Source organism: Burkholderia sp. WP42, assembly GCF_000745665.1.
GTDB lineage: Bacteria > Pseudomonadota > Gammaproteobacteria > Burkholderiales > Burkholderiaceae > Burkholderia > Burkholderia vietnamiensis.
On sequence record NZ_JQJT01000021.1, the window covers coordinates 1 to 57,671 of the forward strand.

At 66.6% G+C, this 57,671-nt stretch carries 22 protein-coding genes and 1 pseudogene (1 of these 23 running past the window's edge); 10 read left to right on the forward strand and 13 right to left on the reverse strand.

What is annotated here, in order from left to right:
* From EX20_RS13690 to tssF, 13 genes and pseudogenes are all read right to left on the reverse strand, one after another.
* Positions 1–237 (reverse strand): annotated as a pseudogene (locus tag EX20_RS13690) (helix-turn-helix domain-containing protein); the annotation flags it as partial.
* Between the two features lie 74 nt (positions 238–311).
* Positions 312–446, reverse strand: a complete 135-nt coding sequence (locus EX20_RS33165; RefSeq protein WP_258959647.1) for a hypothetical protein — start codon at positions 444–446, stop codon at positions 312–314.
* Positions 447–727: 281 nt separating this feature from the next.
* Positions 728–862 carry a 4Fe-4S dicluster domain-containing protein gene (locus EX20_RS31955; RefSeq protein ID WP_139164705.1) on the reverse strand — a complete coding sequence of 45 codons (135 nt, stop codon included), beginning with the start codon at positions 860–862 and terminating at the stop codon, positions 728–730.
* 1,043 nt (positions 863–1,905) lie between these two features.
* Complete coding sequence (locus EX20_RS13700; protein ID WP_034193953.1) at positions 1,906–3,066, reverse strand: IS30 family transposase; 1,161 nt, start codon at positions 3,064–3,066, stop codon at positions 1,906–1,908.
* A gap of 602 nt (positions 3,067–3,668) precedes the next feature.
* Positions 3,669–4,229 (reverse strand): double-CXXCG motif protein, encoded by a 561-nt coding sequence (locus EX20_RS30715; RefSeq protein WP_226246446.1) that lies wholly within the window; start codon positions 4,227–4,229, stop codon positions 3,669–3,671.
* A gap of 235 nt (positions 4,230–4,464) precedes the next feature.
* On the reverse strand, positions 4,465–4,890 hold the full coding sequence (locus EX20_RS30720; protein WP_072465499.1) for an NTF2 fold immunity protein: 426 nt from the start codon (positions 4,888–4,890) through the stop codon (positions 4,465–4,467).
* A gap of 69 nt (positions 4,891–4,959) precedes the next feature.
* Entirely contained in the window at positions 4,960–5,484 is a 525-nt protein-coding gene (locus EX20_RS13705; RefSeq protein WP_080938783.1) for an SMI1/KNR4 family protein, read from the reverse strand.
* Between the two features lie 9 nt (positions 5,485–5,493).
* A complete protein-coding gene (locus EX20_RS13710) occupies positions 5,494–9,741 on the reverse strand; it encodes an RHS repeat-associated core domain-containing protein (RefSeq protein WP_034193884.1) in 4,248 nt (1,415 codons plus the stop codon).
* A gap of 21 nt (positions 9,742–9,762) precedes the next feature.
* Positions 9,763–10,221 carry a DUF1795 domain-containing protein gene (locus EX20_RS13715; RefSeq protein ID WP_006482386.1) on the reverse strand — a complete coding sequence of 153 codons (459 nt, stop codon included), beginning with the start codon at positions 10,219–10,221 and terminating at the stop codon, positions 9,763–9,765.
* Between the two features lie 65 nt (positions 10,222–10,286).
* Positions 10,287–10,730 (reverse strand): hypothetical protein, encoded by a 444-nt coding sequence (locus EX20_RS13720; protein ID WP_034193885.1) that lies wholly within the window; start codon positions 10,728–10,730, stop codon positions 10,287–10,289.
* A 43-nt stretch (positions 10,731–10,773) separates the two neighbouring features.
* Positions 10,774–11,643: an ankyrin repeat domain-containing protein gene (locus EX20_RS13725; RefSeq protein WP_034193886.1), complete on the reverse strand. Its 870-nt coding sequence runs from the start codon at positions 11,641–11,643 to the stop codon at positions 10,774–10,776.
* On the reverse strand, positions 11,643–14,642 hold the full coding sequence (locus tag EX20_RS13730) for a type VI secretion system Vgr family protein (protein ID WP_034193887.1): 3,000 nt from the start codon (positions 14,640–14,642) through the stop codon (positions 11,643–11,645). Before EX20_RS13730 ends, EX20_RS13725 begins: the two co-directional genes overlap by 1 nt.
* Positions 14,643–14,770: 128 nt before the next feature.
* Positions 14,771–16,651 (reverse strand): type VI secretion system baseplate subunit TssF, encoded by a 1,881-nt coding sequence (gene tssF / locus EX20_RS13735; RefSeq protein WP_034193888.1) that lies wholly within the window; start codon positions 16,649–16,651, stop codon positions 14,771–14,773.
* Between the two features lie 912 nt (positions 16,652–17,563).
* On the opposite strand from tssF, the gene EX20_RS13740 reads away from it, so the two are divergent.
* The 10 genes from EX20_RS13740 to EX20_RS13785 form a co-directional block, all read left to right on the forward strand.
* A complete protein-coding gene (locus tag EX20_RS13740) occupies positions 17,564–18,274 on the forward strand; it encodes a thioesterase II family protein (RefSeq protein WP_051974440.1) in 711 nt (236 codons plus the stop codon).
* Positions 18,275–18,374: 100 nt separating this feature from the next.
* A complete protein-coding gene (locus EX20_RS13745; RefSeq protein WP_034193890.1) occupies positions 18,375–19,325 on the forward strand; it encodes a UDP-glucuronic acid decarboxylase family protein in 951 nt (316 codons plus the stop codon).
* 207 nt (positions 19,326–19,532) lie between these two features.
* Complete coding sequence (locus EX20_RS13750) at positions 19,533–20,843, forward strand: diaminobutyrate--2-oxoglutarate transaminase family protein (RefSeq protein WP_034193891.1); 1,311 nt, start codon at positions 19,533–19,535, stop codon at positions 20,841–20,843.
* A gap of 65 nt (positions 20,844–20,908) precedes the next feature.
* The gene (locus EX20_RS13755) at positions 20,909–21,919 is read left to right on the forward strand and encodes a TauD/TfdA family dioxygenase (RefSeq protein ID WP_034193892.1); all 1,011 of its coding nucleotides are present in this window, start codon (positions 20,909–20,911) and stop codon (positions 21,917–21,919) included.
* Between the two features lie 168 nt (positions 21,920–22,087).
* Positions 22,088–26,509 (forward strand): hybrid fatty acyl-AMP ligase/type I polyketide synthase, encoded by a 4,422-nt coding sequence (locus EX20_RS13760; protein ID WP_034193893.1) that lies wholly within the window; start codon positions 22,088–22,090, stop codon positions 26,507–26,509.
* Positions 26,506–29,838 carry a type I polyketide synthase gene (locus tag EX20_RS13765; RefSeq protein ID WP_034193894.1) on the forward strand — a complete coding sequence of 1,111 codons (3,333 nt, stop codon included), beginning with the start codon at positions 26,506–26,508 and terminating at the stop codon, positions 29,836–29,838. Before EX20_RS13760 ends, EX20_RS13765 begins: the two co-directional genes overlap by 4 nt.
* Positions 29,835–43,313, forward strand: coding sequence for a hybrid non-ribosomal peptide synthetase/type I polyketide synthase (locus EX20_RS13770; RefSeq protein ID WP_034193895.1), 13,479 nt, complete (start codon positions 29,835–29,837; stop codon positions 43,311–43,313). The genes EX20_RS13765 and EX20_RS13770 overlap by 4 nt, the downstream gene beginning before the upstream one ends.
* 10 nt (positions 43,314–43,323) lie before the next feature.
* Entirely contained in the window at positions 43,324–44,940 is a 1,617-nt protein-coding gene (locus EX20_RS13775; protein WP_034193896.1) for an MBL fold metallo-hydrolase, read from the forward strand.
* Positions 44,928–48,857 (forward strand): non-ribosomal peptide synthetase, encoded by a 3,930-nt coding sequence (locus EX20_RS13780; RefSeq protein ID WP_034193897.1) that lies wholly within the window; start codon positions 44,928–44,930, stop codon positions 48,855–48,857. The genes EX20_RS13775 and EX20_RS13780 overlap by 13 nt, the downstream gene beginning before the upstream one ends.
* Positions 48,854–57,671: the 5' portion of a non-ribosomal peptide synthetase gene (locus EX20_RS13785; RefSeq protein WP_072465498.1), read on the forward strand. It continues 287 nt past the right edge of the window; only the first 8,818 of its 9,105 coding nucleotides appear in the window; it begins with the start codon at positions 48,854–48,856; its stop codon lies beyond the right edge, outside the window. The genes EX20_RS13780 and EX20_RS13785 overlap by 4 nt, the downstream gene beginning before the upstream one ends.

Below are 57,671 nucleotides of genomic sequence, written 5' to 3' on the forward strand. Positions count from 1 at the left end.
CGTGCGCCGGTCACGCTTCGGGCGATGACTGTCTGCCCGCAGCCAGCCCGTCAGTTGCGCGGCCCACTCGTCGACGACGCTCGGGCTGACGCGCTTCGGGTACTTCGGCTCAACGGCATCCGTTTGCCGAAGCCAGCTGCGCACCGTGTTCCGGGACAGGCCCGTGCGCCTCGCAATCTCGCGCAGCGGGACCTTCTCGCGGAAATACATCCGCCTGATCTTGGCCAATATGCCCACCGTGATCACCTCTGTATCCCCTGCTCAAAGATTGAGCAGGGCATTCAATCACGTGGGTCAAAATTCGATGAAAACTACAGCCTCAGGTGGGTCAGTTCTGCGTGGACATCAACAACTTCGCGTTCGGCCTTGCGAGCAGCGATGATTTGCGCATCCAGTGACTCTCGTTGCGCAATTAAAGCTAGGTAGCCTGTCGATTTCGGGTCCATGTTCTCTCTTCCTTGCACCGGCACGGCCGGCGTGTTCCTATGCCATCTGAATCACGAAATTCGCTGCTGCGTAGCGGACATTACAGCTCCACACTTCCTCGTCGCTTCGATAGAAGTAAGCCCAACCGCTCCTTACGACCATCTTGGCTTGCGGAAACACGGCACTATGACCATTGAGTGCAGCTGAAATCTCATTTCGTTCGCGGCATGTTGCCCAGTAGTCGCCGTCGGGCAATAAGTCCGGATCTGGGCGCCCTGATTTCGTCACGATGTTTTCCGGGCTAATTACGCGGGCAGCTTCGATGGCACCGCCGACATGCCGTACATCGTCTTGCCGATTGTGAAGTGGTGCCCGTTGCGCGCGAGAGTGGCGCTCTCTGCGGCTTCCGTGGCGGCGATGGATGCAGCAAGTCCATCGCGCAGCTTCACGGCGTCAGCCAGCGTCAGTTCGGTGGCAACGCCATCGAGCGTGATCACGACCGGATGCTGGACGATTCCGGTGTGCTGCTGGGCACGAATGGGAGACTTCCGGTACCGAGATCGTGCGGGGTGCATGGTGTCGCATTTGCTCGGACCGCGAGAAGGTGCACGCATATCGCCACAAGGACGGCCTGGCAAGGCTCCGTGAACGAGCGAAGAGCCACGGTGGGGTTTGTCTCTCGAAGGTCTACGAGGGCACCAGAGCATAACAAAACAGTACGTCATGAGCGATTGAGCAACGGTTCATATCCTATCGCGCCATTGTCCGCCAAAGACAATCTCACTGAGCTGAAACGCGCCGGCGCGTCGTGCATCGGGTTGAATAGCTCACCTCCCGACCGCTTCATGTCGCCGCTTGCGGCGAGTCCTTTCGGTTGTCGTGATACTGATGAAATAACACCGAGCACACCAGTGGCCACGTCGAACGGTATTCGGTGTGGCGAGCCATCGATGGCCTCGGGCGCATTCCCACTCAAGTCTGGTTGCGCTATTCACATAAGTCGCTGAGACGCACTTCCCACCACGCTCAAGCGCAATCTCTTTCATCAGATCAAGCCCAAGCCTGGACGCGTCGCGGCTACACACTGGGCACCAGTGTCCCCGAACAACTGCCCCAGGAGCAGCCTCCCAGCGATGCCCGTGTTCGCACTCCCATTTCAGGGGCGTCGCTGCGTTTCGGTATGTTTCGGACAAGCACCGACCGCCCAGCTGCGTCGCGCGCTGGCGCATGCGCTCGATCCCAAAGCGCATCGAGTCCCGCTGACACTCCGGGCACCAAGCACCACGAAAGATTCTCGCGCCTCGTGTTTCCCACTCGTGATCAGCACCACACCGGAACCTGTAGTAGCCCTTGATCCGTTTCTCGTTGTACCAGCGAACGTAAACGATAGCGCTCTGTCAGTTTCGTGTAGCCGCTCGACAAACACTTCCCGCCTCTCGCTCTTGCCGCGGCTCGCATGCCCGTCATCCCATTGCGGATTCAACCGGTCGATGCAACAGATTGATGGAACCGCTGGGCGGGTGTGTCAAAGTTTAGCGTCTTACGCGGACGCTCGTTGAGACGCCTCGCTACAGCGTCGAGTTGGGCTTGGGAATAGGCAGAGAGGTCGGTGCCTTTCGGGAAGTACTGCCTCAGCAGTCCGTTCATGTTTTCATTCGAGCCGCGTTGCCACGGATTCTGCGGATCGCAGAAATAGACCTGAATCTTGGTCGCCACGGTAAAGCGTTTGTGATCAGCCATTTCCGTGCCCCTGTCCCAGGTCAGCGATTTATATAGTTCTCGAGGTAACTTGCTGGCGTGTCGTATCAGCGCGTTGACCACAGCCTCGGAATCCTTACCGGCTACTTTTACCAGCATCACGTATCGACTCTGACGTTCGACAAGAGTCGCAATCTGGCTGGTCGCGTTGCCAAACAGCAAGTCACCTTCCCAGTGCCCGGGTATCGCGCGATCCTCCGCCGTCGCGGGGCGTTCACTGATCGATACAGCGTCGCGAATGTTCGTGCGGTCTTCGGTTTTCAATGTGTGATGGCGAGACCGGCGCATCGCTCGAGAGCGTCGCAAGTGTTCAAGCAATTCCTTTTTCAGGGCACCGCGGGCTTGAATATAGAGGCTCCGATAGATCGTCTCGTGTGACACCAGATGGTCCTTGTTGACGGCATACGCATGCTTGAGCCAACCAGAAATCTGCTCAGGGGACCACTGCAGCCTCAGCTTTGCAGCGACAACTCGCGCCAGCGTCTGGTTGCTCACTAATTTGCAAATCTTTGGGCGACGTGCCCGATCCCAGGCGAGCTCATCCGCACGGCTCGCTCGATAACCTTGGCTGCCTCCGTTGCGCTGCAGCTCGCGGCTGATCGTGGAAGGAGCACGTCCCAGCTTGACCGCAATAGACCGAATCGATAATCCGCTCACCAGGCAGCGAGAGATTTCCTCGCGTTCCGCGAGCGTCAATGTCTGCGGTGCGCGACGTCTTTGCGGAGGCTCGATGCCGCCGGCCTCTGACAGAATCCGCTGTATCGAAGAGTGGCCCCGATCGAACAGTTTGGCAATTTGATGAATCGTTTCACCTTTACGCCAGCGGTCCCACATGAGTGCTTTCTGACTCTCAGAATAGTAGATCCTCGGCCTCTGCTTCATTTGCAACACCTCCACTGCTTGCGCAGATTCTAGTGTGTTGCATCGACCGGTTGAATCTGCAATCCGGATCGGCCATTCGCCTCGAATGTTGCACCCTCGCGCAGAGCACGCACCAAGAGCCTTTTCGCAGATTCTCGGCAGTCTTCTCGAAAACGTGCCCTGCCTTACATACAAACTGGAGTCGTGTGCCTCGGCCCGCGTACTGCTCCGAAAGACAGCGGCCGCCGGCGTGGCGCGCGAGTTGATGGATCTGACGAAGGACCTCGTCAACGCGACATGCCGGACACTGGACCATCGTGTAGAACAGATAGGAGCCGCATCGGCTTGATTCGTGTCCCTTGCGACATCGAAATCGATACTGCGCGTGCCAGCCTTTCCATTCAGATTCCAGCAACTTCAGTCCGTATGGACGAAGAGCCTCTCGCATTCGCTTCAACTGATCGAGTGACAACGTTGCAGCTCCGCTAAATTCCTTTCGTTGGCGTACCCGCGCATAGAGGCCTAGAAGTCCACCACCCCGATGCATGATTCTCACACGTTACTCTCGTGAAATCGAGGACACCTGGGCCATTCTCTGACCAGTCACCGGGAGTTGCGAAATCCTACTTCTCAGATTGCGAAATGACCCCTCCGAAATCGAACCCTTTTAATTCATTTTGCTCTACAAGCTCCCTAAAACGCTCGGATACAAATACTGAGGCAGGACTTTCTTTTAGGCGAAATATATCAACCCCTTCAATGCGACTCTTCAGAAGGAATATTTTATTAAAAACCGTCGCCTGTGGGTAGACTTTGAATTTTGATGCGTCCATATCGACAGCATTCTCGATCACCCGGGTTACGTGAAATCCGAACATGTCTTTTATCGGGGCCTCGACCTGCAATATCTCCCCGCTGTCACGAATTACCGGCGCCAATACATCAAGCGCCCTCTCACTAAACAGGAGAAACGGAGATAGCATCGTATGAACGTCGCTGGTCTTTTTTCTGCGCGAAGTACCCCACGTAAGCTTAACGGGGTCATAGTCTCGGCCAAACCCTCGCCCACATAGAGCGGTTGCTCGTATAGCTACGCTCTTGTCATATGCGATTTCACCGCCATCATCGACTTGAACGAGAGGCTGAAATGCTTCATCCTGCCTCAAACCGTAAGCGTTACTCACGCACCGCCCCACATCCAAATTCCATAAATACCGAGAATCCATCAGCTATTACGGCGCGGCGCAACTCCTCGCGCATCCCGGCCTCACACGGCTCAAGAAAAAATGTCGGTGTGTCACTCTCAGCACCCACGACATCCAGACCGATACTATTTACCTTTCTGCACGGAATCAAAGGGTGTCCCATTCCGTCAGGCTTGACAACGCCCAATCAGAAAAAAGGGGGCGAACGGCGTTGTTAGAGAACAGAACGCTGCCATTTGTCGTTAAAATTGAGAAACTCTTTTTTCTTCACCATCCATTTACCCGCCTTTTCTTTCATCGTGAATCGGGATATCGTCAACATTCCCAATGTCTGGCGAACGGTGAAAACCACCTCTCCGTCTGTGGATTCGACGCTATCTTCAACATCAGTTTCAGGATCGTATGTCGGCGGATCCGAACAACCCAAGTCAATCAAACGACCTTGGTTTGTTTTCTCTTGGAACGCCCATTTCTCCAAAATAGCAGAAAGATCTTTCCGTGCACGGTCATCAATACCAGAAACATCGCCACCACTTTTCAGAGCACTATGCTTTTTCTCGTAAAAACCCTTTTCCCATTGATTCATCTCCAACATAAACGATCGCAACGCCGTTCGCGCTTGCTCAAAATCGTCATTCATCGCCTTCAACCCTTAATCATTGAAAATACCGCCCTAGTGCGAGACCTCAGCGACGATGACATACATATTTTAGCCAGGCCAGTCGTCGACCGCGACGAACTGCATTTGTTTTGTTCCGGCGACGATCATATCCAGAAATGCCGAGAATCCATCGGCTACATTGTAGAGGTTGCCACAATCTGACACCTCTGCAATATCCGGCTTCGCTGTGTCATCCGCATGCAGATGCGTTCTATCCCAATACAGGACCTTCTCAACGTTATCGAATCGCGCCAGTGCGTAGTAATTACCCCCTGGATCATCTCCAATCACAAAGAAATCGTTTAGAAAATCGATCTCACCTCTGACACGTTCGTTTTGCGCGATTAAATCAAAATTCTCGTTGCTCGTTCCGACTCCAAAAAGCGAAGCAAACGAAATCATTCCATTATCGACACCAGGAAAATCAAAATCAAGATAGTCGGCGCCACCAATGAATATGCCGTTCCACTTCTTCAAAAAATCCTTGTAATCCGTCGAAAGAACGAATCCGAGTTCCGCCTCCAATTTACCGAGGAGCGGCTGTGCAGGTTTTGCTCCATACAGAACTGGCACCTTACCTCCTTAACACGACGATTGATTCTTCAAATTAGAGACGCCACCCCTATGGGTGAATTCACTGTGAATATCCTTCGGAATTTCCTGCATCGTTACCATGTTCTCGTGGTGGTGCCAAGTATTTTTCGTGTAATCGGCGGGGCTTCCTGCCTTAGCATCCGCCAATCCAAAGTCCCCTGCTGGCGCCCTACTGTGATTTCCTTTCAGCCCCTCAACGTCTACAGATCTGACCTCATACGGCTTGAAATCAGGATAACCATTTGGATAACGGACAACCGTTCCTTTTGCGTTGGTATATACCCACGTCCCCGACTCCACCTCGACGTGAACGGTACCACCTTTTTCAAGCCATTTCGTCACATCCGGAGAGTTCAACGGTTTCTCCCCGAACCAGCCCCACGGATCGATCCATCCTGTAGGATTGGGGGCATACGCATACAAATTGTCGCCACCCAGCAGCCCGATCGGATCGTGGTTAATGAACCGGCCTACATCAGGGTCGTAGAACCTGAAAGTATTATAGTGAAGGCCCGTGCTTTCATCGGCATATTGTCCGGCATAGCGGAGCGGCTGATCCGTGCGTGCCGAAGTCAGTTCTCGGCTGTTCGGCTTGACCTTGCCCCACCCCGTATATTGCCCCGCCCACGCTAGCTCTCCAGCTTCGTCTGTAACTTCCAATGGGGCGCCCACCAGATCCGTATGGAAGTGGTATATCCGCGACGCCAGCTTCGCCGTGTCGATCGCTGCCGCCGCCAGTGCGTTCGCGATAACCGCATCAACGCGTGCCGCTGGAGAGTACGACGCATCTGGACTGTATACGTAACTGCTCACGCCAGTCTCGCGCACCTCTTGGGCGAGCCGTAGCCCCTCCCATACGAACCGCTTCGTCTCGCTGCGCAGTTTTACGCCACGCAGGTCGTAACTGGTATCCGTCTTCGCAGTCCGCCTCCCGATCGGGTCGAATTCAAACCGAGATTCGACCGTGCCACGCGCGTCGTGCGTTAGGACTGCGATCAGTCGGTTCTGCCCGTCGTAGGTGAACCGCTGCGTCTGGTTCGCTCCGCGCAGCTTCGTCGTCAGATTGCCAAACGGATCGTACTCGAAACGGAGATCTTGCCACATGAGCAGGCGATTGCCTTCGACGTACCCCCGGCTGCTGCGCTGCGCATCGTCAAGCAGGTTGCCGGCGCCGTCCCACGCGAATTCTTCAACTTGCCGATCCATCGTGTTCACCCGCCGGGTCAGCTGCCCGGCAGGATCGTAGTTGTACTGCGTACTGCCACGGAGGCCGTCGCTCATCTCGATGAGCTCGCCAGCGGCGTCGTACCCGTAATTCCGCCACAAGTGCCCGCGCCCACGACCCAGCGCTTCGGGTTGGAATCCTGCCGACTGCCAGACTTTCCGACCAAGCGGATCGTATGCGGAACGCTGAGTCAACCGCCCCTGTGTGCGCATCACTTCACGATGCAAATCGTCACGCTCGAAGTCACTCACCACCTGATCGCCACAACGGATCTGGTGAACGTGGCCTGAACCATACCGCAGGATCTGCAAGCTCTGGTCGTGCGGCAACGCTAGCGTTGTCACGTTGTCGAGCGCATCGAGCACATATTCGACTGTGCCGTTTACGCCGTGCTCGGCCATAAGGCGACCCGCTTTGTCGTATTCGAAGCTCACGACGTCCGGAGTGATGCCAAGCGCAATACCGGCTGGAGTTGGCGTACGCTCAACTTTCACCGTCCGTTCGCCCTTGTCGCGCTCAAAGCGGGTTACCTCGGTCGGCGTATGCTGAACCTTCAGATTGCCCATCCGGTCGCGCTCAAAGCGAATAGTGCGAACCGGGCGATCCGCATTAGCGCCATTGACCGGGGCCCCTACGATATCAAGCGTGAGCAATTCGCCAGCGTCCCCATACCCGAACCGCCGTTCCACGCCGTCCGGTCGCATCTCAGTCAAGAGCCGACCGCCGGCACTGTACGTGAACGCATAGCATGCGCGGTCCTGCAGTAGCTCTCGAAGCCGCCCGTCGGCATCGTACCGATAACGGGTCCGGCGCCCTGCTGGATCGCTTATCTCGACGACCTGGCCACGCGCATTGCGTAGCGACTGTCGGACCCTTCCGCCGAGGCCAACGTGCCGAACCAAAAGCCCGGCTGCATCGTATTCGAAGGCCTCCGAACTTCCGTCGGGATATGTGATGCGGACCGGCTCGCCGGTCGGACGCACATCGTACGTGATGCGCTGACCAAGCGCGTTCTCACGCATAACCGGCAGACCGAACGGATCAAAAGTGGTTCGCGTCGCTTTGCCGGAACAGTCAGTGCGCGCGACGAGCTCGCCAAGCCTATTCCACTCCAGAGTCTTACGCCCCCCCAGCGCATCAATGTGCGCGAGCGGGAGCGAGGTCAGCCCTTTCGGATACTCGTAACGGTTTTCGCGGCCAAGCGGATCCTGACTCACCAGCAGCCGACCCTGCGGATCGTATTCTGCACGCCAGGCACCACCGTCAGGCCCGACAATCTCCACGGGCCGCATGCTGTTACCGTCATAGCGAGTGCGAGTCGTGCGACCGAGCGGATCGGTCTCGGCTACGATCCTGCCCGCGTCGTCGTACTCGAACTCGGCCGTGCGCTCACCCGGCAGCATCAGCATCACCGGCATGTCGGCGTCGTTGTACTTGATCCGGTAGAGTCCCCCGTCGAAGTCGGTGTACTCGACAATCTGAAACTGTGCGTCGAAGCGCCAGTGCACGGTGCGACCATCGGCGTGCCGGACGCGCGTCTGCCGGCCATCGACGTCGTATTCGAACGACCAGTCCTCGCCCTCGCTGGTGCGCGTTGCGACGACCCGCGGCTGTCCTTCGATCGTCGCCCACACATAACTAGACGTGAAACCCAGTGCGTTCACATGACTCGCCATGAGGCCGTTGGTATATGCGAACTGACGCACGACCGCGCCATTTGCGTCCGTCACCGACGCCAGCTGGCCGTTCTCATCGTATCCATAAGCGACGGCCAGCCGGCGCTCATTGCCATGAACGAGCGTGACCGCGCTAAGCCGTCCGTGTTCCTGCTCGTAATCGAGCACGGCATTCAATCCGCCGCACGTCAGAATCTCGGCGACGCGGCCGCGGCTATCGCGCTCGAACTGGCACCACTGCCCCGCCTGATCCTCGATGCGGCGCACCCAAGCGATGCGGCCGGAGTCCGGCTCGTATCGGCCGAAGTCGTAATACGTCTCGCTAATGTCATGCAGGATGTAGCGGCCGTCGGGCGTACAGGTCAGATAGCGTTGCTCGGCCTCGCTGAACGCGGCTTGCCCGGCACGCAGCAACGGAAATCCGCTCTCGCGCCCTTGCGCGTCGGTGTACCAAAGCCGCCCGTCGCGAGCATGGAGACGAAGCTCCCACGGCGCCACCCAGCCGCGGCCAAGCGTCCCTGCATAGTCGATACTGCTCGAATAGAACCGCTTGATCGCGACCGGCATCGGGCTGGGGATCACGAAGTCGGTCTCCGATTCGGCCAACAGGATCTTTCTTCCGGTCGTGACGTCGACCGGGTTGCCGAACATCCCGCCGAGCGCCTTGTTGATCGCTGGCCCGGCAACGTACCGCCCGAACGCCTCACCGAGCACGTACCCGCCGATGAACTTCGCAGCGCACGGCAGCACCGCGCGCGACAGCCCGCCAGCCTGCTTCAACAACCCACCCAAGCCGCCGACCAGCCCCGCCAGCACGAACGCCCATTCCGTCGCCGTTCGCAGCCACGGCGGCACTTCGTCTTCGACTGGTAGGTATGTCTGCGTGCCGCCGTGAAAGAACGTGTCGTGAGAACCGTCGCCGATCGTCGCGCCGCAGGTGATCTTGTCGTCCTTCCGCGCCGCGGGCCGCCCGTTGATGAAGATGTTCGTCGATCCTTGCGCGACAAGCGGAATGGGATTGTGCTTGCTGCATGCCACGCCGCTTAACGTCGCATAGGCCGCCGAGAGGGAGTTGACGTAGACGTCCGGCGAACCTGTAATGATGTTGCCGGATTGCGAGCTGAACATCTTGCCGATCGACTCTCCTATTGATAGGAGAGCCTGCGCTCCGATACCGGCCATCATGCCGGCCAGCAACGCGACGCCGAATCCGCATGTGAATGTGGCGAAGGCGACCGCGGCGATCAGGGCAATGCCCAGCACGGCTCCGACCAGAAAGCCCGCAAGCGCGCTGGTGTGATCGATCGGGTCAGTGACACGTGCAGCTTCGTACACGATGGTGGTCCTCTGATGTTGTTATGCCGACTCTTGTTCTGCCGGACGGTAGCCGTCGAGCCAGTTGCGCCACAATGCGTCGAGCGTTTCGCCAAAGCTCTTCGCGCTCGATGCGGTAAAGATCAGCACGCGTCCCGGGGCAACGATGAATGCACCTTGGCGTTGAAAGACGGTCTTTGGACCATTCCGATAAGCAGCGTCGATGCGCTCCCCCGGCATTCCATCGGTTTCAGGCCCAAGCCGTTCAGCCTGGCGCGAAAGCACCCGGTGTCCCTGCAGCCTCGATTTGAGCAGCGCGATCTGCCGATCGATATACGGCGCAAGGGTCTCTCCGTCCTTGAGCCAGTCGCGTGCGACACTGAGGTTCGGCTGTGCGGCTGTATCGGCCGGCACGAACAGGTTGGTCGTGCGATCCTCGAAACCGTTCGGCAGAACGATGCTGCCTTCGTGAATCCGGATACGGTTTTCGGAATCCGTCATGCTGGTTCTCTCGTGATGTGTAGTTGTTGGAATGAGTGGAAATAAGCGTCCACTCGCGCCACCACTCATTTTCCTTGCAGCGCGACGGCGCTTTCCCGGCGCAAGCGCAAGCTGCCCGCGAGCAATACGACATGTGCGACGAGCCACGCGTAAAACGCAACGCCGTAGCCGGATATCGGCGTCGCATCTGCTTCGTTGAAGTACCACTTCGTCGTGAACAGTGAACAGAGCGCACACGCGAGCGCAGCTGCCGAAAACTGGCTCGCACGCGTATATCGGTTCCGGGCGAGCTGGACGGCCGCAACGACGTAGAGCGGATTGGCGAGCCATGCTGGATTGAGCATGAACAGTCCCCACCAGCCCTGGGCGAGAACCGACAGACCGCTGAGCGACGCTTCCTTTTCGAAATGCATCGCCGGCATCGTCAGCGAGAGGACGTACAGCACCCCGGATACGCCGAGGACCGTCTCTCGCCTGACGCGCGGCGGCGAATCAAAAACGTTCATCATTTCGCGAATCCATTGCACGACGCTTCAACCGTCACGCGTGCGTTCAATCCGTCTGGCCGGCCGGCGTCACGACCTTCTCGCCGCGCGCGCGCATCGCTGCACGTTGCGCCTTCGGATCGAGCGGCGGCCACGGCGCGCCGGCCGTGACGATCTTTCGGCGGATATCTTCGATGCGCGTACGCGCTGCGGAATCCGCAGCCGTATGGTTCTTTAACTCGTTTTGCAGCACCCACCCGTACGACACGCCGAGCTGGCTGGCAATCTTCGGATCCGCGCCGTGCGAGAGGAGGTAGTCGACGACGTCCCACTGCTGAATCATCGTCGCCTCGAAGAGTGCCGTCTTTCCGAGCGAATCACGAGCATTCACGTTCGCCTTGTGCTCGACCAGCAGCTTCAGCTGGGGCAGCAGCCGGTTCTCTGCAACTGCAAAAATCATCGGCGTGTCGCCGTTGTATTGCCAGTTGGGATCGAGCCCGCTGTTCAACAGCACGCGCAGGAGGTTGGGCGTATCAGCCCGCAATGCGACATCGACTACCGATCCGCCGCTGGCACCGACCGGCGCCTTGGGATCTGCGCCGTTCTTCACGAGCACCGAAATGATCTGGTAGCGCGGATTTGACGCGTCGTTCTTAACCGGGACGATTTCCTGCACTGCATACGACAGCAGCGTCGTGTTCTTCGCGCCCGGCGCATTCAGATCGGTCTTAGGCGCGAGTTGCTGAACGCGAGTGAGATCGCCGTCATGAATGGCCTGAGCCAAAGTGAGTTGCTGCCCCGAAAAGAAATCTTCCGGTGCGTAACGCTTGAAGCCAGTCATGTTCGTCCCTTGGGCTTGAGTGGGCCACCAGAGCGGCGAGGACACTCCAACGAGTGCGGCAATCGCGCCGGCGGTTATCGCTTTCTTGTATCGCATCAGTGAGAGGAGTTCAGTTGGGAGACCAGGTCGAGTTGATCCTTCGCGACCTGCTGGTTGATCCCGTTCGTCACGTCACCCATGAGGTGACGGCCGACCGTGGTCACGCTCTCACCATCGAGCGTGACGGGGCTACCAACAGCCTTGGGCATCAGCGCCGCCGTACCGTCGCTGATCGGCCCGAGTCGGCCTTCCTGCAGGCCGGTCAGGATATCGCCGTCGACGCGATAGGCCGTGATGTTGGCCGGCCGGGCGGTCCCGCCGTATTGTGCGACGGTCTCCGGATTGAGGCCGGCAGCATTGAAGGTCACCGCCGAACCGCCGCTGGCCTCGGCTGCAGCAGACGCCAGGCCACCGCCGAGCGAATGCCCGGTGAAATCGACGCCGGCCGACGCGCCCGTGGTCTCGATGTTCTTGCCGATCGTGACCGCATTGCGGTAATACGGCGCATCGGCGCCGAGCCCTTGTGCCATGTTGTTGCTCATGTCTTCGCCGAAGAGCTGCTGGGTTCCCTTGAACGCGACCGTCGGCTTCATGCTGTCGCCGAAGACATTCGGATCCGGGATATACATCTGCGACCCGAAGTTGCTACCGCTTTTCTCGAAGTCGCTCGGCTTGAGCCCGAAAGCCTTCAACGCTTCCGGATCGTTGGTCGCCATCTTCCACCCGGTCGGCGGCGGATCGTTCGGGTGATACACGTGATCCGCGAGTTTCGCCAGTTGCTGCGCCTTCAGCGAGCTCGCCAGCTTGGCCGCCGCCGCGCGCGTCGCCGGATCGGGGCTCGCCAGCCCCTTCGCGATCGTCGCCTGCTCTGCCGCCCACTCGAGCGCGAGCGCCTGTTCCGCGGATTGCGCACTGCCGCGATTCAAATGGATGACCGGCCCGTCGAGATAAATGCCGTTCGCGTTGATGACGATCGTTGACGGACCGAAGGTCAGCTTGATGCTGTCCGGCGTCATCGTCACGACGCCATCGCCGACACGATGCTCGATGCCGTCGCTCGCCTGATGGCTTTGCATGCCGGGTCCGGCCTTGCTTGCGATGGCCTTCGTATTGATCACGTTCGCCGTGGTGTCGCGCGTCAGCGCGATGGTTTCCTTCAGTCCGCCCTGCGCGATCTGCTTCGTCTCGCTGCCCTTGAGCAGCGACACCGTGCGCCCGCCGGCTTCGACCGTATGCGTTTCCGAATCCTTGATGACCGTGTTCATGTCTTTCTGCGCGTGCAGAAAGACTTCTTGCGCGCCGTTCACGTCGGAGAACCGCAGTTCGTTCGAGCCGGCGCCCTTGTGCGTCTGGCTCTTGATCCCCATCGTCTGCCCGGCAGCCCCGTGATAAGGGTTGCCCTGCTCGCCGTTGTAGACGCGGCCCACGATGACCGGATTGTCGGGGTCCCCTTGATTAAACGCGACCAAGACCTCCTGATTGATCCGTGGGATGGCGGCCGCCCCCCACCCGTCGCCCGCCCAAGGTTGGGACACGCGGATCCACATCGAATCCGAGCCGTCCAACTTGCCGCGGCGATCCCACAGAAAGTGCACCTTCACGGCACTGCCGTTCGTGTGAATTTCTTCGCCCTTGGGGCCGACCACGATTGCCGACTGCGTGCCGTGAATGACGGGCTTTGGTGTATGCCTGGGTGAACGATACGGAAACTTCTTCGGGAGCAGGGAAAATGTATTGCGGTACGGCAGTTTCGCGTTGTGTTCCGTGTAATCGTTCACGGCCTCATGACGAACATGCAGGACTGCGTATTCCTGATTGTTGGCCATCACTGGATGGTTGGTCACCGTCACACTGCCTGCAGCGCTCATCCGCCACGCATAGCCGCTGCCCGTATACCGATGCGCGCTCGCTTCTTCTGCTTGCATCGCAATGCGTGCGTAACGGTCGCCGTCATCGCCGTGGTCGAATAACGACTGATGTTCGAAACGCTCTGTCGTTTCGAGCCCCGCATGCCGGAGATTCTCCGGCTCGGCCTGCGCCAGCATCAGCGGCGACGACGGGTTCTGGTGATTGAAGTCGCGAAAGGCGATCTTGCCCACACCAAAACGCCGACCTTCATGCAACTGGTCGATACCGTTGTCTTCACTCGCCGCGCTGGCGTTATACGGCAAGTTGGCCAGCCCGTCGATGGGGCGGAAAACGAAATTCGTATCGCCGATGACAAGGAAGTGCTTTTCCTTCTCGTAGCGGTGCGTCCAGATCAGGCCTTCCTGCTCCATCAGACGCGCACAGAAGTTGTAATAGGACTCCTGGTACATCACGATGTATTCGAGCGGCTTCTGCGCGGTCCGGATGTCGAACTCGAATTCGGTGAACCCGTGATCCTGGAAAATCTCGGTGAGGATGTCCTGAGCGGTCTTGTTCTGGAAAATCCGGCAGTCGGTCGAGCGCGTCAAAAACCAGAACCACGGCGCCACCGTCATTTGATATTGCGTCACCTTGCCCGGGTTGCCCGCCCGGTCGAACGATGTGACGTATCCGTCGAAGTAGCGAATGCTGTCGGCCCCGCCTGACGAGACGATGCGCTCGAGCGTGGATTGCCGGGCGCTTTGGTCGAATCGAATCTTGATCGGTTGCCCGATCAGCTGATCAGGCACCAGATCATGCTGGTGTGACAGTAAATCGAGGTGAATCTCTGGCAACCGATTGACATGTTCATCGATGACCGCGGTGCTGACCAGAAGCACGTCCGGACCGAGCGGCGAGTCGATGGTCACGTATCGATTGAGCTGAGTCAGTCGAGCAACGCCGCCGGCCGCATTGTTGAGCGCGTCCGCAATCGCGGCCGGCGTTTTGTTCATCAGCGAAAAACCGGTCTGCGCCAGCTGAACCGCGCGTTGCACGGTGTCGATATGACTTGCGACGCCGGCGAGCGGGCCAATCTGGCCTGCCACCGTGGATGCGACCGGCCCGGCAAGGCCGCCAAGCGCGCTCAGCGAGCCCAACAGATTCCCGCCGGAACCGGCCGGAATACCGCCATTCGGGGCGAAACTCATTTGAATTCCCTTTATTTTCGTCTCAGGTTCTGTCCCCAATTGGCTCACCAGCTTGAGGCCCCGCTACTGTAGGACAAAACGTTTGCCAGCGAAAGATACCTGAAATTCCTTTGCAATTTCCCTGCTGATCAAATAAGCGGTTGGGAACCGGCGCAGGGTTCACCGCGTCGCAGTACCGCACCGGTCTCTGCCGAGACCAATACGATTTGCACGAAGCTGGTGACTGGAACGTACGGGGAAAATAGTCGATCCATCACGCGCGCCAATCCGGCGAGACTGAATTGGACGAAACGCTGCTCGTCGATCACGAGCCGGACATCCAATCCTTGGACGAACGCTGAAGCCGGCTTGCCTGGCATCCAGCCCCGCACCCGCGCAGTCGAGAGCGACACGAGCGCGTCGAATCGCCGGCCGGCGTCGGGCGCGGACATGCCGAAGCGGGTGCACAAGCGCTTGAACTCATTGAGCCCGTCGGCGTTTAGCCGCGCTGCCTGCGGAACCAGCCACGACAGCAATTCCCACAGGTCGCCGCGGCGAAGAATCGGCGCGGGACTTGCACTGGGCTGAGCCAATAACTCGATCTCGTCACCCGAGTCCCCATCGCGCACGGCTAACCGGCGCTCGCGCATGTCCGCCAGGTTGCCATTTGTGCAAGACAGCGCGATGTCGAGCTGGCGCTGCGCGGCCGGATCAACCGGCTCGCCGCGGGCGTTCACAAGCGCGAGTTCCAAGCCACGCAATCCGGCTGCGCGCGCTCCAGTTGCATGTCTGCGCAGCGCTTCCTGTCCCGGCTTGCCGGGCTCGGAAGGCGGCTTCGGCGCGCGCCGGGCTTCGTCCCGCAAAACGATCCAATACGGGCCTGGAGCTGCGCCAAGCGCATGCTGCAAGGATTCGAAGGGCGGCAGAAGTGCGGCACCCTGGGCGGTCGTGATACGGACCTGATCAACTGACCAGATCTCGGTCGTGGCTGCGCTCTTCAGCGAAAACGGTTTCAGCGCATAGTACGCTTGCCCAGCCTTCGTTTCGATTGGCTCCGCATTGCTCGAGAACAAGTTGACTACTGGTGTGCAAAACAGCCGGAGATTGTCGGCCGACGCTGCAATCAATCGTTGGGCGCGACGTGAGTCGGGGTGGACGCCGGCAAGGGCCAAATGCAACGTGATCCGGCGCGCACCGCCCGCCAACCGTTTCAACCGCGCCAAATCCAGATCGAGGTTGTCAAATCGAGCGGGAAACGCGCCGTACTCCATCAACAAATGAAACGGAGCAGTCGTGTTGTCGCGAGGCGGCGGAAGCAGCGCGTCGGCATCGTCGAAACCTGCGGCCGCCAGCGGCATGTCCACCCGACGCCAGCGCCCGTTGCCGTCCAGTTCAACGAAGGCACGCGTGGCGTGCATCAGCACGCCGTCGGCGAGCGCAGCCACCACCTCCCTCTCCCCCGCCAAATGTATCCGCAGCATATCGGGAGCGATGGAGAACTGGGCCGACGGTGCCGTGAGCTCAAGGGTGAAAGACAAAATCCCCGTCGTGTCGGACGGCAGTGTCGTTTGCATCGGCGCGACGGTCGACGTCGCGTAACGTACAGCGGAAACGGTCAACGGCACCAACGTGACGTCGGCGGCAGTGCGGAACACCAAGCGGCTATTCGGCGCCACCAATTGGGTGCCGCGTGGAACTATTCGCGGCTCGGTCTGCTTGCTGTCTCGATCCACGCGGAATTGGGCCATCGCACAAGATGGAAACGGCCGCAGGAACGCTCCGTGGATTGTGTCAATCAATGCGTGAGTAAACTCCGGCACCTCATCTTCGAGTCGGATGTCGTGCCGAGCGCACATCAACGCGAACGATTGCAGCAGCCGTTCGACGTGTGGGTCATCCGAGTGCTCACCTGCCATCGCAAGGCGAGCCGCGATTTTAGGGTAATGCTGAGTGAACGCGCGCATCGAACGGCGCAGCAGCCCCAACTCACGCTCGAAGTGCGGTAGAAGATCCTCAGGTTCGATGGCCATACACTTTCCGGATGGTCACGCCGATCAGGTAATCGGTGCAGTGTCCAAGAGGTAGAGGGGACGATTTTAACCGGACGTTCGCCCCCCCTTATCTCGAAATTATCGGGTTCGGCACACACAAAAAAAACGGCCGTCCCATCGGGTCGGCCGAAATTGAACCGCACCGGATTTTGTGGAGGCTCGTACTCTTGAGAGAAATGGTATGGACGCCTCCCTCCCGCATCGTGAGGCGCAGTCCTTCGACATGAGCGAGCGTATAGCGCAAGATCACATGGATCTTCACGGCGAAGCGGAGGCATCTAGTAGCATTAGAACCTCGCCCGGGGACCTTCGGTTGCAGTCCAAAGCGGCAGATCGATCGTAGCGTTCCAGCCGGTTTCAACGTCACGCCACGGATCAACGTTTAGCTGCTCGTCTGGCTCGGTTAACTATCGCACCCAGACGAACATCACGAGCTCGCCGGAAGGAAGATCGGCGTCAGACCCAATCGACCCTCGGTAACTCAGAAGCCCCGCCGGCGCATCTCCAACGCTACGGCAACTGCGACGGGGCACTCCGCCCGTCCCGTTTTCCTACGACATACACCGACGCGCCCTCATGTTTAACTCATGCCGAACCGTATCGCGTGCATGCTGAAACCGAGCCGCACCCCGATCGAACCTTCATGAACTGAACGACCGCCTTCGCGACTTCAGGCGTATTCGCCATGCTGCCGTTGCAAAGCGCTGACGCCCCAGCAACCGGGAACCGAGCGAGACCCGCGCAGGGCAATCGCGCCGCTTTCCTGCCGAGCCGAAATCGCCAACGCATCGCGACGACAACAGCGAGTGGAACCTCAATGACGACATCCCGCCATCACGTGACTCCCCGCCGCGCGCGCAACGATACGTCCGAAGCAAGCTCCCCGCCCGCATGCGCCTGATCTGCTTCCCCTACGCCGGCGGCTCGGCCGCCGTCTATCGCCCTCTCGAAGCCTTGTTGCCCGGCATCGACGTATACCGACACGAGCTCGCAGGCCGCGGCAGCCGCTTGTCCGAGCCAGCCGCACGAGACATGTCGACGTTGATCGACACGTTGCTGCGCGACCTGCGCGACTGCTTCGATCGCCCGTTCTCGTTACTCGGCCACAGCATGGGCGCGGCGATCGCCGCGGAACTGGCGCTGCGGCTTCCCGCCGACGTGCGCCCGAACCTGCACCATCTGTTCGTGAGCGGCCGCGCCGCACCGGGCAACGCGCGACCGGGTCGTCGCATGCAGGCGCTCGACGATCACGCCTTCATCGACGCCTTGCACGAAATGGGCGGCACGCCGAAGCCCGTCCTGGAGAACGACGAACTGATGGCGCTGCTGATGCCGGCCCTGCGTGCGGATTTCGCGCTGATCGAAAACTACCGGCCCGAGCCGGGGTGCCAACTGGCGGTGGACATCACCGCGTTCGCCGGCCGCGCAGATACGCATGCTCCGGTCGATTCTGTTGCAGGCTGGCGCGCCGCGACGGCCGGGCACTTCGATTTCCACGTCATCGAAGGCGATCACTTCTTCCTGCGAAGCGAAATGCGGACGATGGCCGGCATCATCGCGGCGCGCCTGCGGCACGCGCACTGCATCGCGTCGAACGCTTGAAACGCATCACCGGCCGATCGTCGCGATCGGCGAACGAAACGGCCCGCGCGCCCGATCGGCCCAGCCGCCGCCGGGCGCGCGAAACTTTTGGGGTGCCATTGTGCAACGTAATCGAAAGCGAATCCTCGTAACAGGCGGCGCGGGTTTCCTCGGTTCGCATCTCTGCGAGCGACTGGTCGAACTCGGCAACGATGTGCTGTGCGTCGACAATTACTTCACCGGTACGAAGCGGAACGTGGCGGCGCTGCTCGGCAACCCGAGCTTCGAGGCGCTGCGCCACGACGTCACCTTTCCGCTGTACGTGGAGGTGGACGAGATCTACAACCTCGCCTGCCCCGCTTCGCCGATCCACTACCAGTTCGATCCGGTGCAGACGACCAAAACCAGTGTGATGGGCGCGATCAACATGCTGGGGCTCGCGCGACGCACGCATGCCCGCGTGCTGCAAACGTCGACCAGCGAGGTGTACGGCGACCCCGACGTGCATCCGCAGCCCGAGAGCTATCGCGGCAACGTCAGCCCGCTCGGCCCGCGTGCCTGCTACGACGAAGGGAAACGCTGCGCGGAGACGCTGTTCTTCGACTATCACCGCCAGCAAAACGTCCAGATCAAGGTCGTACGCATCTTCAACACGTATGGCCCGCGCATGCATCCGAACGATGGCCGCGTGGTGTCCAACTTCATCGTGCAGGCGCTGCGCGGCGACGACATCACGCTGTATGGCGATGGTAGCCAGACCCGCGCGTTCTGCTATGTCGACGACATGGTCGACGGCCTGATCCGGATGATGGCCACGCCCGCGGATCTCACCGGGCCGATCAATCTCGGCAATCCGCACGAGATCCCGGTCAGCGAACTTGCGCAAGTGATCTTGCGCCTGACCGGTTCGAAATCGCGGCTCGTGTTCCGACCGCTGCCGCAGGACGATCCGACCCAGCGCTGCCCCGATATCGGCCTCGCACGCACCCACCTCGACTGGGTGCCGACGGTCGGGCTCGAAGCCGGTCTGCGACGGACCATCGACTATTTCCGCTCGACTCTGCCCGCTTGATGCCGCGCATCGAAGCGACCGGACGACGACCGGCACGACGATGGCCTCACGCAGTGACGCGCGCAGCGCAATGTCCCATTTTTACGTGACAGACGCGCTATGGCGTCCATGCTCCAATCACACCGTGCCGTTACACCATTGGCGGAGATCGAGCGATTCTCGCGCGCCAGTGTTCCTCACTCCGTATCGCAAGCCGGATCTCCGCGCATGGAAAAACTCGAGTATCTGAAGCGTGTCGAATCGAAGGCGCGAACCTACGCGACCTCCATTCCGCGGCTGTTTACCCATGCCAGGGGCGTCCGCATACGCGACTCGGACGGGCAGGAATACATCGACTGTCTGTCGAACGCGGGCACGCTCGCGCTCGGACACAATCACCCGGAAGTCAACGAAGCCGTCATGCGGTTTCTGTCGTCCGATCAGATGCAGCAGGCGCTCGACCTCGGCACGCCGGCCAAGCACGCGTTCGTCGAGCAGCTGTTCTCGCTGTTGCCCGCCGCGCTCGCCAGAACCGGCAAGATCCAGTTCTGCAGCCCGAGCGGCGCGGATGGCGTCGAAGCGGCGCTGAAGCTGACCCGGCACCATACGGGCCGCTCGACGGTCATGGCGTTTCACGGCGCGTATCACGGGATGACGGCGGGCGCGCTCGCCGTGACGGGCAAGCTCACGCCCAAACCGGCCGGCGCCAACGGGCAGGACGTGCATTTCCTGCCGTTTCCGTATGCGTTCCGCTGCCCGTTCGGCACGGACGGCTCGGCCACCGATCAACTGAGCATCGACTATATCCGGACCGTCCTGTCCGATCCGGAGAGCGGCATACCGAAGCCGGCGGCCGTCATCGTCGAAGTCGTGCAAGGCGAAGGCGGCTGCATCCCCGCCGCCGACGCGTGGCTGATCGAGCTGCGCGAGCTGACGCTGCGGCATGAAATCCCGCTGATCGTCGACGAAGTGCAGACGGGGCTCGGCCGAACCGGCGCGATGTTCGCGATCGAGCATTCCGGCATCCGTCCCGACGTGCTGGTGTTGTCGAAGGCGTTCGGCGGCGGCTATCCGTTGTCGGTCGTGGTCTACGACGAGCGCCTCGACACCTGGCCGGCCGGCGCGCACGCCGGCACGTTCCGCGGCAACCAGATCGCGATGGTGGCCGGCCTGACGACCATGCAGATCGTCGAACGGGACGGGTTGTCGGCGCACGCCGGGCGCGTCGGCAAGCTGCTGTTCGCGGGCCTCGAGGCGCTGGCGCAACGGTTTGCGTGCCTCGGCCAGATCCGCGGCCGCGGCCTGATGATCGGCGCCGAAGTCGTCGCGCCGGGCAGCGACGGCCGCGCCGGCCCGGCCGATGGGGCGCTCGCCAAAGCCATCAAGCAGAACTGCCTGCGCAACGGCCTCGTCATCGAAACCGGCGGACGCAACGGCGCGGTGCTCAGGTTCCTGCCGCCGCTGATCCTGTCCGAGCCGGACGCCCACGAGGTTCTCAATCGCTTCGAGCATGCCGTGGAAACGGCCTGCCGCGCATAGCCGCGCCGCGGCGCGACCACGCATTCCGGCCGGCTGCGGCCCGGCTCCAGAAAGGAACACACACGATGCAGGGCATGACGGAACGCAAGCTGCTTGCCGACGGGAGTTCTCCGTGGCTGCTGGAACCTGCGTCGAACGAGCGCGATATCGCCGCGGCGGTGAATGCCAACCGGCCGGCACTCGCAGCGCGGCTACACGAGCACGGCGCGCTGCTGTTCCGCGGCTTCGACGTTTCATCCGTGAGCGACTTCGACGCGTTCGTCAATGCGGTTTCAAGCAACAAGTCCGACTACGTCTATCGCTCCACGCCGCGCACGTCGGTCGGCAACGGCATCTTCACGGCCACCGAGTATCCGCCGAGCGAGACGATCGCCCTGCATTGCGAAAACGCGTATCAGCGCAGCTGGCCGCTCAGCGTGGCGTTCTGTTGCCTGACGCCGGCTACGAGCGGCGGCGAAACGCCGATTGCCGACATGCGCGAAGTGACCCGCCGAATCGGGCCGCGGCTCCTGGACGCGTTCGAGACGAAGCAGGTCCGCTATGTCAGGCACTACCGCAGCCATGTCGACATTCCGTGGGAAACCGTCTTTCAGACGCGCGACCGCAGCCGCGTCGCGGCGTTCTGCGCGGACCACGACATCGCGTTCGAATGGCTCGACGACGACACGCTGCGCACCGTCCAGATCAATCAGGGCGTGGCCTACCATCCCGTCACCGGCGAGCGGGTGTTCTTCAATCAGGCGCATCTGTTTCACATCTCGAACCTCGAAGCCTCGCTCGCCAGTTCCATCGTCAGCCTGTTCGGCCTCGACCGCGTGCCGCGCAACGCGTGCTACGGCGACGGCCAGCCGCTCGATCTCGCCGACATCGAGCACGTCCGCAACGCGTTCCGCGAATGCGCGATCACATTTCCGTGGCAACGAGGCGACGTCCTGCTCGTCGACAACATGCGATTCGCCCACGGCCGCAACCCGTTCGAAGGCGAGCGCAAGGTCGTCGTGTCGCTGCTCGACCCGTACGCGCCAACCGCCACGCAACAACCGCGCGCCGGCGATCACGCGCGCATTCCGCAATAGAAGCGCGGACCGATCGCTTACGCGAAACGCCGTGTCATTGGATTACGGGGCAGACGTCGGATTAGAGCGATGCTCTAATTTCAATGCCGCCCCGACCCCGGCAAGCGCCGCGGGATAGCGACACCGGTCCAGAGGGTTTGAACGTTCAGCGGACAACGAAGATCGAGTATGAATCCCGATACAAAATTCAGGACTGTTACTGAAGTAATAGCGTTTCGCGGCGCGACCCAACCCGAGAAGACGGCTTTCATTTTTCTCGAGAACGGCGAAACGGAACAGGCTCGGCTCACGTTCGGCGATCTGGACAGGCGGGCTCGCGGTATCGCCGCGAGGCTGCAGCGCCTGGCGCAACCCGGCGAGCGCGTGCTGCTGGTCTACCCGCCCGGGCTCGAATTCATCTGTGCGTGGGTGGGATGCCTGTACGCCGGCCTGATCGGCGTGCCGGCCTACGCGCCGCGCCGCCATCGGCCGGCCGACCGGCTGAAGGCCATCGTCGCCGACGCGACGCCCGTCGTCGCGCTCACCGATGCGGCCACGCTCGACGGTCTGACGGATCGCGCAGACGGCTATTCCGACACGCTGGAGCTGTATGTCCTGGCGACGGACCAGCACTTCGATGCGCCGGCCGAGCAATGGCGTGCGCCGGACATCACGCCGCAGACACTGGCGCTTCTGCAATACACGTCCGGTTCGACCGGCACGCCGAAAGGCGTGATGATCAGTCATGCAAACATACTGAGCAATATGGAGGTCATCGCCGAGGCGAGCGATGCCGATGCGTCGACGGTGTTCGTCAGCTGGCTCCCGGTGTTTCACGACATGGGCTTCTTCGGCAAGGTGCTGCTGCCGATCCATCTCGGTGTGCTGTCGGTGCTGATGGCGCCCGCGGCCTTCGTGCAGCGGCCGGTCCGCTGGCTTCAGGCGATCACGAATTATCGCGCCACGCATTGCGCCGCGCCCGACTTCGCCTACGACCTGTGCGCACGCAAGGTCTCGGATGACGCGCGCGCGCAGCTCGATCTCGGCAGCTGGAAGGTGGCATTCAACGGCGCCGAGCCGGTGCGCGCGGAGTCGGTCGCGCGTTTTTCGCGCGCGTTCGCCGCATGCGGCTTTCACGCGCACACCATGCGCCCCGTCTACGGGATGGCCGAGGCGACCTTGTTCATCTCGGGGCAGCCGGCGCATTCGCCGCCGCTGGTGGCGGACTACGACGCCGACGATCTCGCCCGCGGCGTGGCGACGAGGCACGAGCACGGCAAGCGCCACGCGCTGGTTTCATGCGGGCGGCCGTGGGCCGGGCATCGCGTGCAGATCGTCAATCCGGATACCGGCGAGCGGTGCCCGCCCGGCCGGATCGGCGAAATCTGGCTGACCGGCCCGAGCGTCGGCGCGGGCTACTGGAAGCGCGACGACGAGACGGCGCGCACCTTTCGCGCGACGCTCGACGGCGATGCCGCGCATTACCTGCGCACCGGCGATCTGGGCTTCGTCGACGGCGAGCACCTGTTCGTCACCGGCCGCCTGAAAGACCTCATCATCGTCGCGGGTCGCAATCACTACCCGCAGGATCTCGAGCACACCGCCGAGGGCGCGCACGCCGCACTCGCGCCGAACGCATCGGCGGCCTTCTCGATCACCGTCGACGGAGCCGAGCGGATCGTCGTCGCCTGTGAAGTGCGCCGCGAAGCGCTCAACACGCTGAATGCGGAAGCCGTCGCTGCGGAGATCCGGCGCACGCTCGCGGAACAGCATGACGTCGATCTGTACGCGGCTGTGCTGTTGAAGCCCGCGACGATCTTGCGCACGTCGAGCGGAAAGATCCAGCGCAGCCGCATCCGGCAGGCGTTCGTCGACGGTCAGGGGCTCGCGATCGCGGGCGAGTGGCGCCGCCCGCTGCCGGCGGCGCACGCACCGTCCGAGGCCCCATCGCGCGATACGCAAGCGCTCGTGCAATGGTGCGTCGAGCGTGTCGCACATCTGTCGGGAATCGACCCGGCCGCCATCGACCCCGACCAGCCGTTCAGCATCTACGGCCTCGATTCGCGGGACGCGATCATGCTGTCGGGTGAGTTGCAGGACTGGCTCGGGCGTCCGGTTTCGCCTACCGTCGTCTACGATTTTCCGAGCATTGCGCTGCTTGCGCGCCATCTGTGCGGCGCCGACGACGTCGCGCCGGCCCGCGCCGCGGCCGCGCCGTCCAGTGCACATGCCGACATCGCGATCGTCGGCATCGGATGCCGATTCCCTGGCGCGAACGGCCCCGACGAATTCTGGCGACTGCTGCTCGACGGCCGCGACGCGATCGGCGCGTCCACCCGGCGCGCCGGCGCGCTGCCGCCGACGGGGCTGCTGGAAGACGTCGACCGCTTCGATGCGGCGTTCTTCGGCATCAGTGCCCGCGAAGCCGAGTCGATGGATCCGCAACAGCGTCTGCTGCTCGAGGTCGCATGGGAGACGCTCGAGCATGCGGGGATCGCACCGCGCAGTCTCGCCGGCGCACGCACCGCGGTCGTCGTGGGCATCAGCAATGCCGACTACATCCGGCTGGCGCAGCAGGAAGCGGTCGATATCGGCCCTTATGTCGCGACCGGCAATGCGCTCGGCGTCGCCGCGAACCGCATCTCGTACACGCTCGATCTGCGCGGCCCGAGCTGGGCGGTCGATACCGCGTGTTCGTCGTCGCTCGTCGCGGTTCATCACGCGTGCCGCACGCTGCAGCGCGGCGAGTCCGACGCGGCGCTGGCCGGCGGCGTCAACCTGATTCTGGCGCCGCAACTGAGCGCGTCGTTCACGCAGGCCGGCATGCTGTCGCCGGACGGCCGTTGCAAGGCTTTCGATGCGGCCGCCAACGGTTACGTGCGCGGCGAAGGCGTGGGCATGGTGCTGCTCAAGCGTCTCGACGATGCGCTCGCGAACGGCGACACCGTGTTCGCGGTGATCCGCGGCTCGGCGGTGAACCAGGACGGGCGCAGCAACGGCTTGACCGCCCCCAACGGCCCGGCGCAGCAGGCCGTGATCGTGGACGCGCTGCGCGATGCGGGCGTGTCAGCGCAGGACATCGGCTTCGTCGAGGCGCACGGGACGGGGACGCCGCTCGGCGACCCGATCGAGTTGAACGCGCTGGCGGCCGTGCTAGGTGAATCGCGCGCGCCGGACGCGCATTGCTGGATCGGTTCGGTCAAGACCAATATCGGGCATCTGGAGTCCGCAGCCGGGATCGCCAGCCTGATCAAGACGGCCCTCGTGCTGCACCACCGCACGATTCCGCCGAACCTCCATTTCCGGTCGATCAATCCGCAGATCGCCATCGACGGCACGCCGTTCCGCATTCCGCAGCAGGTCACGCCGTGGCAGGCCGAACACGGCACGCGCCTGGCCGGCGTGAGCTCGTTCGGCTTCGGCGGCACCAATGCGCACGTGATTCTGTCGGAAGCACCGCAGGACGCGCGCCCGGAAGCGGAGGCGGCTGCGAGCGCGTCGTGCGTCGTGACGCTCTCCGCGCGCACGCCGGAAGCGTTGCAGACGCTGGCGGCAGCGTACGCGGCCTATCTCGACGCCCATCCCGACGCGCGGGTGCAGGACGTCGCGTTCACCGCGAACACCGGGCGCACGCACTTCGCGCGGCGGGCGGCGCTCGTCGCGTCGAGCATCGACGGGTTGCGTGCGCAACTGGATGCTGTCGTGGCCGGCGCGCCGGCCGAGCAGCCGCCCGCGGTGACGTTCCACTTTGCCGCCGACGACGGCGGCAGCGCCGACGCCATGCGCCAACTGCGCGCCGCGAGCCCGGCCTTCGACGCGCTGATGCAGCGGAACGCCGATGCAGCCGACGCATGCGACGCGCCGCCGTTCACGGCGTTCCAGTGCGCGCTCGCGCAACTGTGGATGTCGTTCGGCGTCACGCCGACGGCGGTCAGCAGCACGGGCGACGGGCATCGCGCGGCTGCATCGCTGACCGGCGTGCCGCAGCTGTCCGACGGCGCCAAGGCGGCCGACACCGGCAACTCGATCGAGATCGAGATCGGCACGCAGGCGGCCGCGTGGAACACGATCCTGCACACGCTCGCCGAGCTCTACGTGCGCGGCGCGTCGCTCGACTGGGATGCCGTCGCGCGACACGCGCCGCGTCGCCGCCTCGCCCTGCCCACCTATCCGTTCGAGCGCCGCGCCTTCTGGATCAGTCCCGACGCGCCGCGCCATCCGCTGCTCGGGCGTCGTCTCGAGCAGCACGCGCATGCGCCGGCCACGTGGATCTGGCAGTCGCGTCTCGACGCGCCGGCCACCACGTTTCTCGACGGTCATCGCGTCAAGGGTTCGCCGGTGCTGCCCTACTCCGCATATGTGGAAATGGCGCTGGCCGCGACCTCGGAAATCGGTGCGGCCGGCCATACGACGTTGAAGGACCTCGCGCTGCATGCGCCGTTACCGTTGCATGCGCATCGATCGCACACCGTGCAGACCGTGCTGAGCCAGCGGTCCTGGGGACCGTTTTCGTTCGCCGTCTATCACCGGATCGACGACACGAGCGGCGCCGCCGCATGGCAAATGTGCGCGAGTGCCGAAATACACGAATCGGAGCGGAGCCACGCATGAAATTCGGCCTGATGTTCTTCGCGAGCAGTGAAGAGGCGCTGTCCGGCAACAAGTACCAACTGGTCATGGAGAGCGCGCGCTTCGCCGATGCGAACGGCTTCTCCAGCGTCTGGGTGCCGGAGCGCCACTTCACCGAATTCGGCTCGCTGTACCCGAATCCGGCCGTGCTGCATGCGGCGCTGGCCGCGCTCACCCAACGCGTGACGCTGATCGCGGGCAGCGTGGTGGCGGCGCTGCACAACCCGATCCGGATCGCGGAAGAATGGTCGATGGTGGACAACCTGTCGAACGGCCGCGTCGGCGTGTCGTTCGCGTCGGGCTGGAATCCGGACGACTTCGTCTTCGCGCCGGACAAGTACGCGACCCGGCACGACGAGATGCTGACCACGATCGACGCCGTCCGAAAGCTGTGGCGCGGCGCGCCGCTGGAGGCGACCAACGGCGTCGGCAAGCCGGTGCAGCTGCGCATCTATCCGACGCCGGTGCAGCCGGAGCTGCCCGTCTGGGTCACGGCGGCCAGCAATCCGCAGACCTTCGTGCGCGCCGGCGAAGTCGGCGCCAACCTGCTGACCCACGTGCTCGATCAGGACCGCGACCAGCTCGCGCAGAAGATCGCGCTGTACCGCGACGCGCGCGCGCGGCACGGCTTCGATCCGGCTGCCGGCACCGTGTCGGTGATGCTGCATACGTTCGTCGGCGACGACGCGGCGCGCGTGCGCGAGCAGGCGCGCGCGCCGTTCTGCAACTACATCCGCAGCAATATCGGCCTGCTGAACGGGCTGGCGCAGAGCCGCGGCCAGTCGGTGGACGTGCGCGCGATGGGCGCGCGCGAGCTGGACGAGTTCGTCGAGTTTCTCTACGAACGCTTCGCGCAATCGCGCGGGCTCATCGGCACCCCCGATACCTGCGTCGAACTCGTGCGGGAACTCGAATCGATCGGCGTGGACGAGGTGGCGTGCCTGCTCGATTTCGGGCCGCCGGTCGAAGCGATCCTCAGCAATCTGCCGCACCTGCGCCGGCTGCGCGAGATGTGCGCGCCGACGCGCCGCGTCGCGCCGACGAAGTTCGATGCCGCCGCGGTGCAGGCCCGCTGCACCGAGACGACGTCGGGCGTCGACTTCAACGGCGAGATCGGCCAGCACGGCGTGCAGATCGACGGCGCGTTCAACGCGATCCAGCAAATCTGGCGCACGGCCGGCGAAGCGCTCGGCCGCATCAGCCTGCCGGCCGACGCGCCGGCGTCGTCGCAGTACCACGTGCACCCGGCCTTTCTCGACGCGTGCAGCCGCGTGCTCGCCGCCGCCGTCGATCCGGCTGCGCTGGAGGCCGGCGACCTGTACCTGCCCAGTTCGATCGGCGCGGTGCGGGTTCACCAGCCGCCGTCGTCGACCGATGCGTGGAGTCACGCGACGCTGCGCAAGCCGGACGGGCAACGCGTACTCGAAGGCGATATCCGCATCCACGACCTCGCCGGCCGGCTGCTGATCGAGATCGACGCGCTGCGCTTGCAGCAAGTGCGCTCGGCGCGCAGCGCCGAGCGGCACGACCTGTCCGGGCTGCTTTATCAGCGCGTCTGGAGACCGTCGAGCGCCGACGCGACCCTTGGCGCGTCGCCCGCCGGCGAGTGGCTGATATTCGCGAATCGCGGCGGCGTCGGCGCGCAACTGGCCGGCCTGCTCGAAAGCGCCGGCGACACCTGCACGCTGCAGTTCGACGACGCGACGCCGGCGCTGCCCGCGCTCGACCGTCCGCTCAAGGGCGTGATTCATCTATGGAGCCTCGATCTCGCACCCGCCGACATCGCGGCGCGACGGCGTGCCAGCGCGAGCGTGCTGCAACTGGTCAGGGCGCTGGCGTCGGGCGCGGCGGCCGGCCCGCAGCCGCGTCTGTGGCTGGTGACGTCCGGCGCGATGAACGTGCTGGACGGCGAAGCGACCGCGGTCGCGCAGGCGCCGCTGTGGGGGCTGGGCCGGGCGATCGCGGTCGAGCATGCGGCGCTGTGGGGCGGGCTCGTCGATCTCGATCCCGAGCAGCCGTCGGCGGCCGATGTCGTGCAGGCGATCCGGGCCGCCGGCCGCGAAGACATGATCGCGTTTCGCCGCGGCCAGCGCCACGTCGCGCGCATCGCCCGCGACAATCGCGAATTCGTCAGCCACCGGCCGGTCCGGTTCCACCGCGACGCGACCTATCTGGTGACGGGCGGCCTCGGCGGGCTCGGCCTGCGCCTCGCGTCGTGGCTCGCCGACAACGGCGCCGGTCAGGTCGTGCTGCTCGGCCGCAGCGCGCCGTCGGCCGAAGCGGAGCAGATGCTGCGCACGCTCGGCGCGCGCTTCATCCGCGCCGATCTCGCGGATCGCGACGACGTCGTGCAAGCGCTCGCCGAAATCGCGCACGCGATGCCGCCGCTCAAGGGCGTGTTCCACCTCGCCGGTGCGCTCGACGATGCGCTGCTGACGCGCCAGGACGACGACTTCTTCCACCGCGCCGGCAGCGGCAAGGCCGACGGTGCGTGGTATCTGCACGAGCTGACGGCCGACCTGCCGCTCGATCATTTCGTGCTGTTCTCGTCGATGGCCGCGCTGCTCACCATGCCGGGCCAGGGCAACTACGCGGCGGCCAACAGCTTCCTCGACGCGCTGGCGCAGCACCGGCGCGCGCACGGGAAACCGGCGCTCAGCGTCAATTGGGGGCCGTGGGCCGACATCGGCCATGCGGCCAGCGACTACGGCCGGCGCGCGCACGAACAGCTGGCTGCGCTCGGCGTCGGCACGCTGTCGCCGGACCTCGCGATCGCGACGCTGGAGCGGCTGATGGCGGCGGGCGTCGCGCAGTCCGGCGTCGCGCACATCGACTGGCCGACGCTGTTCCGGGTCGATGCGCCGGCCGCCGGGTCCGCGCTCTTCAGCGAGCTGGCGCAACCGGCCGCCCAACCCGCGCAGCAGGAGACGCCGCTGGTGCGCGAGCTGCAGGCGTGCGCGCCGCGCGAGCGGCTCGCGCTCGTCACCGACACGCTCGCGAAGATGCTGGCCGAGACGCTGCGGCTCGCCGGCCCCGACGCCATCGCGCCCGAACAGTCGCTGCTCGATCTCGGCCTGGATTCGCTGGTCGCGCTCGAACTGACGGACCGCCTCGCCAAGACGTTCGGCAAGCCGTTGCGCGCGACGCTGTTCTTTTCCTATCCGAACCTGCAGACGCTCGCCCGTTTCATTCTCGACGAGCTGTCGTCGTCGCTTCCCGAGGCGGCCGGCGACGCCGCCTCGGACGACCTCGACGAGCTCGACGAGGACGAACTTTCCGAACTGATCGCCCAGGAGATCGGCGCCCAATGAACGCCAAGGCCACGCAAGCACTCAAAGCCGCGCTCGACGAACTCCGCCTGCGGCGCGCGGAAATCGCGGCGCTGCGATCGGACCGCAACGAGCCGATCGCCGTAATCGGCATGGCGTGCCGCTTTCCCGGCAGCAGCGACACGCCGGACGCGTTCTGGCGATTGCTCGACGGCGCGCGCGATGCCGTCACCGAAGTGCCGGGCGAACGCTGGAGCATTGATCGCTATTACGACCCCGATCCGGCCACGCCGGGCAAGATGGCAACGCGGCACGGGGCCTTCCTCGAGCGCGTCGACGAATTCGACGCCGCGTTCTTCGGGATCGCGCCGCGCGAAGCGACCTACCTCGATCCGCAGCAACGGCTGCTGCTCGAAGTCGCGTGGGAAGCGCTCGAGAATGCGCATCTGCCACCCGAGCGCTTCCGGCAATCGGCCACCGGCGTGTACGTCGGCATCACCTGCTTCGATCATGCGATCCAGGTGTCGAACGCAGCGATGCCGTCGAGCAGCTACGCCGGCACGGGCAGCGCGCTGAACATGGCCGCCGGCCGGCTGTCGTTCGTGCTGGGCCTCACCGGGCCGAGCATGGCGATCGACACCGCCTGCTCGTCGTCGCTCGTCTGCCTGCACCTCGCGTGCGAAAGCCTGCGCTCGCGTGAAACCGACATGGCGCTGGCGGGCGGCGTCAACCTGATGCTGTCGCCCGAGGTGATGGTCAGCTTCTCGCAAGCCCGGATGCTGTCGCCGGACGGCCGCTGCAAGACCTTCGATGCGGCGGCGGACGGCTACGTGCGCGGCGAAGGCTGCGGGATGGTGGTGCTCAAGCGCCTCGCCGACGCGCTCGCCGACGGCGACCGCGTGCTCGGCGTCGTGCGCGGCACGGCGGTCGACCAGGGCGGCGCGGGCGGCGGGCTGACCGTGCCGAGCCGCGATTCGCAGGAACGCGTGATCCGCCGCGCGCTGAGCCAGGCCGGTGTCGCGCCGGCCGAGGTCGGCTATGTCGAAGCGCACGGCACCGGCACGTCGCTGGGCGACCCGATCGAGGTCGACGCGCTGGCCCGCGTCTACGGCGCCGGGCGTGCGGCGCACGAGCCGCTCGTGATCGGTTCGGTCAAGACCAATATCGGGCATCTGGAATCGGCGTCCGGCATGGCCGGGCTGATCAAGGTGCTGCTGTCGTTCCGGCACGGCCGGATTCCTGCGCACCTGCACTTCCGGCAACCCAATCCGCATACGCCGTGGCAGGAGATTCCGGTCCGCGTCGCGGCCGAGCCGGTCGACTGGCCGCGCGGGGAACGCCGGCGTGTCGCCGGCGTCAGCGCGTTCGGATTCAGCGGCACCAACGCGCACGCCGTCGTCGAGGAGCCGCCGGTCGCGCCGTCGCCTGCGGCGCAGCGCGCGCTGTTGCTGCTGTCGGCCCGCTCCGAAGCGGCGCTGGCATCGCTCGCGCAACGCTACGAGCGCGCGCTCCGCGACGCGCCGCCGCAAGAGATTGCTGCCGTTTGTCGCGTCGCCGCCACCGGACGAAGCCACCATCCGTATCGCACGGCCTATGTGGCCGGCGTGCGCGTGCCGTCGGCGGGCGCGCCGCGCACCGGCAAGGCGTTGCGCCTGGGCATCGCGTTCGGCGCGCCGGACCCGGACGCCGCGCGCGCGCTTCACGCGTCCGAGCCGCTGTTCCGCGACGCGTTCGCGCAATGCGCGGTGCCGCTCGCGGCGCTCGATACCGATGCGGGCCGCTTCGCGGCCGCGTTCGCGTGGGCGCAGCTGTGGCAGGCGTGGGGCATCCGCCCGGCCGTCGTGGCGGGGCACGGCGTCGGCGAATATGTCGCGGCCTGTGTGGCCGGCGTCCTGAGCATCGCCGACGCGCTGCGCGTGCTCGCCGTCCGCGCGGATGCCGCCGCCATGCGCGCGGCGCTGCACGACGTACGGCTCGCGCGGCCGACGGTGCGGCTGATCTCCGGCTGCCTCGGCGCCGAGGTCGCCGACGAGGTGACGCACGCCGCGTACTGGTTGCAGCTCGCCGAGGCGTCCGAGCGGGCCGCCGAGCCGCCCGTGCCGGAGGGGTTCGCCGACAGCTGGCTGCCGCCGCCCTGCGCGGGCGATGCGCTGGAGCGCGCAATCGCGGCGCTGTACGTGCGCGGCGGGCAGTTCGACTGGCAGGCGCTGTTCCCCGTGGCTGCGCAGCCTGCCACGATGCTGCCGAACTACCCGTTCGAGCGGCAGCGCTTCAGCCTCGAGAAAATTCAGTCGCCGGCCGTCGGCATGGACGCCGGCAGCATCGACGCGGCGGTGCGGCACCTGAAGGCGTCGGGCAAGTACCCGGACGACGTGCTGAACGCGTTTCCGGAGCTGGTCCGCACCGCGTTCGCACCGGCCGCCGACGAAGCCGTCGCCCCGGCCGCGCCGTCGCTCTATCACGTCGCATGGGAGCAGCACGTCGCGGCACCGACTGCGCGCGCGGCCCTGCCCGCATCGTCGTGGCTGATCTTCGCGGACGAAACCGGCGTGGGCGAGCGGCTGGCGGCGCTGCTGCGCGCGCGCGGCGCGTCGTGCGCGCTGGTGCGCGCGGGCGCCGACTATGGCGGCAACGCGGCGGCAGGCTGGCAGGTCGCGCCGGAGCGCCCGGACGATTTCGTGCGCCTGCTGGATGAAGCCGCCGCTCCCGCCCGGCACATCGTGTTTCTATGGGGGCTGGACGAAGCCGCCGGCGCGACGTGCATGTCCGCCGCGCTGCTGCATCTCGTGCATGCGCTGGTGGGCGGCGAGCGCGACTGGACGGCTTCGCTGCGGCCGCGCATCCGGGTGGTCACGCGCGACGCCGTGGAAGCGGGCGACGCCCCGCGCGTGACGGGCGTCGCCCAGGCCGCGCTGATGGGCCTCGCGCGCGGCGCGATGATCGAGCATCCGGACTGGTTCGGCACCGCGATCGACCTCGACCCGGCCGCGCCGGACGACGAACCGGACGCGCTGCTGGACGCGCTGCTGGACGAACTGCTCGTCGAGAGCCGCGAGGACCAGATCGCGTTGCGGCACGGCGCGCGCCTGGTGGCGCGCCTGAACCCGCTCGTGCCCGCCGAAACGGACGCGCTGCGGGTCGAGCCGGACGCGACCTACCTGATCACCGGCGGGTTCGGCGCGCTCGGCCTGCACACGGCCCGGTGGCTCGCGGCGCGCGGCGCGCGCACGCTGATCCTGGCCGGCCGCCAAGGCGCGGCGAGCGACGCGAGCCGGCAGGCGCTCGCCGAGCTGCGCGAGCGCGACGTGGCGGTGCGCTGCGAGCGCCTCGATATCGCCGATCCGGCGGCGGTCGACGCCTTCTTCGCCGAACTGCGGCGCGACCGCGTGCCGCTGCGGGGCATCGTGCATGCGGCCGGCGTCGTCGGCTACAAGCCGATCCTGCAGGTCGGGCGCGACGAACTCGACGCGGTCCTGCAGCCGAAGGTCGCCGGCGCGTGGCTGCTGCATCGGCACAGCGAGGCTTTCCCGCTCGATTTCTTCGTCATGTTCTCGTCGATCGCATCTGCCTGGGGCTCGCGGGAGCAGGCGCACTACAGTGCCGCCAACCGGTTCCTCGACGCGCTCGCGCATCATCGCCGCGGCCTCGGCTTGCCGGCCCTCTCCGTGAACTGGGGGCCGTGGGCGCAAGGCGGCATGACGTTCCCCGATGCGGAAGCGCTGCTGCGGCGGGTCGGCATCCGTTCGCTGGCGGCCGACCGCGCGCTCCACATGCTCGACCGCGTGGCCGCCGTGCCGCAGGCGGCGATCGTCGATATCGACCTCGAACGGTTCCAGGGCTCGTACGAGGCGCGTGGGCCGCGGCCGTTCCTCGATCGCGTGCGGACCAGCGCGAGCCCGTCGAGCCCGTCGGGTGCCACGGGCGCAGCTGCGCTGCCGGCGTCGGGCGACGTATCGCCGCGCGAGCGCAGGCGGCAGGTCGCGGACAGCATCGAGCAGGCGGTGGCCGACGTGCTCGGCTACGGCGCCGGGACGCTGGACCGCGACCTCGGCTTCTTCGAGATGGGCATGGATTCGCTCATGGCGCTCGACGTGCGCACGCAGCTGGAGAACGCGCTGGGCATCAAGCTGTCGGTCGCGCTGTTGTTCGATCATCCGACCATCAACGCGCTCGCGGATTTCCTGACGGAGCAAGCGCCCGGCGTGGCGCCGGACGCGCTCGCGGAGCCGACGCAGCCTGCAGCCGCCAAGCCGGCCTCGCAACCGGCCGCGCCGACGGCCACGGCCCGCGAGGCCGGCACGCCGGAGCCGATCGCGATCGTCGGCATGAGTTGCCGCTTTCCGGGCGCCGCGCACGATCTCGACGCCTATTGGCAGTTGCTGAACGACGGCGTGGACGCGATCTCCGAGGTGCCGCGCGAGCGCTGGGATGTCGATGCGTACTACGATCGCGATCCCGAAGCGCCGGGGCGCATGTATTGCCGCTTCGGCGGCTTTCTCGACGGCGTCGACCAGTTCGATCCGGCCTTCTTCCGCATCACGCCGCGCGAAGCGGCTGCGATGGACCCGCAGCAGCGCTTGCTGCTCGAAGTCAGTCACGAAGCGCTCGAGCATGCCGGCATTCCGGTCGACGGCCTGAAGGGCAGCCGCACCGGCGTGTTCGTCGGCATCACCACCAACGATTACGCGAACCTGCAGCTGCGCCACGGCGGCATCGACGGCTATTTCTTCACCGGCAATCCGCTGAACACGGCCGCCGGCCGCATCTCGTACGGCCTCGGCCTGCAAGGGCCGAGCATGGCGATCGACACCGCGTGCTCGTCGTCGCTCAGCGCGATCCATACGGCCAGCCAGAATCTGCGCAGCGGCGAATGCGATCTCGCGATCGCGGGCGGCGTGAACCTGATCCTGTCGCCGGACAATTCCATCGCCGTGTCGCGCACGCGGGCGCTCGCGCCGGACGGCCGCTGCAAGACCTTCGATGCGGCAGCCGACGGCTTCGTGCGCAGCGAAGGCTGCGGCGCGCTGGTGCTCAAGCGCCTGTCCGATGCGCTCGCCGCGGGCGACCGCGTGCTGGCCGTGCTGCGCGGATCGGCGGTGAATCACGACGGCGCATCGAGCGGCTTCACCGCGCCGAACGGCCGCGCGCAGGAAGCCGTGATCCGCCAGGCGCTCGGCGCCCTTCCCGCCGCGTCCATCGACTACGTGGAAGCGCACGGCACCGGCACGCCGCTGGGCGACCCCGTCGAGCTGAACGCGCTGGCGACGGTGTTCGGCGAAGGCCGCGACGGCCGCCCGCGCCTGCGCGTCGGTTCGGTGAAGACCAACATCGGCCATGCCGAATCCGCCGCCGGCATCGCGGGGGTCATCAAGGTCGTGCTGGCGCTGCACCACGAACGCCTTCCCGCCCATCTGCATTTCCGCCAGCCGAGCCTGCTGGTGCAGTGGGACGCTTTGCCGCTCGAGATCTGCGCCGAGGCGAGCGCGTGGCCGCGCGGCGAGCGGCCTCGCCGGGCCGGCGTCAGCGCATTCGGCGCGAGCGGCACCAATGCCCACCTCGTGCTGGAAGAGGCGCCCGCGCCGGCGCGCGCGGCGACGCCGTCGAAGCACAAGGTGCATCCGCTGGTGCTGTCGGCGAAGACGCCCGCGGCCCTGCGCGAACTCGCCGGGCGCTATCGGAGCCGGCTCGAAGCCGAGCGCGGTCTCGACATCGCGGCCGTGGCGTTTTCGGCCGCGACCGGCCGCTCGCACTTCGCGCACCGGCTCGCGCTGCCGGTGACGTCGATCGACGACGCGATCGACAAGCTGCGCGCGTTCCACGAACAGGAACCGTCCACCGCGGCGCCGCGCGCGGCCCGCGTGAAGACGGCGTTCCTGTTCACCGGCCAGGGCTCGCAATATGCGGGCATGGGCCGCCGTCTGTACGACGCGTATCCGGTGTTCCGCGACGCGATCGACCGCTGCCGCGCGGAGGCCGATCCGCTGCTCGACAAGCCGTTGCTCGACGTGCTGTCCGCCCCCGGCGACGACATCCACCAGACCGGCTACAGCCAGCCGGCCCTGTTCTCGCTGCAGTTCGCGCTCACCACGCTGCTCAGGTCGTTCGGCGTGGTGCCCGACGCCGTGATGGGCCACAGCGTCGGCGAGTACGCGGCGGCATGCGCGGCGGGCGTCTTCTCGCCGGAGGACGGGCTGCGCCTGATCGCCGAGCGCGGACGCCTGATGCAGGCGTTGCCGCGCGATGGCGAGATGGCGGCCATCTTCACCGACCTCGGCACGGTCGAGCGTGCGATCGCCGCGTGGCCGCAGGAGGTCGCGGTGGCCGCCGTCAACGGTCCGGCGAGCACCGTGATCTCGGGCCGGCGCGAGCGCATCGCGCTGCTCGTCGACGCGTTCGCCGCGCAGGACATCCGCTCCGTGCTGCTCAACACGTCGCACGCGTTCCACTCGCCGCTGGTCGAGCCGATGCTCGACAGCTTCCAGGCCGCGGCGAAAGGCGTGCGCGTCGCGCGCCCGGCGATCCCGTTCTATTCGAATCTCACCGGCGCCGTGATGGACGACGCGCCCGACGACACGTACTGGCGTCGTCATTGCCGCGAGCCGGTGCAGTTCGCGAGCAGCGTCGAGCGTCTCGCCGAAGCCGGCTTCAACGTGCTGGTCGAAATCGGCCCCAAGCCGGTGCTCGTCAACCTGGCCCGCGCGTGCTGCGCACCGGACGCCGCGATCCACTTCGTTGCGCTGCAGCGACCACAGGCCGAGCAGCAGGCGCTGGTCGAAACCCTGACGGGCCTGTATGCGCGCGGCGTCGACATCGACTGGGCCGCAACCGAAACACCGGCGCCCGCGCGCGTCGCCTTGCCGTCCTACCCCTTCCAACGCAGCCGTACCTGGTTCCAGAAAACGGAAACGTCCATGACACAGACAAGTGCATCTCCCGTCGCCGCCACGCCGGCGCCCGATCGTAGCGGCGAGGTTCTCGACTGGCTTCGCGGCAAGATCGGCGAGCTGATCCAGGCCGATCCGGCCACCATCAACATCGATGTGCCGTTCCTCGAGATGGGCGCCGACTCGATCATCCTGATCGAGGCGATCCGCCACATCGAAAAGCAGTACGGCGTGAAGCTCGCAATGCGCCGCTTCTTCGAGGACCTCGCGACGATGGAGGCGCTCGCCGAGTATGTCGCGGACAACCTGCCGGCGGTCGCCGCGCCGGCCGAGCCGGTAGCCGTGGCTGCGGCCGAACCGGCTGCTGCCGCCGCGGCGGTCGCGCTCGCACCGTCGGCACCGTCCGCGCCGGCGCTCGCGCCGGTCGCAGCGGCCCCGACGCAATGGGTCGCAGCCGAAGGCGGCTCCACGGTCGAGCGCGTGCTGCGCGAGCAGAACCAGTTGCTGTCCCAGCTGATGAGCCAGCAGATGGAGCTGCTGCGCACGTCGCTGCACGGTCAGGCCGGCGCGCCGGTGGCCCCGCAAGCCGCGGCGAGCGTCGCCGCCAGTCCCACGAACGCCGCCAGCGTCGCGAACGTCGCCGCCAAGGCCGCGGTGGCGGCCCCGGCCGCCGCGCGCGCGGCGACGCCCGCTGCCGCGAACCCGGCCGCGCCCGCCGCGGCCGACAACCGCAAGCCCAAGCCGATGATGCCGTGGGGCAGCCCGGTCGAACAGCGCGCGCGCGGCCTGTCCGCGGCGCAGCAGGAGCATCTCGAAGCGCTGATCGTGCGCTACACGTCGCGCACCCGCAAATCGAAAGAGTCGGTGCAGGCGTCGCGCCCGGTGCTGGCCGACAGCCGTGCGACGGTCGGCTTCCGCTTTTCGACCAAGGAGATGCTGTATCCGATCGTCGGCGATCGCGCGGCCGGTTCGCGGCTGTGGGACATCGACGGCAACGAGTACATCGACTTCACGATGGGCTTCGGCGTGCATCTGTTCGGCCATTCGCCCGACTTCATCCAGCAGCAGGTCACGCGCGAATGGCAGCGCCCGCTCGAACTGGGCGCTCGCTCGAGCCTCGTCGGCGAAGTCGCCGCGCGCTTCGCACGCGTCACCGGCCTCGATCGCGTCGCGTTCTCGAACACCGGCACCGAGGCCGTCATGACCGCCATGCGGCTCGCGCGCGCCGTGACCGGGCGCGACAAGATCGTGATGTTCACGCACTCGTATCACGGCCACGCCGACGGCACGCTCGCCGCGGCGAACGCGGAAGGCGCGACGGAAACCATCGCGCCCGGCGTGCCGTTCGGTTCGATCGAGAACATGATCGTGCTCGACTACGGCAGCGACGCCGCGCTCGATGCCATTCGCAACCTCGCGCCGACGCTCGCCGCCGTGATGGTGGAGCCGGTGCAGAGCCGCAACCCGTCGCTGCAGCCGGTCGGGTTCCTCAAGGAATTGCGCCGCATCACCGAGGAAGCCGGCGTCGCGCTGATCGTCGACGAAATGATCACCGGCTTCCGCGTTCATCCGGGCGGCTCGCAAGCGATGTTCGGCATCAAGGCCGACCTCGCGACGTACGGCAAGATCATCGGCGGCGGCCTGCCGCTGGGCGTCATCGCGGGTTCCACCCGCTTCATGGATGCGATCGACGGCGGCATGTGGACCTACGGCGACCATTCGTTCCCCGCCGCGGACCGCACCGCGTTCGGCGGCACCTTCTGCCAGTACCCGCTCGCGATGGCGGCCGCACTGGCCGTGCTGGAGAAGATCGAACAGGAAGGCCCGGCGCTGCAGGCCGCGCTCAACGAACGGACCGCGCAGATCGCCGACACGCTCAATGCCTTCTTCGTGGAAGCCGAGGCGCCGATCAAGGTCACCTGGTTCGGCTCGATGTTCCGCTTCGAATTCACCGAAAACCTCGACCTGTTCTTCTATCACATGCTCGAAAAGGGCATCTACATCTGGGAATGGCGCACCTGCTTCCTGTCGACCGCGCATACGGATGCCGACATCGAGCGGTTCATCGGCGCGGTGAAGGACAGCGTGGCGGACCTGCGGCGCGGCGGCTTCATCCGGCCGCACTCGAAGCACGGCACGGTCGCTTCTCTCAGCGAGGCGCAGCGCCAGCTGTGGGTGCTGTCGGAAATCGATCCCGAGGGCTCGCTCGCGTACAACGTCAACACGACGCTCGAACTGAAGGGCCGCCTCGACGAGGCCGCGATGCGCGCGGCCGTCCAGAGCCTGGTCGATCGGCACGAGGCGCTGCGCACCACGATCCTGCCGGACGGCTCGGGCCAGATCGTGCATCCGTCGCTGACGCTGGCGCTGCCGCTGATCGACCGCGATCAGGACGCGTGGCGCGAGCAGGAGAGCCGCCAGCCGTTCGACCTGGTGAACGGGCCGCTCTTTCGCGCCGCGCTGGTGCGCATGGACGACGAGCATCACCTGCTGGTGATGACGGCCCATCACATCGTCTGCGACGGCTCGACGTTCGGCGTGCTGCTCGAGGATCTGGCCCGCGCGTATGCCGGGGCCGCGCCGGACGCGGCGCCGCTGCAGTTTCGCGAGTACCTGAAGACGCTCGACGCCCAGCGTCACAGCCCGGAAACGAAGGCGAATCGCGACTACTGGCTCGCGCAATGCGCGCGCGCGGTCGAGCCGTTGAGTCTTCCCGCGGACTATCCGCGGCCGGCCGTGAAGACGTTTCACGGCGCGCGCGTGTCGCTGCACCTCGACGCCGCGGCGGCCGCGGCGCTGCGCACCGTCGCGCGCCAGAACGGCTGCACGCTCTATATGGTGTTGCTCGCGGGCTTCAATCTGTTCCTGCATCGCGTCGCCGGTCAACAGGACATCGTCACGGGCATCCCGGTGACCGGCCGCTCGGTGGCTGGCAGCGAGCGCGTGGCCGGCTACTGCACGCATCTGCTGCCGCTGCGCTCGACGCTGCCGGACGGCGCGTCGGTCGCCAGCTTCCTGGCTGCCACCCGCCAGAACCTGCTCGATGCGCTCGAGCACCAGGATTATCCGTTCGCCGAGCTGGTCCGCGAAATCGGCGCGCAGCGCGATCTGAACGCCGCGCCGCTCGTGTCGGCGGTGTTCAACCTGGAGCCCGTGTCGGCGCTGCCTGAACTGCCGGGCCTGACGGTCGGCCTGGTTGCGCCGCTGATCCGCTATACCGCGTTCGATCTGAACGTCAACGTGCTCGACGCCGGCGACGAGCTCCTGATCGATTGCGACTACAACACCGATCTGTTCGACGAGCGCACGGCCCAGCGATTCCTCGGCATCTACGAGACGCTGCTGACGGCTGCGGCCGCCGACGCGTCGGCCGCGGTTGCGCGGTTGCCGCTGACGAGCGACGCCGAGCGCAATCTGGTGACCGTCGAATGGAACCGCACCGACGTCGACTTCGGCGACGCGGCCGCGCAACCGCTGCATCGGTTGTTCGAGCAACAGGTCGAGCGCACGCCCGATGCCGTCGCCGCCGTCTATGACGGTGCGGCCCTCACCTACGCCGAACTCAACGCGCGCGCCAACCGCCTCGCGCACCGGCTCATCGAACTTGGCGTCGCACCCGATACGCTCGTCGGCGTCGCGATGGAGCGTTCGCTCGACATGATCGTCGCGCTGCTCGCGATCCTGAAGGCCGGTGGCGCATACGTGCCGGTCGACCCGGACTATCCGGCCGAACGCGTGCGCTTCATGATCGACCACGCGCAGCTGCGCTGGCTGCTCACGCAGCAGCATCTGCTCGCCGCGCTGCCAGATACCGGCGCGCAGGCGATCGCCGTCGATCGCGACACGCTGGACCTCGATGCGGCGCCGACGTCGAACCCCACGCCCGAGCTGAACGGCGACAACCTCGCGTACATGATCTACACGTCCGGCTCGACCGGCCGGCCGAAGGGTGCGCTCAATACCCATCGCGCGATCGTCAACCGCATCCTGTGGATGCAACACGCATATGCGCTCGACGCCGACGATGCCGTGCTGCAGAAAACCCCGTTCAGCTTCGATGTGTCGGTGTGGGAGTTCTTCTGGCCGTTGACCGTCGGCGCGCGCCTCGTGTTCGCGCGCCCAGGCGGGCAGCGCGAGACCGACTATCTGGTCGAACTGATCGAGCGCGAGCGGATCACCACGCTGCATTTCGTGCCGTCGATGTTGCGTGCGCTCCTCGATCATCCGCAACTCGCTGCGCACTGTACTTCGCTGCGCCGCGTCGTGTGCAGCGGCGAGGCATTGCCCCACGACCTGCAACAGCGTTGCTTCGAGCGCCTGGATGTCAAGCTGTACAACCTATACGGCCCCACCGAGGCCGCCGTCGACGTGACCACGTGGGAATGCCGGCGCGACGACCCGCAGCCCATCGTGCCGATCGGCCGGCCGATTGCGAATACGCGCATCTACATCGTGGATGCACAGATGCAGCCCACGCCGATCGGCGTGCCCGGCGAGTTGCTGATCGGCGGTACGCCGGTGGGCCGTGGCTATTACAACGAGCCGGATCTGAGCGCCGAGAAGTTCATCGCCGATCCGTTCTCCGACGACCCGCACGCGCGCCTCTACCGCACCGGCGACCTCGCGCGCTACCGCCCCGACGGCAACATCCAGTTCCTCGGCCGCATCGATCATCAGATCAAGCTGCGCGGCCTGCGCATCGAGCCCGGCGAAATCGAGGCCGTGCTGACGTCGCACCGGCTGGTCGACGCCGCGGTCGTGGCGCTGCGCGGCGTGGACGACGGCGCGCGACTCGTCGCATGGCTGTGCTCGCCGCATCGCGAGGCCGACGTGATCGACGCCGTGCGTACGCACCTGCGGCAGCGGCTGCCCGAATACATGGTGCCGTCCGCGTTCGTCGTCGTGCCCGCGTTCGCGCAGCTGCCCAACGGCAAGCTCGATCGCGCCCACCTGCCCGAGCCGGCCGACGGCGTGGCTCACGTCGCGCCCGGCAACGCGCTCGAAGCGCAGCTGGCGGCGATCTGGCAGGAGGTGCTCGGCAACGCAAGGATCGGCACGACCGCCAATTTCTTCGAGCTGGGCGGTAACTCGCTGCTGGCGACCAAGGTCGTCGCGCGCATCCGTCGCGATCTGCACGCGAAGCTGGAGATGCGCAGCCTGTTCGAGCACCCCACCATCGCGAGCCTCGCGAAGCGCATCGCCGCGACGCAGCCGATCGACTACGCGCCGGTGACGCCGCTGCCGCCGCAGGCCCACTACGAGCTGTCGCCGGCCCAGACGCGGCTCTGGGTCCAGGATCGCCTCAATGCCGGTCAGGCCGGCGGGCCGCTGCCCACGTCGCTGCTGCTGGAAGGCGTGCTCGACGTGGACGCGCTCGTGCGGGCGTTCCGCGCGTTGAGCGAGCGTCACGAGATCCTGCGCACGCGCTTCGTGCTGGCCGGCACCCAGCCGGTCCAGCAAGTGCTGCCGCCCGACGAAGCCCCGTTCGCGGTCGAGGTCGTGGATCTGCAGGACGCGGCCGACCGCGATGCGCGCGCGATGTCGATCCACGCGAGCGAGCGGCTCGCGCCGATGGATCTCGCCACCGGCCCGCTGTTCCGCGTCAAGCTGCTCAGGCTCTCCGAAGTGCGGCACGTGTGCATCTGCACGATGCATCACATCGTCACCGACGGCTGGTCGACGGAGGTGCTGCTCGACGATCTGTCGACGCTCTACGACGCATTCGTGCAGCGTCGCGACAACCCGCTGCCGCCGCTGCAGATCCAGTACAAGGATTACGCCGGCTGGCTGAACCGGCTGCTCGCCGGCCCGGACGGCGCGCGCATGAAGGACTACTGGCTGAACAAGCTGGCCGGCCTGCGCGCGCTGGCGCTGCCCGGCGACGTCGCGCAGCCGGCCGCGCCGAGCTGGAAAACCTGGCGCTTCGCGCTGCCGGCCGCCGAGACGGCGGCGCTCGACGCGCTCGGCAAGCGCCACGGCGCGACGTTGTTCATCGCGCTGCTGGCGGCCATCAAGGCGCTGTTCTACCGCCGTTCCGGCCAGGAGGACATCGTCGTCGGTACGCCGGTCGCCGGACGCGAGCTGCCCGAACTCGAGTCGCAGGTCGGCCCGTACCTGAACGTGCTGGCGCTGCGCGATCGGGTCGCCGGCGACGACCGCTTCGACACGCTGCTGACCCGCGTACGCGACACCACGCTCGAAGCGTTCTCGCATCCGCTGTATCCGCTCGACCGCCTGCTCGACGAGCTGCACATCGAGCGCGTCGCCGGACGCAATCCGCTGTTCGACATCGGCCTGACGCTGCAGAACCAGCGTGACGGCGCGACCGATCGCTATGCGGGGCCGGTGCGCCTCGCCGAGCTGCCGGATCACGATCCGCAGCACGCGGACAGCGAAGCCGCCACCGATTTCTGGTTCCTCGCCGAGCCGCGTGCGGACGGTCTCGCGATCAGCGTCGTCTATCACGCCGGCCGCTTCAGCGACGCGCTGGTGCGCGGCCTTGCGGACGAACTGACGTCCGTGGTCGGCGAAGTGCTGGCCGATCCGGGCGTCCGCATCCGCAACCTGACGCTCGGACAGCGCGCGCTGCAGGCCGACGCGCGCCAGCCCAGCGTCGAACTGAGCGCATTCTAAGGAGCCTTCGTTGACCATTTCGTCCAACACGCAGGTCTACCTGCGACAGAACATCCAGTTCGAACCGTTGATCAACAGCTGGTACGCGTGGTTCCACACGCTGCCGCCGCTGACCGCCGCGCTCAACGTGGCCGAGCGGTTCCTGCCGCTGCTGAAGTCGTACGCCGCATCGCCGCTGATGCACGCGGCCGCGTGCAAGGACCCCGCGATGCGCGGCGGCCCGTTCCTCGATCTGGACGGCAAGCGCGTCGACGAGATCCGCGCGCTGATCGAGCAGACCGAGCGCCGCGCGACCCGCCAGCTGGAGCTGGCGAAGGCCTACAAGGCGTTCTCCGCGCTGCTGCTGGACCAGGCGAAGGGGATGGCCTCGGACCCGCTCTATCGCGCGCTTCCCGACGTGTTGAAGGGTTACGTCGAGATCTATTACGACCTGAATCACAACCCGTCTTTCCGGATCTTCGAAAGCCTGCTGTACGCGAGCCCGTTCTACGCGCGCGATGCGCAGAGCATCGCGCTGTCGGCGATCGAGGAACACACGCCGCGGCCGTTCATCCTCAGCACGCCACGGCTCGGCGACGAGCGCACGCTGTTCCGCGACATGGCGTTCGACGAGCCCGCGCTCGACGCGCTGTTCCGCATGCGCGAGACGCCCGCCAGCTACGCGAAGATCGTCGACCTGATGCGCGTGGAGGAACGCGACGAGCCGCTGTTCCGCTCGTTCTTCGTCGAGGAGGCGCCGGCGCCGAAGCCGGACCGCTCGTTCGACGGCGACGACATCCGGATCCGCTACTACGGCCATGCGTGCCTGCTGATCCAGAGCCGCGGCGTGAGCATCCTGATCGACCCGGCGATCAGCTACGGCTACGACACCGCGCTGCCGCGCTATACGTTCGCGGACCTGCCGGACCAGATCGACTACGTGCTCATCACGCACAGCCATCACGACCACATCGTGCTCGAAACGCTGCTGCAGCTTCGCCACAAGATCAAGACCGTGGTGGTCGGCAGGAACCTCGACGGCTTTCCGCAGGATCCGTCGCTGCAACTGGCGTTGCGCAAGCTCGGCTTCGCCGACGTGCTCGAAGTCCGCGACGCGCAGGAGATCCCGCTGCCCGGCGGCGCCATCACGGCCATTCCGTTCCTCGGCGAACACAACGACCTCGCGATCCAGAGCAAGCAGAGCTTCATGATCCGCTTCGGCTCGCGCTCGGCGCTGTGCATCGCCGATTCGTGCAACCTCGATCCGTGCCTCTACGAGCACGTGTTCCGGCTGGTCGGCAAGCCCGACACGCTGTTCGTCGGGATGGAGACCGAAGGCGCGCCGCCGTCGTGGGTCTACGGCCCGCTGTTTCCGCACGCGCTGCCGCGCGACATCGACCAGTCGCGCCGCGCGCGCGGCTGCCAGTTCGGCGAGGCCGCCGCACTGGTGGACGACTTCGCGTTCAACGCGGCGTACGTCTATGCGATGGGTCAGGAGCCGTGGCTGAACCATCTGCTCGACAACACCTTCGACGAAAACTCGCCCAGCCACGTCCAGTCCACGCAATTCGTCGCGCACTGCAAGGCCAAGGGCATCGCGTCGGAAATCCTGTACGGGACGAGGGAGATCGTGCTTTGTCAGAACTGAATCTCAATGCGCTGTCGACCAGCGGGCAATACCGGGAACACGCGGCGTTCTGGCGCGACGCGCTCGGCCGCAGCGCCGAGGACTTCCGGCTGCAGCAGGCGTGGCAAGCCTATGCGCTGCCGCTCGGCCCCGCGCCGGAACTGACGTACGCGCTCGACGGCGACGCGTCGCTCACGCTCGACAAGCTCGCCGCCGGCAACGAGCTCGGCGCGTTCGTCGTGCTGCTGGCTGCGCTGTTCCGCGTGCTGGCCCGTTACGGCGACACGTCCGCGGCGTTCGTCGAGACCCCGGGCCTCGTCGCCGCGGCCGCACGCGATCTGACCGATCCGCTGCCGCTGTTCGACGCGATCGAGCCCGGCCCGACGGTTCGCGCGTATCTGAACCAGCTGCGCGACACGGTGCAGCGCAGCTATTCGTATCAGGATTTTCCGGTGGCCGCGCTCGCGCACCAGCTGCACGGCGAACGGCGCACGACCAACGTCGGCGTGCGCTTCGACGGGCTTCACGAAGCGTGGGCGGCGGCGGACTACGACCTGTCGATCGAGATCAGACGCCGCGCGAGCTACGAGATCGTGCTGACGGGCCGGCCAACGGTGTTCACGCTGCACTATCTGCGGCACCTCGCACGCCATCTGGGCAACGTCGTGGCCGGCTTCGGCGCGCTGGACGCGCCGCTCGACACCGTGTCGCTGCTCGACGACGCCGAGCGCGCGCGCCTGCGTGCGCATGCGGCGCCCGTCGCAGTCCGGGGCACCTTCCTCGAGCAGTTCGCGCAGCGGGTCGCCGCCGCGCCGGACAGCATCGCCGTCGCGAGCGCCGAGGCGGCGCTGACCTATGCCGAACTCGACGACCAGGCGTCCCGGCTCGCGCAGTTCCTGCGCGCCGAATACGCGATCGAACGCGGCGACGTGGTGGGCGTCGTGGCCGACCGTTCGGTCCGCTGGATCGTCGGTCTGCTCGGCGCGCTGAAGGCCGGCGCGGTCTATCTGCCGCTGGACCCGGAGTTTCCGCCGGAGCGGCTGCGCTTCATGATCGACGACGCGAAGGTCAAAGCGCTGCTGACGCAATCGGAACACCTGTCCCTGCTCGCCGACTTCTGGGCGATTCCGATGTTCGCGCTCGACTTCCAGCTCGACACGCTCGAGCCCGCATCGGCATCGGCACAGGCCGACGTGCGGCCCGACGATGCGGCGTACGTCATCTACACGTCCGGCTCGACGGGCGTACCGAAGGGCGTCGTGCTCGAACACGCCGGGCTGCTGAACATGGCGCGGTACCACGTGGACGCGTTCGGCTTCGACGCTGACGACCGCTTCGTCCAGTTCTACTCGCCCGGGTTCGACGGCTCGATCATGGAGATCTTCGTCACGCTGCTCGCGGGCGCGCGCTTGGTGCTGGCGAAACCGAGCGTGATCCGCGACGTGCCGCGTTTCGTCGAATACGTCGCGCAGCAGGGCGTCACCACCATCAACGCGACGCCGGCCTATCTCGCCGCGCTCGACTGGCGCGCGCTCGACACCGTGAAACGCGTGATCAGCGCGGGCGACGCCGCGCGCGCGGCCGAGCTGCGCGAGCTGGCGCGTACCCGCATCTGCCACAACTCGTACGGCCCCACCGAGGCGACCGTCTGTATCGCCGACTACGTGGTCGATCCCGCGATCGCGTACGGCAGCCGTCTGCCGGTCGGCCGCCCGATCAGCAATACGCACCTGTACCTGCTCGACGAGCACGGCGCGCTCGCGCCTGACGGCTGCACGGGCGAGGTCTGCGTGTCGGGCGTCGCGCTGGCGCGCGGCTATCTCGGCCGCGACGACCTGACGGCCGCCGCGTTCGTCGCGCATCCGTTCGAACCCGGCGAGCGCCTGTATCGCACCGGCGACCTCGGCGTGTGGCTGCCGGACGGCAACCTGGAAATCACCGGCCGCCGCGACACGCAGGTGAAAATCCGCGGCTACCGCATCGAGATCGGCGAGATCGAAGCGGCGCTGCGGCAGCATCCCGACGTCGCGGACGCGATCGTGTTCGTGCGCGAGGACGCCGCGCAGCACAAGCAGCTGATGGCCTGCGTCGCCCCGGCGACGGCGAGCGCCGCGAGCCTGCGCGAGCACTTGAGGGCACATCTGCCCGCCTTCATGGTGCCCGCGTCGATCGTGGCGCTGGAACGCCTGCCCGTGACGCCGAACGGCAAGCCCGATCGCAACGCACTTGCCGCGCTCGACGCGCTCGACGCCGCGCCGGGGCCGGGGCCGGCCGACGCCGCGTACGCCGCGCCGACCAACGACGTCGAAGCGCGGCTGGGCAGGATCTGGTCGGATGTGCTCGGCCGCGCGCCGATCGGCGTGCACGACAATTTCTTCGAGCTGGGCGGCGACTCGATCCTGCTCATCCAGGTGATGTCGCTCGCGCAGCAGGTCGGCCTCAAATTCACCGCCGACCAGTTCTTCGCGCATCCAACCATTGCGGGCCTCGCGCAGGTCGTCGTCGATGCGCCGCCGCTGCGCGCCGCGCAGGAGCCGGTGGTCGGGCCGGCGCCGCTGACGCCGATCCAGCACTGGTTCTTCGCGCAGGACGTGGCCGACCCGCACCACTACAACCAGTCGACGATGATCGAAGTGCCGGCGACGTTGCGGCCCGACGTACTGCAACGCGCGCTGACGGCCGTCGCGACGCATCACGACGCGCTTCGGCTCGGCTTCGAGTGCGTCGCCGGCGCGTGGCGGCAAACGCACGCGGCGGCGCCGCTCGCGATTCCGCTCGGCGTCACGTCGCTGGTCGGCGCGCCGGCCGCCGCCCGCCACGCCGCAATGCTCGACACGGCCACGCACATGCAGCAGGGCTTCGCGCTGTCGTCGCCGCCGCTGCTGCGCGCGCATCTGTTCCAGTTCGAACCGGACGCGCCGCAACGCCTGCTCGTCGTCGCTCACCATCTGGTCATCGACGGCGTGTCGTGGCGCGTGCTGTTCGAGGATCTGTACACGGCGTGCCGACAGCTCGACGCCGGCGAAGCGGTGGCGCTGCCGCCGAAGACGACGTCGTGGCTCGACTGGTCGACCCGCGTCGCCGCGCTCGGCGCACAGGGGCTCGACGGGCTCGACTACTGGCTGCAGCGGAACGTCGACGCGCTGGCGTGCTTCGACGACATGCCGGTCGGCACCGTCGCCGACGCCGGCACGGCCGTCGTCGAGCTCGACCCGCAGCACACGCTCGCGCTGTTGCAGGACGTGCCGCGCGCGTTCAACACGCAGGTGAACGAAGTCCTGCTGACGGCCCTGCTGCTCGCGTTCGGCGACTGGGCCGGCACCGCGTCGCTGGTCGTCGATCTCGAAGGCCACGGCCGCGAGGCGCTGTTCGACGGCGTCGACACGTCGCGCACGATCGGCTGGTTCACCGCGCACTATCCGGTGTACCTCGACGCCGGCGACGCGACCGGGGCCGTCGAGGCGCTGCGCGCCGTCAAGGAGCAGCTGCGCGCCGTGCCGCTGCGCGGGCTGCCCTACGGCATCGCGCGCTACCTCGGCCGCGACCCGCGCGTCGCGGCCGCGCTGGAGCGGCAGCCGCCGGCGCCCGTGCGCTTCAACTATCTCGGTCAGGTCGATCGCGTGCTGGGCGACGACACCGGCTGGAAGCCGGTGCTCGATTTCCAGAGCCCCGAACACAGCCCGCGCGCACGGCGCGGCCATCTGTTCGAAATCGACGGGATGGTGTTCGACGGGCGCCTGCGCCTCACCTGGCACTACAACGGCGCGAGCTGCGCGCCGGACATCGTCGAGCGGCTCACGCAGTGCTACCGCAGCCGCCTGCTGTCGATCGTCGCGGCCGCCCGCGACGGACAGCACGGGCTCAGCCCGTCGGACTTTCCGGCTGCGCGCATCAGCCAGGACGCGCTGGACGCCCTCGTCTCAAGGATCAAATCGTGACATCCCCGACCATCGCCGATATCTACGAGCTCTCCCCGATGCAGGCGGCGATGCTGTTTCATGCCGTGCACGCGCCCGGCTCGCGAAGCAGCTTCAACCAGCTCAGTTGCCGGATCGCCGGCAGCCTCGATCCTGCGTCGTTTCATGCCGCATGGCAGCAGCTCGTCGATCGGCATCCGGTGCTGCGCACGTCGTTCCATTGGGAGGAAGTCGACAAGCCGATGCAGGTCGTGCATGCGCACGCCACGCTGCCGTGGGTGCAGGACGACTGGCGCGAGGTGCCGGAGCGCGAACAGCGCGCGCGCTGGAGCGCGCATCTCGAGGCGGATCTGGCCGAGGGCTTCGCGCTCGATCGCGCGCCGCTCGTGCGCTGCCGCCTGGTGCGCATCGCCGACGATGCCCATCTGTTCAGCTGGAGCCACCATCACATCCTCGCCGACGGCTGGTGCCTGTCGCTCGTCATCGAGGAGATCTTCCACGTCTACGGCGCGCTGCTGCGCGGCGCGCCGCCCGCGCTCGCGCCGGTGCGCCCGTATCGCGACTATATCCAGTTGCTTCAGCAGGGCGACCCGCAGGCCGCGCAGCAATACTGGAAGCGCTATCTGGAAGGGTTCCGCTCGCCTACCCCGCTGCCGAACGCGGCGCGCGCCGGCGCGAGCGAGCGCTTCGGCCAGGGTCTCGCACAGGTGCAGGCCGACCTGTCGGCCGATCTCAGTGCGCGCTTGCGGCAGTTCGCGGCGCGTCATCACATCACGCTGAACACGCTCGCGCAGGCGGCCTGGGCGCTCGTGCTGTCGCGTTACAGCGGCGAGACCGACGTGGTGTTCGGCGCGGTCGTGTCGGGGCGCGGCGTCAATCTGCCGGGCATCGAGACCATGCTCGGCCTGTTCATCAACACGGTGCCAGTGCGCGTGCGCGTCGATCCGCGGCAGCCGCTGGTGCCGTGGCTGAAGATGATCCAGGCCCGTGTGGCCGCCCGCGCGCCGTTCGAGCACACGCCGCTGCCCGACATCCAGCGCTGCAGCGACGTGCCGGCGGCGACGCCGCTGTTCGAGAGCAACGTCACGTTCATGAACTACCCGCTCGACGCGTCGCTCGCGCACGGCGCGCACGGGCTGGCCGTCGACGAGGTGCAGCTCTACAACCGCGCCGACATTCCGCTCGAGTTCGTGGTGACGGCGCGCGACGACTGGAAGATGGAGCTGTCGTTCGACCCGCGGCGCTTCGACGAAGACGCGATGCAGCGCATGCTCGGCCACGTGGCCGCGACGCTCGACGCGTTCGCGGCCGATCCGGGCCGGCTGCTCGGCCGCGTGCCGATACTGCCCGACGCCGAGCGGCATCGGTTGCAGGACGTGTTCAACGACACCGCCGTGCCGTTCGACGCCGCGCGCACCGTGGTGCACCGTCTGGAGCAGGCGGCCGCCGAGCATCCCGAGCGGCCGATGGTCGAGTACCGCGACGGCGTGCTGAGCGCCGCCGAACTGAACGCCCGCGCGAACCGCACCGCGCGCATCCTGCTGGCCGCCGCCGAACTCGGGCCCGACACGCTGGTCGCGATCTGCATGCAGCGGTCGGCGCGACTGATGGAGGCGATCCTCGCCGTCTGGAAATGCGGCGCCGCGTACGTGCCGATCGACCCCGACTATCCGGCGGCCCGCATCCGCACCATCCTCGAAGACTCCGGCGCGGCGCTGGTGATCACCTGCGACGGCCTCCTTCCGCCTGAGCTGGCCGTAATCGCGCCGGTCGTGTCGCTCGACGCGGACGGCGGCGATACCGACGTCGACGACGACAACCTCGGCCGCCCGGTGTCGCCCGACGGCCTCGCCTACGTGATCTACACGTCCGGCTCGACCGGCAAGCCGAAAGGCGCGATGGTCGAGCACGCCGGCATGCTGAACCACATGCTCGCCGAGATCGACGCGCTGTCGATCACGGCGTCGTCGGTGATTGCCCAGACGGCGCCGCATTGCTTCGACATTTCGGTCTGGCAGTTCTTCACGGCGCCGCTCGTCGGCGGCAGGACCGTGATCGTCGACGACGACTGCATCCGCGATCCCGCGCGTTTCGTCGACTATCTGGAAGCCGCCCGCGTCAGCATCCTGGAATTGGTGCCGTCGTATCTGTCGGCCGTGCTCGACCGCGCGTCGGAACGGCCGGCGTCGATGCGGCATCTGCAGGAGCTGCTCGTCACCGGCGAGATGGTGAGCCCCGCGCTGGTGAAACGGTGGTTCGACCTGTTCCCGGACATCGCGCTGTCGAACGCGTACGGCCCGGCCGAAGCGTCGGACGACGTCGCGCAGCACCGCATGACCAGTGCGCCGACCACGCCGTACGTGCCGGTCGGCAAGCCGCTGCGCAACGTGCGCCTGTACGTCGTCGACGCCCAGATGAACCTGTGCCCGATCGGGATCCCCGGCGAAGTGTGCGTATCGGGCGTCGCGGTCGGGCGCGGCTATCTGAACGACGAAGCCGCCACGCGCGAGGTGTTCGTCGAGGACCCGTTCCGTCCGCAGCGCGGCGTGCGCCTGTACCGCACGCGCGACATCGGCAGCTATCTGCCCGACGGCACGCTGGTGCTGCACGGCCGCAGCGACCACCAGCTGAAGATCCGCGGCTACCGGATCGAGCTCGGGGAGATCGACAACGCGCTGGCCGCGATTCCGGAGATCCGCCAGGCGGCCGCGCTCGACTATCGCGACGAGAACGGTCGCGCCGCGCTGTGCGCGTATGTCGCGTTCCGCGACGGCGCGTCGCTCGGCGACGCCGAGATCGCCGCGGCGCTGTCCGCCACGCTGCCGGCCTACATGGTTCCCGGCGTCTACGTGGTGCTCGACGCGCTGCCGCTCAGCGGCAACGGCAAGATCGACCGCAAGGCGCTGCCCGCGCCGGACCGGTCGCGGCGGTCCGCCGTCGCCGACGCGCCGACGCCGCCCCGCACGCGCACCGAGACGCTGCTGTGCGGCATCTGGGCCGAAGCGCTCGGCATCGCCTCGCCCGGCATCCACGACAACTTCTTCGCGCTCGGCGGCGATTCGATCCTCAGCATGCGCATCGTGTCGCTGGCGGCCCGGGCCGGCCTGAAGATCACGACGCGGCTGGTGTTCCAGCATCCGACCGTCGCCGAGCTCGCCGCCGTGGCCACGCTCGGCACAGCGGCCGCCGCGCAGTTCGTCGCGTCGTCCGGCCCGCTGCCGCTGACGCCGATCCAGCAGCGCTTCTTCGCGCAGCGCAAGACCGATGCGGATCAGTACAACCAGGCCGTGCTGCTCGACGTGCCGGCGGACCTCGACCCGCAGCTGCTGCGTCAGGCGCTGCGGCACGCGGTGCGATGGCACGACGCGCTGCGGCTGCGCTTTCGCGCAGGCGAAGCCGGCTGGCTTCAGGAAGTCGTCGACGATCAGGAGGTGCCGGTCGGCGTGTTCGACGTTGTGCGCGACGAGCTCGCGCACAACGTCGCGCAGTCGCATGCGAGCCTGAATCTCGCGCACGGCCCCGTCGTGCGTGCGGATCTGCTGCGCCTCGATGGCGGCCGCTCGCTGCGTCTGCTGCTGATCGCCCATCATCTGGTGGTCGACGGCGTGTCGTGGGGCGCGCTGCTCGAAACCGTGTACGACGCCTATACGCGGCTGCGCAACGGCAAGGCGCTGGAATTCGCCGGCGGCAGCGCGACCTGGACCGCATGGACGCAGGCGATATCGGCGTGGGCCGGCTCCGGCGCCGCCGACGCCGATCTCGCCCATTGGCAGGCCGTCGCGCGCGGCAGGCAGCCGGGGCTGCCGGTCGATCGCGCCGCGCCGGCCGCCGCCAATACCGTGTCGTCCGCCGAGACGATCGTCGTCGAACTCGGCGAGGCCGCCACCGCGGCGTTGCTCGGCGCCGCGCCGCGCGCCTACGACGCGCAGATCAACGACCTGCTGCTGGCGGCGCTCGCGCGCGCGGTCGGCGATTGGAGCGGCTGCGCCGACGTGCTGGTCGATCTCGAAGCGCACGGGCGCGAGGAGCTGATCGACGCGCTCGACATCTCGCGCACGGTGGGCTGGTTCACGTCGATCTTCCCGGTCGTGCTGAGCGCCGATGCCGGTGTGCGCGATCCGGCGCGACTGGTGGCGTCGGTCAAGGCGCGACTGCGTGCGGTGCCGAATGGCGGCATCGGCTACGGCCTGCTGCAGGACCGCCTCGACGGCCCGCTGCCGCAGCCGGCGCTGCTGTTCAACTACCTGGGCCAGACCGACCAGCTGTTCGCCGCCGCACGCGACTGGCAGCCGGCCGCGGAGCCGAGCGGCGACGGCCGCCATCCGGACCAGCTGCGCGAGCACCTGCTCGACGTGAACGCGTACGTCGCGGGCAATCGCCTGCACGTTGCATGGGAATTCAGCCGCGCATGCCACGACGCCGACACGATTCGGCGCGTCGCGCATGCGTACGTCGCGGCGCTCGAGGCGCTGGTCGCCGCACATGCCGCGTCGCCCGCGTTGTCGGCGTCGGCGCCGGCAGCGCTCGCCGCCGACGAGATCGCCGACGTCTACGCGCTGACGCCGACCCAGCAGGGCATGCTGTTCCACGGCCTGTACGAACCCGAGTCGGATGCGTACTTCAGCAGCCTGAATTTCCGGATCGACGGCGCGCTCGACGTCGCACGCTTCCGCCGCGCATGGGAGACGGTGGCGCAGCGACACGACGTCCTGCGAACCTCGTTTCACTGGGAAGAAACCGAAAGTCCCGTGCAGGTCGTGCATCGCCGGATCGACTTGCCGTGGCACGACGAGGATCTGCGCGCGGCATCCGCCGCGGACGCGCAACGGCGCTGGGACGCCTACGTGGCGCAGGACCGGGCGCGCGGCTTCGACTTCACGCAGGCGCCGCTGTTCCGCGTCGCGCTGTTCCGCCTCGCCGATCAGGCATGGCGGTTCCACTGGAGCCATCACCACATCCTGCTCGACGGGTGGAGCTCCGCGCGGCTGCTGAGCGAAGTGGCCGCCGCGTATCAGGCAGCGGCCGACGTCGCGCCGCCACCGGCCTTCGGCGATTACGTGCGCTGGCTCGCAAGTCAGGACACCGCTGCCGCCGAACGCTTCTGGCAGGCGAAACTGGCCGATTTCCCGGCGACCACGCCGCTCGTACTGGGCCAGCCGGAACTCGACGGCACGGCCGCGCCGGGCGCCTATGTCGAAGAGCCGTTGCTGCTGTCGGAGCACGACACGCAGCGGCTGGTCGCGTTCGCGCGAGCCAGCCGGATCACCCTCAACACCCTCGCGCAGGGCGCGTGGGCGCAGTTGCTGAGCCGTTACAGCGGCGAATCGGACGTCGTGTTCGGCACGATCGTGTCCGGTCGCCCGGCGTCGCTGTCGGCGTCGGACGAGATGGTCGGGCTGTTCATCAACACGCTGCCGGTGCGGGTGCAAATCGACGCGCGTCCGACCTCCGCATGGCTCGCCCAGCTGCAGGCGGATCTCGCGCAGCAGGACGAATATGCGCACCATCCGCTCGCCGACATCCAGAAATTCGCCGGCCTGCCGCCCGGCGTGCCGCTGTTCGAAAGCCTGCTGATCTTCCAGAACTATCCGGTCGAGAAGGCGCTGGCCGATGCGCTGCCGGGCCTGCGGATCGGCGCATTCGACGTGTCCGATCCGAACAATTACCCGCTCACGCTGGTCGTGACGCCGGGCAAGCGCCTGTCGCTGCAGGCGCTGTACGACGACGGGCGGTTCGATCGCGACACGATCGTGCGGCTGCTGCGCCATGTCGAAACGCTGCTCGTCGGCCTGGCCGGCGCGCAGGATCGCCCGAACCGCAGCATCCCGCTCCTCCCCGCCGCCGAGCGCGACGCGCTCCTGCACGGCTGGAACGATACCGGCGCGCCCGTTCCGGCCGACCGCACGCTGCCCGAACTGATCGAGGCCGTCGCAGCCGCCCACCCGGAGCGGATTGCGGTGCGCTGCGGCACGGAGGTGCGCACCTACGGCGAGCTGGTCGAACGCGCGGACCGGATCGCCGCCTGTCTGATGCAGGCCGCGCCGCTGCGCGCGGACGACCGGATCGCCGTGTGGATGCCGCGCTCGCCGCTGATGCTCGAGACGATCCTCGCCATCTGGAAATGCGGCGCGGCATACGTGCCGGTCGATCCGGCCTATCCGGCCCAGCGCGTCGAGACGATCCTGACGCTGGCGCGCCCTTCGATCATCGTCGGCGCCGACCGTCGGCCGCCGGCCGCGCTCGCGTCGGTGCCGCTCGTCGACCCCGCGCATGCCGCGCACCGCGACGGCGACGCGCCGCCGCGCACGCCGCGCGCCGGCCCGGCGGACCTCGCCTACGTGATCTTCACGTCGGGGTCGACCGGGCAGCCGAAGGGCGCGATGGTCGAGCATCGCGGCATGCTCAATCACGTGCTCGCGATGGCGCGCAGAGTCGGGCTCGGCGCGCACAGCGCGGTGGCGCAGACCGCGTCGCACTGCTCCGACATTTCGGTGTGGCAGTGCTTCGCGGCGCTGGCGTCGGGCGGCACGACGGTGATCTATCCCGACGACGTCATTCTCGAGCCCGCGCGCCTGATCGACTGCCTCCGTCGCGACCGCATCACGGCGATGCAGTTCGTCCCGTCGTATCTCGCGACCTTCGTCGAGGAACTGGAACAGCACGCCGAGCCGGCCTTCCCTAACCTCGACACGCTGCTGACGATCGGCGAGACCTTGCAGCCGGCCACCGCGCAGGCGTGGTTCCGGCTGAATCCTGCCGTGCGGCTCATCAACGCGTATGGCCCGACCGAAGCGTCGGACTCCGTCGCGCACTACGCCATGACGCACGCGCCGACGCTGCCGGCCATCCCGATCGGCCGGCCGATCGAGAACCTGCGCCTCTACGTCGTGGACGCCGACATGAATCCGTGCCCGGTCGGCGTCAAGGGCGAAATCTGCATCGGCGGCGTGGGCGTCGGGCGCGGCTATCTGTTCGACGAAGCGCGCACGCAGGCGGTGTTCCGCGACGATCCGTTCAGCCCGGAACCCGGCGCACGCCTGTATCGCACCGGCGACATCGGCTGCTTCGGGGCCGACGGCAATCTCCACTTCTTCGGCCGCCGCGACTTCCAGGTCAAGATCCGCGGCTACCGGATCGAGCTCGGCGAAATCGAAGCCGCGCTGACCGGCCTCGCCGGCATCTCGAACGCGGTCGTCGTCGCGCGCGACACGCAGGACGCGGGCAAGACGCTGTGCGCGTACGCCGCGTATGCGGCCGGCGCGGCGGGTGCATCGGGTGCATCGGACGCCGGCTGGACGCCCCAGCGCGTGCGCGACGCGCTGCGCGAGCAATTGCCCGCGCACATGGTGCCCGACGCGGTGGTGCTGCTGCCGGCCCTGCCGGTGATGCCGAACGGCAAGATCAACCGCGCGGCGCTGCCGCTGCCGGAAGCCGCTGCGGCGCCGGCCGGCGCGCCCGCCGACGCGCAGACGCCGGTGGAAGCGGCGCTGCTGCGGATCTTCGCCGACGTGCTCGGCCACCGGCCGACCGGCGTCGACGACGACTTCTTCGAGCATGGCGGCCAAAGCCTGAAGGCGATCCAGATGGTCAGCCGGATCCGCCGCGAACTGAAACTGAACGTCGCGGTGGCCGACATCTTCCATGCGCCGTCGCCGCGCGCCCTCGCGCGCAAGCTCGCCTCGTCGCCCGCGGGCGACGCCGCCGACGACGCACTCATCCCGGCACTCGCCGCACGAGCGTCCTATCCGGTATCCCGCGCGCAGAAGCGCATCTGGCTCGCGAGCCGCAGCGCGGACCCGTCGACCTACAACATGGCAGGCGCGCTGCAGCTGGACGGCGCCGTCGACACGGCGCGCCTCGTCGCCGCGTTCGACCGGCTGGTCGATCGCCACGAGAGCCTGCGCACGGTGTTCGCGATGAGCGAAGGCGAGCTGCGCCAACGCATCCTGAGCCGCGACGCGTCCGGGTTCCGCGTCGAGCATGCGGCGCTCGCGGCCGACGCCGGGCCGGACGCGATCGATGCGCTGATTCGCGCGGAAAGCGAGCAGCCGTTCGATCTCGCCACGGGGCCGCTGCTGCGCGTCAAGCTGATGAGGCTGTCGCCGACCCAGCATCTGCTCCTGCTGAACATGCACCACGTGATCTCCGATGCGTGGTCGATCCGCGTGCTGACCGACGATCTGCAGGCGCTCTACGACGGGCGCGCGCTGCCGCCGCTGTCGATCCAGTACCGCGACTACGCCACGTGGCACAACGCGAGCGTCGCCGGCCCGCGCGCGGCCGCGCATCGCGCGTACTGGCTCCAGCAACTGGCGCCGCCGCTGCCGCGCCTGCAACTGGCGGCGGACTTTCCGCGGCCCGAACGGCTCGGCCATGCCGGGCAGACGCTCGAAGTCGCGCTGTCGCAGCCCCAGGCGGACGGCCTCGCGGCGCTCGCCCGCGCGCACCGCACGTCGCTCTACACGGTGCTGCTCGCGTCGTTCTGCGTGTTGATGCACCGCTACACGGGGCGCGAGGACATCGTCATCGGCAGCGTGTCCGCGGGACGCGACCGCGAGCAGCTCGAGCCGCAGATCGGCCCGTACCTGAACACCGTCGTGCTGCGCGTTCCGGTACGCAACACCGCGACCGTCGCCGACGTGATCGACGCCGTCGCGCAGGCGTCGACGCAGGCGCTCGAGCACGCGTCCTATCCGTTCGACGCGCTGCTCGACGATCTGAAAATCCGCACGCCGGCCAACCATTCGCCGGTCTTCGACATTCAGGCGAACCACGTGTCGATGCCGGCGCCGCAGTCCGGCCTGCGCATCACCGACGTTTCGCCGCCCGACACGA

Coding starts and splice junctions, on each gene's coding strand:
- EX20_RS33165 (WP_258959647.1), bottom strand. CDS start 446: ATGGACCCGAAATCGACAGGCTACCTAGCTTTAATTGCGCAACGAGAG.
- tssF (WP_034193888.1), bottom strand. CDS start 16,651: ATGGCCATCGAACCTGAGGATCTTCTACCGCACTTCGAGCGTGAGTTG.
- EX20_RS13700 (WP_034193953.1), bottom strand. CDS start 3,066: ATGAAGCAGAGGCCGAGGATCTACTATTCTGAGAGTCAGAAAGCACTC.
- EX20_RS13725 (WP_034193886.1), bottom strand. CDS start 11,643: ATGCGATACAAGAAAGCGATAACCGCCGGCGCGATTGCCGCACTCGTT.
- EX20_RS13770 (WP_034193895.1), top strand. CDS start 29,835: ATGAACGCCAAGGCCACGCAAGCACTCAAAGCCGCGCTCGACGAACTC.
- EX20_RS13750 (WP_034193891.1), top strand. CDS start 19,533: ATGGAAAAACTCGAGTATCTGAAGCGTGTCGAATCGAAGGCGCGAACC.
- EX20_RS13765 (WP_034193894.1), top strand. CDS start 26,506: ATGAAATTCGGCCTGATGTTCTTCGCGAGCAGTGAAGAGGCGCTGTCC.
- EX20_RS13740 (WP_051974440.1), top strand. CDS start 17,564: ATGCGCCTGATCTGCTTCCCCTACGCCGGCGGCTCGGCCGCCGTCTAT.
- EX20_RS13755 (WP_034193892.1), top strand. CDS start 20,909: ATGCAGGGCATGACGGAACGCAAGCTGCTTGCCGACGGGAGTTCTCCG.
- EX20_RS13720 (WP_034193885.1), bottom strand. CDS start 10,730: ATGATGAACGTTTTTGATTCGCCGCCGCGCGTCAGGCGAGAGACGGTC.
- EX20_RS31955 (WP_139164705.1), bottom strand. CDS start 862: ATGGACTTGCTGCATCCATCGCCGCCACGGAAGCCGCAGAGAGCGCCA.
- EX20_RS30720 (WP_072465499.1), bottom strand. CDS start 4,890: ATGAATGACGATTTTGAGCAAGCGCGAACGGCGTTGCGATCGTTTATG.
- EX20_RS13730 (WP_034193887.1), bottom strand. CDS start 14,642: ATGAGTTTCGCCCCGAATGGCGGTATTCCGGCCGGTTCCGGCGGGAAT.
- EX20_RS13760 (WP_034193893.1), top strand. CDS start 22,088: ATGAATCCCGATACAAAATTCAGGACTGTTACTGAAGTAATAGCGTTT.
- EX20_RS13715 (WP_006482386.1), bottom strand. CDS start 10,221: ATGACGGATTCCGAAAACCGTATCCGGATTCACGAAGGCAGCATCGTT.